Consider the following 57,671-nt stretch of genomic DNA (forward strand, 5'->3'; position numbering starts at 1 on the left):
ATGCGATCGTCGGCAGCGTCAGATGTGTATAAGAGACAGTTGCTTGCCGGCCTCCTCGGCGGCCTTGAGCCGGTTCGGTGGGACGTCGGTTGCCCGCATGGACTGCGACATGTCGATGACCAGCACGATGACGGCCCGGTTGCGCGGGATGCGCATGTCGTGGGTCGGGGTGGCCAGCGCGATGGTCAGCAGGGCCAGGCTGAGCAGCGAGACGGCGATCGGGATGTGCCGCGTCGGCGACTGCGGCACGGTCGCCTCGGTGAACCGTCGCAGCCGGCGCCGGCGGCGAGCCTGGACCAGGACGTAGACCGCGAGCAGAGCCAGCGGGAGCAAACCGAACAACAGCATGCCCGGGCGTTGAAAGCCGTACAGCGGTAACGGGCCGATCCCGGGAAGCGACACCCGCCAGTAAAGAGGAGACTCGGGGGCCCGTCAAACGGGGGCTATTCGCGCCTGAGCCGCCCGTCGACGAATTGCTCCAAGTTCTCCCATTCCCGCACCGCCGCCGCGTACGGGGCCGAGGGCTTGCCGACCGAGCCGGGCTCGAGCACGTAGGCCACCAGCTTGCCCAGCGGGCGGCCGGTCTCCAGCGCCTTGTCGACCGTGCCCTCCTCCGAGTAGTCGCCGATGTCGCGGAGCAGTTCGACGGCCAGGTCCAGCTGGTCGCGGTCCACGGCGTCCGGTCCGTCGGCGATGTCGTCGGCCAGCCCGCTGAGCACGTAGATGTTGTCCTCGGTGACCTTGACTTCCAGCGAACCGTCGGTGGCGGCGGTTCGGATGTCGTCGTAGGTGCTCAGGTCGGCCAGGTCGTGGTCGTGCTCGTCGGCGAGGTAGCGGGCCAGCGCCCGCTCGGAGGTGAACACGCTGATGCGCCCGTTGCGGCCCAGGAAGATCGGGCGGTCGTCGAGGTAGCACCGCAGGGTGTAGAAGGTGCCCGAACTCGTCATGATCCGAACCGGATCGATACCCACCTGCTGCCAGAAATCCTCGTCGCTTCCCAGGATCACGGTGTCCACGGCCGCGCGGGGTTCCTCGGCGTCGGCCTCCACGGGCTCGTCGGCCTCGTCGTCGACGTCCTCGTCGGCGTCCTCGTCGGCCTCGGTGACGGCCTCGGTGTCGTCTGCTTCTTCTTCCTCGGGCTCTTCGGCCAGCTCGTCGGCGGCCTTGGCCGACAGCTTGGTGTCCACCTCGGGGGTGGTGACGATGTCTTCGATCGCGCTGAGCACGTCGTCCCAGCTGCGCCCGATGATCTCGCCGAGCGCGTTCCAGCGTTTGAGGCCGGCCTTGCCGCTGAAGTGGTCGATCCCGCCCGACACGGTGCCCAACGTGGGATTGCCGTTGAAGAACTTCGAGACCGCCGCGAGCTCGCACACCGACCCGATGGACGAGACGAGCGCCAGCGTGCGGGCCAGCCCGCTCACCGACTCCTCGGTCGGCTTCTCCGACACCAGCTCCTCGACCGTGACCAGATCGAACTGCTTGTCGGCGGCCGGTGAGAACTTGTGCGCGTGCGCCGCGCTCAGGTCCTTCCACGCCGGGTGGTCAACCAGGTCGTTGTCGGTGTCCGAGCGCACGAACGCGACCAGGTCGGCGACGGAGGAGAAGACATACAGGTCCTCGTCCTTGCCCAGGAACGCCTCCCACTCGTCGCCGGCGTCCCGCCAGCGGGGCGCCCACACGGTGTAGCGGTCACCGTCGGAGAGGCTCAGGCGAATGGGCACGAGGTCAGCAGCCATGCGGCACACAATAGCGACGGCCGGGGAAGGTGTCCGGCGCGGCTAGCCCCAGATATCGGTGATCGGTGGCGCGCTGGCCGCGTATCCGGTTTTGGGGAGGCCGTACATCTGCTCGATCGTGGACAGCACGTTGTAGTGGTTGATCTGTTCGCTGTAATTGCCGGGACGGACGTGCGCGCCGTAAAAGATCGTGGGGATCTGGTTTCGCGTCCCGCCGTCGTCCTCGTCGAACGTCACGATCAGCACGCTGTTGTTGGCCGCCGCCCAATTGGCGTAGCCCGACAGCTGGCGGTTCAGCCAGGCGTCCGCCTGAGCGATGGAGCCGTCGTGCATGTTGTTGTCGTTGTTGGGGATGACGAAGGACACGGTGGGCAGGCTGGCGTAGTTGCCCATCGGGAACGCGGAGAACGGCAGCGAGTTCGCCGGCGGCACGTTGGTGAAGTTGGCCCAGGGCACGTGTTTGCGCGCGTACTTGCCGGCGCTGCACGCCGGCGAGCCGACCGCGGGCAGGCCTTCGGCGAAGCCGACGAATGTGTGGCCCGCGGCCAGCAATTCGGAGCCCAGGTTGGGCGCGGCGCCGCCGTTGACCGGGCACTGGTCCGTGGTCACCCCGAAGGTGTTGCCGGCGAAGAGCGCCAGGTAATTCGGCTCGCTGGGGTGCGTTTCGGCGAACGACTGGACCATGTTGGCCCCACCCGCGGCCAGCGCGGTGATGAAGGGTGCCGACTTGTTGCCGATGATGCCGTTTTCGGAGCGGTTCTCCTCCACCACGATCACGATGTGCGCGGGTTGCGGAATGGCCGCTGCCACAAGGCCTATCCGCGGAGTCAGCGGGCTGGCCGCCAACGCGATCAAGGTCATCGCGCCGAGCAGCCCAAAGACTCGAAATGCCCTGCCCGTCAACCCTGTTGAACCCGTGATTCCGCTCAGCACTACGGGAGCATATGGGTCGACCCGGCGCGCCGCCTGTGGCGACGCGGGCGGCTTCAGCGGGGCGTTAGCGAAATGCGGCCGGATCGTTATATAAGGTCGAACACCGTGGAGGTGCGCGTTGTCGATCACCCGCTGGCGGTCGCCCGGCTGACGACGATGCGCGACGAACGCACCGACAACGAGGGTTTTCGGGCAGCGTTGCGGGATCTGACCGCCATGCTGATCTACGAGGCCACCCGGGACGCGCCCCGAGAGACCTTTCCGGTCCGCACGCCGCTGGCCGAGACGCAGGGAGTGCGGCTGGCCAAACCGCCCCTGCTGGTGCCGGTGCTGCGGGCCGGACTGGGCATGGTGGACCAGGCGCTCGCGCTCCTGCCGCAAGCCCGGGTCGGATTCGTCGGCGTGGCCCGCGACGAGGAAACCCATCGGGCGACTGGGTATTTCGAGTCGCTGCCCGACGAGCTGGCCGGTCTGCCGGTGTTCGTCATGGATCCGATGCTGGCCACCGGCGGGTCGTTGCAGTACACCGTCGGCCTGCTGCTGGAGCGCGGTGCGACCGACATCACGGTGTTGTGCGCGGTGGCCGCGCCCGAAGGCGTTGCCGCGCTTGAGAAGAAGGCGCCCGAGGCGCGCCTGTTCACCGTGGCGGTCGACGGCGGGCTCAACGAGAACGCCTACATCGTGCCGGGTCTCGGCGACGCGGGCGACCGTCAATACGGGCCGCGCTAACTCACCAGCTCTGCGCCGAGGACACCAGCTCGTCCCGCACCGCCCTGGCCCGCTGTCGGGCGTCATCCAGCTCGCCGGTCACCGCGCAGCGAACCTCGATGTAGCACTTCAGCTTCGGCTCCGTCCCGGAAGGCCGCACCACCAGCCTGACCGACGCGTCGTCGTCGCCGCCGGTGAAGATCAGCGCGTCGGCGATGTCGGTGACGGTCGCGGTGAACCCGGCCAGCGTCTCCGGTGGCGTCTCGCGCAGCCGCCGCATCAGCTCGGCGGCCTCGGCGGCGTCGGCGACGCGGCGCGACACCGCCGCGACGTCGTGCACGCCGTACCGCCGGGCGAGCTCGTCGAGCGCGTCGGAAACCGAACGGCCCCGGTCTTTGAGCGCGGCCACCAGATCGCACACCAGCACCGCGGCGCTGATGCCGTCCTTGTCGCGCACGGCGTCCGGGTCGACGCAGTGCCCGATCGCCTCCTCGTAGGCGTACACCAGCATGTCGCGCGGCAGGTCGGCATCGGCGCGCGCCAGCCACTTGAAGCCGGTGAGGGTTTCGACGTGGGTGGCCCCGTACCGGCGCGCGATGGCCGCCAGCATCCGTGATGACACCACGGTGCTGGCCACCACCGCCGCTCGGGGATCGGCGACCCGCGACAAGATGTAATCGCCCAGCAGCCAACCGGTTTCGTCCCCAGACAGCATGCGCCAGCCCGAGCCGGTGGGGACACCGACCGCGCATCGGTCGGCGTCGGGGTCGAGCGCGATCGCGACGTCGGCGGCGACCTCCGCGGCCAACGCGAGTAGCGCGTCCGTGGCGCCGGGCTCCTCGGGATTGGGGAAGGCGACGGTGGGAAAGTCGGGGTCCGGCGCGAACTGCGCTCCCACGGTGTGCACCTGCCCGAAGCCGGCGCGTTGCAACGCTTCCACGACCGCGGCACCCCCCACCCCGTGCAGCGGGGTCAGAGCCACCCGCACCGAACCGGTGCCGCGCCGCACCGCGGCGGCCCGCGCGATGTAGCGCTCGACCAAATCGGTGACGGCGGGTTGCACCGGAGCTCGGCGGATTTCGTCGGCCGGGGGAGCGGCGGCCATCGCGGCCTCGATCTCGCGGTCGGTGGGGGAGACGATCTGGATTCCGCCGTCCGTGTAGACCTTGTAGCCGTTGTCGGTCGGCGGGTTGTGCGAGGCGGTGATCTGTATCCCGGCGGCGGCGCCGGTGTGGCGTACGGCGAACGCGACCACCGGCGTCGGCACCGGCCCGGGCAGCAGCAGCACCGAGAAGCCCTGGGCAGCAAGCACTTCGGCGGTGACGGTGGCGAAAACGGCCGAGCCGTGCCGGGAGTCGCGCCCGACGATCACCGGCCTGCCGGCAAGGCCGCGCCCGTCGAGCACCCGCGCCACCGCCCAGGTGGCGCGCGACACCACCGCCACGTTCATGGCGTCGGGACCGGCGCGCACCGGACCACGCAGGCCGGCGGTGCCGAATGTGAGCGGGTGGGCAAAACGCGCGGCGAGCTCGTCGGGACCGCACGCCGCGAGTTCGGCGGCCGTCGCCGGGTCGGGATCGTGTGCGATCCACTCCGCCGCGGCGATCGCAAGCCCGGCGTGGCCGGGGGGCGCGGATCGCCGCCACTCCTCGGGCTTCATCTCAGAACCGGGCTACGACGTCGGCCAGCAGCGCGCCCATTCGGCTGGCGGACGCGGCGCCGGCGGCGAGCACTTCCGCGTGGCTCAGCGGCTCGCCGCTGATCCCGGCGGCCGCGTTGGTGACCAGCGACACCCCCAGCACCTCGGCGCCGGCCGCCCGGGCCGCGATGGTCTCGTGCACGGTCGACATGCCGACCAGATCGGCGCCCAGCGCCCGCAGCATGCGCACCTCGGCGGGGGTCTCGTAGTGCGGCCCCGGCAGGCCGGCGTAGACGCCCTGGGTGAGCCCGGGGTCGCCCTGGCGAGCGAGGTCCCGCAGCCGCGGCGCGTAGGCGTCGGTCAGGTCCACGAACTGCGGGCCGACCAACGGCGAACGCGCGGTCAGGTTGAGGTGGTCGCTGATCAGCACCGGCTGGCCCACCGCCAGGTCGGGCCGCAGGCCGCCGGCCGCGTTGGTGAGCACGACGATGCGCGCCCCGGCCGCGCAGGCCGCCCGCACCGGATGCACCACGTGGCACAGGTCGTGACCCTCGTAGGCGTGCACCCGACCGACCAGCACCAGCACCCGGCGCTCGCCGATGCGCGTCGAGATCAGCTCGCCGGTGTGCCCGACGGCGGTCGGTGGCGCGAACCCGGGCACGTCGGCCTGGGGCAGCACGGCGGTCGGGGAGCCGAGGGCGGCGACGGCCGGGCGCCATCCCGATCCGAGCACGATGGCGACGTCGTGCGCGGGCACGCCGGTGCGGTCAGCGATGACCTGCGCCGCCAGTCGCGCCAGTTCGGTGGGGTCGGACGCGGGGTCGCTCACAGTCGGGGAGCTTAGCGCCGCGACGGCCCGCGCCGGCATATGTGAAAATCTGCCGCATGAAACTTCGTAGGTGGCAGGTGGTCGGCCTGGCCGTCGCCGTTGCGGTGTCGCTGTTTTCGATCGCGGGCGGCCGGGTGCCGACGGCGCGGGCCGACGGATGCTCCGACGTTCAGCTCATCTTCGCCCGCGGCACCGCGGAGCCGCCCGGGCTCGGAGTCGCCGGAGACGCGCTGCTCGCCGCGCTGCAGCCCGCCCTCGGCTCGCGCAGCGTCGACGCGTACGCGGTGAACTACCCGGCCAGCTACAACTTCCTGCAGACCGCCGACGGTGCCAACGACGCCCGTGACCACATCGCGGAGATGGTCGACCAATGCCCGAAGACGAAGCTGGTGCTTGGCGGTTTCTCGCAGGGCGCCGCCGCGGTCTCGATGCTGGCGGGGGTGCCGCCGCTGGGCGAGCGCATCGGCAACTTCGGGTCGGCTCCGGCGCTGGATCCTGGCCTGGCCAACAAGGTGGCGGCGGTGGCGGTGTTCGGCAATCCCGGCAACCGGTTCAACACGCCCCTGTCCACCGCGGGCCAGTTCGCCGGCCGCGCCATCGACATCTGCGTTGCCGGTGATCCGGTGTGCGTGGTCGGCGGCCGGGACCGGGAGGCCCACCACGATTACGGTGTGCCGCCCTACCCCGGACAGGCGGCGGGATTCATCGCCGGACTGGTGTAACTGAGGCCGTGAAGGTCGCGGTGGGATACTGCGAGAATGCCCACCACCGCATTGGACAACGTCGAGGATGTCGTGCGGCGACGGGGCTCCGACCTGGTTGAGCTGTCCCACGCCATCCACGCCGAGCCCGAGCTGGCGTTCGCCGAGCATCGCAGCTGCGCCAAGGCCCAGGCGCTGGTCGCCGAACGCGGTTTCGAGATCACCGCGTCCGCGGGCGGTCTGGACACCGCCTTTCGCGCCGACTTCGGCAGCGGGCCGCTGACCGTCGGGGTGTGCGCCGAATACGACGCGCTGCCCGAGATCGGCCACGCCTGCGGCCACAACATCATCGCCGCATCGGCGGTGGGCACCGCGCTGGCGCTGGCCGACGTGGCCGACGACCTGGGCCTGCGGGTGGCGCTGATCGGTACCCCCGCCGAAGAGATGGGCGGCGGCAAGGCGCTGCTGCTGCAGGCCGGGGTTTTCGATGACGTCGCTGCGGCGGTGATGCTGCATCCCGGACCGGCCGACATCGCCGCGGCCCGCTCGCTGGCGCTGTCGGAAGCGACCGTGCACTACCGTGGCAAGGAATCTCACGCCGCCGTCGCGCCGCATCAGGGCATCAACGCCGCCGACGCCGTCACTGTCGCGCAGGTGGCCGTGGGGCTGTTGCGGCAGCAGCTGGCCCCCGGCCAGCTGGTGCACGGGATCGTCACCGATGGCGGCCAGGCGGTCAACGTCATCCCCGGGCACGCGACGCTGGAGTATGCGATGCGGGCGTTCGAGTCGGATTCGTTGAGACAGCTGGAGGGCAGGATGTACGCGTGCTTCGCCGCGGGTGCGCTGGCCACCGGCTGCGAGTACGAGATCGACAACCCGGCACCCCCCTACGACGAACTCAGGCCCGACGAATGGCTGGCCGACGTCTTCCGCGACGAGATGCACCGGCTCGGGCGCGAGCCGGTGGCCCGCGAGTTCGAGGCGGCGCTGCCCATGGGCAGCACCGACATGGGCAATGTGACGCACGTGCTGCCGGGGATCCATCCGGTGGTCGGGGTCGACGCCGGCGGCGCCACGGTGCACCAGCGCGCGTTCGCCACGGCCGCCGCCAGCCCGAGCGGGGACCGCGCCGTCGTGGAGGGTGCGATCATGCTGGCTCGCACGGTGGTTCAGCTGGCCCAGACGCCGGCCGAACGTGACCGCGTGCTGGCCGCGCGGGAACGGCGGGCGCACGCATGAGCCTCGCCGACGCCGCCTCCTCCTGGCTGGCCGTACACCACGACGACCTGGTCGAATGGCGCCGGCACATCCACCGCTACCCCGAGCTGGGCCGCCAGGAGTACGCCACCACCCAGTTCGTCGCCGAGCGGCTGGCCGATGCGGGGCTCAACCCCAAGGTGCTACCGGGCGGGACGGGACTGGTCTGCGATCTGGGGCCCGAACACGAGCCGCGCATCGCGCTGCGGGCCGACATGGACGCGCTGCCCATGGCCGAGCGGACCGGCGCGCCCTACACCTCCACGATGCCCAACGTCGCGCACGCCTGCGGCCACGACGCCCACACCGCGATCCTGCTCGGCACCGCGCTGACCCTGGCGTCGGTGCCGGAGCTGCCGGTCGGGGTGCGGCTGATCTTCCAGGCCGCCGAGGAGCTGATGCCCGGCGGCGCGATCGACGCCATCGCCGCGGGCGCGATCACCGGGGTGTCGCGGATCTTCGCCCTGCACTGCGACCCCCGGCTCGAGGTCGGCCAGATCGCGGTCCGGCACGGACCCATCACCTCGGCGGCCGACCAGATCGAGATCACCCTGCATTCCCCGGGCGGCCACACGTCCCGTCCGCACCTGACCGCCGACCTGGTCTACGGGCTCGGCACGCTGATCACCGGGCTGCCCGGCGTGTTGTCGCGCCGCATCGACCCGCGCAACGGCACCGTGCTGGTGTGGGGCGCGGTCAACGCGGGGGTGGCCGCCAACGCCATTCCGCAGAGCGGGGTGCTGGGCGGCACGGTCCGCACCGCCAGCCGGCAGACCTGGGTGGGCCTCGAGGAGATCATCCGCGAGACGGTGTCGGCGCTGCTGGCGCCGCTGGGCATCGACCACACGCTGCAATACCGGCGCGGCGTGCCGCCGGTGGTCAACGAGGACGTCTCGACCCGCATCCTCACCCACGCGATCGAGGCCATCGGCCCGGACGCGCTGGCCGACACCCGCCAGTCCGGCGGGGGCGAGGACTTCTCCTGGTACCTCGAGGAGATTCCCGGCGCGATGGCGCGCCTGGGCGTGTGGCCGGGCCAGGGGCCGCAGCTGGATTTGCACCAGCCGACGTTCGACCTCGACGAGCGCGCCCTGGCGATCGGGCTGCGCGTGATGGTCAACATCGTCGAGCAGGCGGCCGCGTTCTCGCTGCCCTAGCTCGTCGCACGCACGACGTGCCCGGCGATGTGTGCGTAGGTTCGCCGGGTGACGTCGGTCGCCGCGCTCATGATGTTGTAGCCGTGGTCGACGCCGGCCACCTCGTGGTACTCCGCCAATGCCCCTGCGGCGTCGAGCTTTTCGGCGTATCTACGGGCCTCGTCGCGAAGCCGGTCGTGTTCGGCCGTGACGACCAGTGCCGGTGCGATGCCCGCGATTCCGTCCGCGTTGTCACCCCAGGCGGGAGAGGCGAGGCGGTCGCGCCGCTGCGCCGGATCGGGTACATAGGCGGTGTCGAACACCTCGCCCATCCACGGTTTCATGACCGCCCGGTCGCCGGCGCTGGACAGCTTGTCGCGGGTGGGCGTCACGAGGTCAAGCGGCGCGTAATGCAGCACCTGCAACGCGATGCGTGGCCCGCCGTTCTCCAGCGCCTGCCGTGCCGCGGCGGCGCTGAGGTTGCCGCCGGCGCTCTGGCCCCCGACGCAGAGCCGGCTGCCGTCCCAGTCGCGGTCGGGGGCCGCCGCCCAGCACACGATGTCGTAGACCTGATGTGGCGCCGCGGGAAAGCGGTGACCCGGCGCCAGCACATAGTCCGGGTTGATCACCACGACGCCCGCGTTCGCGGCGAGGTATCGGCACCACGGATCGTCTTGTTCGGGGTGACCGACCACGAAGCCACCGCCGTGCACGTTGACGTAGACGGACGGGTTCGCCGTGCCGGCCGGCGGGTGGTAGACGGTTGCCGGTACGGGACCGTGCCGGGCAGGGATGGAGACCTCAGAGGTCTGGCTCCGGAATTCTGGAAACCGCACGGCGGCTTTCGGAGCCGGCCTGACCGTGGCGGCGAACGTGCGGGCCAGTGCGTCGGCGACGACTGGTGTGGAGAGAATCGACACGGGCCTTAGGAGCCGGTTCCCGGACCGATGTTGTGGGCCGGTCGAGTTCGCAGGTCGTGCACGTAATCGGCTGGCGCTCCCGCGATTTCGGCCGCATCGGCCATCACGCCCAGGTATCGCGCCGACGGCAGCCCGCCCTCCCAGGCGTCGAGCACATACAGCCATGCCAGCACGGGGTCGGTGCTGGTGTCCGACGAGATGCGCTCCACCCGGCAGCGGATCTTCTTGTGCACCCCGAACTCGGAGCCCTCCCACCGGTCGAGGTTGTTCTCGTCGGCCGGGGTCATGTCGTACAGGACGACGAACACCTTGGAATTCGGATCTTCGACGACGGTGGCCAGCGCGCCTTCCCAGCCGATGTCCTCGCCCCCGAACGTCAAGCGCCACCCGTGCAACCAGCCCGTTCCGGCCATCGGCGAATGGGGTGCGCGCTTGAGCATCTGCTCAGGATCCATGTTCGACCCGTAGGCGGCGTAGAGCGGCACGGGGAAAGCTTAGACGTCACGGGCACGAGCGGTCTTCTCCCGAGGGCTCTCGCGGCCGCGCCTCCACCTGCGGGCTGGCGGGTCACCCCGCTAGGTTGGGGCTGTGGCGACCCGCATCGTGATCCTCGGTGGAGGTCCGGCCGGTTACGAAGCCGCGCTGGTGGCCGCCACCTCACACCCCGACACCACCCACGTCACGGTGATCGACTCCGACGGGATCGGCGGCGCGGCCGTCCTGGACGACTGCGTGCCGTCCAAGACGTTCATCGCCTCGACCTGGCTGCGCACCGAGTTGCGCAGGGCACCGCGGCTCGGCTTCGACATCGACATCGACGACGCCAGGATCTCGCTGCCGCAGATTCATGCCCGGGTCAAACAACTCGCCACCGAGCAGTCGGCCGATATCACCGAACAGCTGCTCGGCATGGGCGTGCACGTGGTCGCCGGGCACGGCGAGCTGATCGACCCCACGCCAGGGCTGGCCTGCCACCGCATCAAGGCGACCCATTCCGGTCCGGGGTCCGAAGGCCCCGTCACCAGCGAGTACGAGGCCGACGTCGTGCTGATCGCGACGGGCGCCAGCCCGCGGGTCCTGCCGTCCGCGCAGCCCGACGGTGAGCGGATCCTGACCTGGCGGCAGCTCTACAACCTGGAGGCGCTGCCCGAACACCTCATCGTGGTCGGGTCGGGCGTCACCGGCGCCGAGTTCGTGCACGCCTACACCGAGCTGGGCGTACCCGTGACGGTGGTCGCCAGCCGGGACCGGGTATTGCCCTACGAGGACGCCGACGCCGCGTTGGTCCTGGAAGAGGCGTTTTCCGAGCGCGGCGTCGAGCTGGTCAAGAACGCCCGCGCCCAGTCGGTGACCCGCACCGACGGCGGCGTGCTGGTCACCCTGGCCGACGGGCGCACCGTCGAGGGCAGCCACGCCCTGATGACCATCGGGTCGGTCCCCAACACCGGCGGCCTCGGCCTGGACCGCGTCGGCATCGAGCTGGGCCGCGGCGGCTACCTGACCGTGGACCGGGTATCGCGGACCTCGGTGGCCGGCATCTATGCCGCCGGTGACTGCACCGGCCTGCTGCCGCTGGCCTCGGTGGCCGCCATGCAGGGCCGCATCGCGATGTATCACGCGCTGGGCGAGGGCGTCAGCCCGATCCGGTTGCGCACGGTGGCCGCAACGGTGTTCACCCGGCCGGAGATCGCGGCCGTCGGGGTGCCGCAAACGATGATCGACGACGGTTCGGTGTCGGCCCGCACGATCATGCTGCCGCTGCGCACCAACGCGCGGGCCAAGATGTCCGGGCTGCAACAGGGTTTCGTGAAGATGTTCTGCCGGAAGTCCACCGGCGTGGTGATCGGCGGCGTGGTGGTGGCCCCGATCGCCTCGGAACTGATCCTGCCGATCGCCGTGGCCGTCCAAAACCGCATCACGGTCAACGAGCTGGCGCAGACGCTCGCCGTTTACCCCTCGCTGTCCGGTTCGATCACCGAGGCCGCTCGTCGGCTGATGGCGCACGACGATCTCGACTAGCCTTGGTCCGACACCGTCCTACTGGCGAGTAACCGACAGGAGTTTCCCGGTGAGGAGTCCTCTGCCGTGAGCAACCCGATACAGGCGCCCCAAAGCACACAGACCTGGGCGGCTTCCACGTTGGGACCTCAGCAGCGCGCGCTGGCGTGGGAGCGACTCGGCGCCGAGCAGTTCGACGTCGTCGTCATCGGCGGCGGCGTGGTGGGCTCCGGTTGCGCGCTGGACGCCGCCACCCGCGGGCTCAAGGTGGCGCTGGTCGAGGCGCGCGATTTCGCGTCGGGCACCTCGAGTCGGTCGTCCAAGATGTTTCACGGCGGGTTGCGTTATCTGGAACAACTGGAGTTCGGGCTGGTGCGCGAGGCGCTTTACGAGCGGGAGCTGTCGCTGACCACCCTGGCGCCGCATCTGGTCAAGCCGATGCCGTTCTTGTTTCCACTGACCAATCGAGTGTGGGAACGGCCCTACGTCGCCGCGGGCATCTTCCTTTACGACCGGATGGGCGGCGCGAAATCCGTTCCGGCGCAAAGGCATCTGACCCGGGCCGGCGCGTTGCGGTTGAGCCCGGGGCTCAAGCGCAGCGCGTTGATCGGCGGAATCCGCTACTACGACACCGTCGTCGACGACGCCCGGCACACCATGACCGTCGCGCGCACCGCCGCCCACTACGGCGCGGTGGTGCGGACCTCCACCCAGGTGGTCGCGATGCTGCGCGAGGGCGACCGGGTGACCGGCGTGCGGGTTCGCGACTCCGAGAACGGCGCCGTCACCGAAGTCCGCGGCCACGTCGTGGTCAATGCGACCGGGGTGTGGACCGACGAGATTCAGGCATTGTCCAAGCAGCGCGGGCGATTTCAGGTGCGCGCGTCCAAGGGCGTGCACGTGGTGGTGCCGCGCGACCGTATCGTCAGCGACGTCGCGATCATCCTGCGCACCGAGAAATCGGTGATGTTCGTCATCCCGTGGGGCACGCACTGGATCATCGGCACGACCGACACCGACTGGAACCTGGACCTGGCCCACCCCGCGGCCACCAAGGCCGACATCGACTACATCCTGCAGACGGTCAACACCGTGCTCGCCATTCCGCTGACCCATGCCGACATCGACGGCGTGTACGCCGGGCTGCGGCCGCTGCTGGCCGGGGAGAGCGAGGAGACCTCCAAACTGTCGCGCGAGCACGCCGTGGCGGTGCCCGCGCCGGGATTGGTGGCCATCGCCGGCGGCAAGTACACCACCTATCGGGTGATGGCCGCCGATGCGATCGACGCCGCGGCCCAGTTCGTCCCGGCCCGCGTGGCGCCCTCGATCACCGAGAAGGTCAGCCTGCTGGGCGCCGACGGTTACTTCGCCCTGGTGAATCAGGCCGAACACGTTGCGGCGCTGCAAGGTTTGCATCCGTACCGGGTGCGGCATCTGCTGGATCGCTACGGTTCGCTGATCGGCGACGTGCTGGGTCAGGCGGCCGGAAACGCCGACCTGCTCAGCCCGATCAAGGAGGCGCCGGGCTACCTGAAGGTGGAGGCCCTGTACGCAGTCATCGCCGAGGGGGCGCTGCATCTCGAGGACATCCTGGCACGCCGGATGCGCATCTCCATCGAGTACTCGCACCGCGGCGTGGACTGCGCCCGTGAGGTCGCCGAGGTGGTCGCGCCCGTGCTGGGGTGGAGTGGCGCGGACGTCGAGCGTGAGGTGGCGAACTACTCCGCGCGGGTGGAGGCCGAGATCTTGTCGCAGGCCCAGCCCGACGACGTGTCGGCGGACGAGCTGCGGGCCAGTGCCCCGGAGGCGCGCGCCGAGATCCTCGAGCCGGTGCCTTTGAATTGAGCGTGTGGTGAGGCCGGCGCCGCTGCCGGTGCGCGACGGGCTCGGCCCGGCGCGGGTGCGGCTGCGCGGTGGACCGGTCCTGGCCGAGCTGACCGAGCGGTTCGGCGCCCCCGCGCGGTCGAAAGTGCTGGCCGGGGAGGTGGTCGACGCCGACGGTGCGGTGGTCGACGAGGCCACGGCGCTGCCCGCCGGCGCACACGTGTTTCTGTACCGGGAGCTGCCTCATGAAGTTCCGGTGCCGTTCGACATCCCGGTCTTGCATCGCGATGCGGACATCGTGGTGGTCGACAAACCGCACTTCCTGGCCACCATGCCCCGCGGCAGGCACGTGGCGCAGACGGCGCTGGTGCGGCTGCGCCGGGAACTGAGCCTGCCGGAGTTGAGCCCGGCGCATCGGCTCGACCGGTTGACCGCCGGGGTGTTGCTGTTCACCGCGCGCCGCGAGATGCGCGGTGCATACCAGACGCTGTTCTCGCGGGGGTTGGTGCGCAAGACGTATCTGGCGCGCGCCGGCGTGGATCCGGCACTGGTGTTGCCGCGCGTGGTGCGCAGCCGGATCGTCAAGCGGCGCGGGGTTTTGCAGGCTGTCTGCGAACCCGGAGCGCCCAACGCGGAGACGCTGGTGGAACTTGTCTCCCCGGACGGCCTGTACCGGCTGACCCCGCGCACCGGGCGCACCCACCAGCTGCGCGTGCACATGGCCGCCCTCGGCGTGCCGATCGACGGAGACCCGTTGTACCCCAACATCATTGACGTGCCGGCCGACGACTTCAGCACTCCGCTGCGGCTGCTGGCGCAGCGCCTCGAGTTCGACGATCCGGTGACCGGTGCCCGGCGGGAATTCGTCAGCCGGCGATCGCTGGGCTGATTTCGTCGGAGGCCGGTGGCGCCCAGGCGCTAAAGCTCCTTACCGGGTTGGGTTATCGGGTGGGACCGGGAGGCCGGGGCAGACCGCGATGTAGGGGATGTTTGGTGATACCCACTCTTTCCACTGCTGGTGGCTCATGTTCGCGGTGAGCTTGTTGCATAACAGCGCGGGCCACGCCGCCGGGGATGGTGCGGGCCACAGCCGCAGTGTCTTGTCGTCGCTTCCGGAGACGAAGCGCTGCCCGTCGGGGCTGAACGCCACACTGTTCACCGTGTCGGTGTGGCCGGTCAGCGGCGCGCCGATGGGCTGGCCGGTGCTGGCGTCCCACACCCGCACGGTCTTGTCGTTGCTGCCGGAGACGATGCGCTTCCCGTCGGGGCTGAACGCCACACCGAACACCCCGTCGGTGTGGCCGGTCAGCGGCGCGCCGATGGGCCGGCCGGTGGCGGCGTCCCACAACCGCAGCGTCGGATCCCAACTGCCGGAGACGATGCGTTTCCCGTCGGGGCTGAACGCCACACTCGTCACCGTTTCGGTGTGGCCGGTGAGCGGCGCGCCGATGGGCTGGCCGGTGGCGGCGTCCCACAACCGCAGGGTCTTATCCCGACTGCCGGAGACGATGCGTTTCCCGTCGGGGCTGAACGCCACACCGTACACCGCGTCGGTGTGGCCGGTCAGTGGGGCGCCGATGGGCTGGCCCGTGTCGGCGTCCCACAACCGCACCGTCTTATCCGAACTGCCGGAGACGATGCGTTTCCCATCGGGGCTGAACGCCACACTCCACACCAAGTCGGTGTGGCCGGTCAGCGGCGCGCCGATCGGCTCGCCGCTGACCGAGTCCCACAGCCGCAGCGTCTTGTCGGCGCTGCCGGAGACGATGCGCTTGCCGTCCGGGCTGAACGCCACACTGCGCACCCAGGCGGTGTGACCGATGAACGGGGCGCCGAGGGGCTGGCCGGTGAACGAGTCCCACAGCCGCAGCGTCTTGTCGGCGCTGCCGGAGACGATGCGCCGCCCGTCGGGGCTGAACGCCACCTCGAGCACCCTGCCGGTGCGGGCGGCCATGGATTGGTCCGCGGCTGGGTCCCATACCCGCAGCGTCGCGTCGCGGCTGCCGGAGACGATGCGCTGCCCGTCGGGGCTGAACGCCACACCGTACGCCGCGTCGGTGTGGCCGGTCAGCGGGGCGCCGAGGGGCTGGCCGCTGGCCGCGTCCCAGATTCGCAGCGTCTTGTCGTCGCTGCCGGAGACGATGCGCTGCCCGTCGGGGCTGAATGCCAGGCTTTCAACCGTGCCGGTGTGGCCGGTCAGCGGGTCGCCGAGGGGCGCGCCGGTGCGGGCGTCCCACACCCGCACCGTGGTGTCGTCGCTGCCGGAGCTGATCCGCTTGCCGTCGGGGCTGAATGCCACGCTTTCCACCCAGTCGGTGTGGCCGGTGATCGGGGAGCCGAAGGGCTCGCCGGTGGCAGCGTCCCACAGCCGCAGCGTCTTGTCGGCGCTGCCGGAGACGACGCGCCGCCCGTCGGGGCTGAACGCCACACTGGTTACCGTGCCCTTATGGCCGGTCAGCGGGGCGCCGATCGGCTGGCCGGTGCCGGCGTCCCACAGCCGCAGCGTCTTGTCGGCGCTGCCGGAGACGACGCGCCGCCCGTCGGGGCTGAACGCCACACTCCACACCGTGTCGGTGTGGCCGGTCAGCGGAGCGCCGATCGGCTGGCCGGTGTCGGCATCCCACAACCGCACCGTGGTGTCGGCGCTGCCGGAGACGATGCGCCGCCCGTTTGGGCTGAACGCCACACTGCGCACCGTGTCGGTGTGGCCGGTCAGCGGGGCGCCGATCGGCTGGCCGGTGTCGGCGTCCCACAGCCGCAGCGTCTTGTCGCGGCTGCCGGAGACGATGCGCCGCCCATCCGGGCTAACCGCCACACTGTTCACCACGTCGGCTGTCTGGATGATCTTGACGGTGCTCCGCCGCGCGATTACTCCGGTGAAGAGCGCACCGTTGTCGGCGTTCGGCGAGATGCGCGGAGCGGCCAGGATCTGCTGCAGCGCCCGCACATCACCTCCACCCTCGACACCGGCGAGCATGGCCTGCCCTTGCCAGGCCAACGTCAGGGCGACTCGTTCGCGTCCGGTTCGCTGTGTTCCTTCTTGTTGTTTCACGATTGCGATTGACGCCGCTACCACCGCGAGGATGGTAAGGAGAGCGAGGCCCGCGATCCCGACTCGACGAACGCGCCGGAAGCGCCGCTGTTCCCGCACATCGTCGCTGGCCAGCTCATGCTTGGATTTCCCGTGGATGGGCGCGGCCAGCTCGGTAACCTTGTCGCGGAACGCGGGTGCATACGCATCCCACGGCGCGTCGCCGCTGACATCGACGCAGAGCGGTTCGGCGGCCAGCACCCCGGGCTCCGTCAGAACCGGTAACGCGACATCCGATCGGTCGGGATCAAACCGCCGGGTTTCTTCGTCCCAGTGCAGCTGCCCCTCGGCCACCACAATCAACAGCTGCTCCGGTCCACGCCGTTGCAGCCAGTAGCCGACCTCCTGGTCGACCCGATGCGAGACCGCCGCTTGCGGGGACAGCAGCACAACCAGATAGCGGGAGCGATCCATCGCATTGGCGACCTTGCCCCACAGGCTGGGATTGGCGTCCAGGTCGGTGGTATCGCGAAGCACCCGCAGCGCCTTCAACTGCCCCACCCGACGACCGATGCGATGCAAGCCCTTCTGAATCCCGGCAGCGACGTTCCCATCTTTGTGGCTGTAGGACAGAAAGGCGTCGTAGGCGAACGAAGGTCGCCGAGCCTGGGTTGGCGGCGGCTCCGCACGTAGTGCGCTGTCGGTGGACATTCGGACCCCCAATTTCGACGGGCTGCTTCCGCATCGTCAATCAGGCGAGCCAACAGACAACAGGGGCTTTCGTCCCGAAACGGGTGGTCGAAGTCCCGTCGGGGACTTTGGTCTCTTGTAGTGGGTGTATCGAGGTGTTCGGATCAGCAGGAGTTGATGCTGGCAGACCGATTTCCGCGCTAGTCCGGAGGACGTGATGGAGTGCCCGAACTGCTCGACACCGCATTCAGATGCTGCCCGCTTTTGTGCCCGTTGCGGCACGCCGCTGCATCCCGGCATCGATCGCGCTCAACATTTTGCTGCCGTCCCCGATGAGCCGGTGCGCGCGCTGGCGGTGATGAGCACACTAATGCCGCATTTGGCGGCTGGTCGTCAAAGCGCGTACCGCAATGCCGTCGCGCTGGCGCTGTTGGCGGCGCTGGTGGCCGCCGCGTTCGGGGTGCTCTCGATTTCGCTGGTGTTGGCGGCGGTGGCATTGCCGGCGGTCGTGCTCGCCTACATCCACGACCACAATGTGTGGCGTGATGAACCGATCACCGTGGTCGGCGTGGGTTTTTTGCTCTCGCTGCTGCTGGGTGTGGGTGTGGGTGTGTTGGAGGACCAGTTCACCAAGGGGGTCGTGCTGCTCGTGCCGGTCCACCGACTGCCTTCGGCGAGCCGGATCCTTGAACTCGGTGTGCTGGTGCCGGTGGTCGGCTTTGTTGCGGTGTTGATCGCGCCGATGCTGATCACCGCCCGGGCGGCGTTTCGCCATCCCATCGATGCCCTGATTACCTGCTCGTTGAGCGGTGCGGCGTTGTCGCTGGGCTTGAGCATCGTCGTCCAGCGCGGCGCGTTCACCCACATCGATCCGGCCGCCGGGGACCCGGCGCACGTGGCTTTCATCGCGCTGACGCTGGGATTTTTGCAGCCCATCGTGTTCGCTACCGCTGCGGCGGGCACGGTGATCCGGCTGCGCGAGGCCACCGGAAAGCCCCTTGTCGGTGTGGCACAAGGATTGACGCTGATCGTGCTCTACGAGCTTGCCACCACCTTGCTGGAGCCGTACGGCACCCGAGGCATCGTGCTGACCACGGTGGTAGCGCTGGTGCTGGCCGCGGCGGGACTGATCGCAGCGCGCAACGAGCTGCATCGAGGCCTGCTCGCTGAAGCCGAAGAAGCCCTCAGCGGGGACAAGGCCCTGGCGCATCCGGCTGTCGCCGAACAGGTCTGCGCGCATTGCGGGGCCGCGATGGTGCCCGGTGCTGCGTTCTGCCAGGTATGCGGAACCGCCAGCGCCGCACTGGCTCACGATGCCCGGCCTCCCTCACCTGCCGGCGGTAAGCCGGTGGCCTGACCGCGCCATATCGACACCGAGGAGAAACGATGTCGTCTGCTGCACCGCCGCCGTCCGAACAGACCCCACCGCAGCCGAGCTACCCCGCGACCGGGGGACGCGTGGGGCACCGATGGGGGCCCGGGGTGATCGCCGTGATCATCACCGTGGTCGTCCTCATCGCCGCGGGCCTCACAGCGTTGTTCGTGTTCCCACCAAGACACGCCACGCCGACGACCAAACCAACCCCGACCTCCATGGCGGACGGCCGGCGCGCACCCGCCGCGCCTGCCCTGGTGGCCAAAGACGCGATCAGCCTCGACGACGTCTCGATCACCCCCGCCCCCGGCTGGAAGGTCGTACTCCGAGAAAATAACTTCTCCGTGGTTCTGGGCAGCAACGGGAGAGAGTTCATGCACGTCAAAGTGCAACAGACAACTGCCGACGACGTCGCACCGATATTTCTCGGGTGGACCAGAAGCCCGAAAAACATATTCCATTTGACGAGCGTTGAGGTCGAGCAGGCCTCCAAGCCGGAGAAGTTGAACAGCTCCCACTTCCAGCAGGCGCAGTACGCCCGCTACAGCGGTGATCTGTCAACCCAGCAGGGCACGATCACGGTGTATGGGGTGCTCGGGGCGCTGCTGAACACCTCCACCGGAGAGGCGGCCTTCATCAATCTGTTCACCCCCGGCTCAGACCTACGCGACGCAGCCTGGCCGGACGCCGAAACCATGATCAGCTCAATGCTCTGACGGTGCCCGCGCCATCGACGCCGAGGAGAAATGATGTCATCAGCTGCACCGCCGCCGCGCGAACAGGCCCCACCGCCGCCGAGCTACCCCGCGGACGGGGGGCGCGTGGGGTACCGATGGGGGCCCGGGGTGATCGCCGTGATCATCACCGTGGTCGTCCTCATCGCCGCCGGCGTGACGGCGTGGTTCGTGTTCCCGCCCAAACATCACATCCTGACGAGCGAACCGGCCCCGGCCTCCACGGCGTACGGCCCGCCTGTGTCCGCAGCCCTCGTGGCCAAAGCCGCGGTCAGCTTCGATGACGTCTCGATCACCCCCGCCCCCAACTGGATGGCCATAAAGCAAGACAACGGCTCCGTGATTCTGAACAACGACGACGACACCGCGTACATGCTGGTCGTGGTCCAAACAACGATTGCCAAAGACGTCACGCAGGTACTTCCCGGGTTTATCGGATCGGCGACGAAACCTTTGACCAACGTTAAGGTCGAGCCGGCCTCCAAGCCGGAGAACTTGAACGGCTCCCATTTCCAGCAGGCGCAGTACGCCCGCTTCAGCGGCAATCTGTCAGAACAGCACGGCACGACGACGTTGTACGGAATCGCCGGCGCGCTGCTGAACACCTCCACCGGAGAGGCGGCCCTCATCAATCTGTACACGACCGGCTCAGATCTTCGCGACGCGAACTGGCCCGACGCCAAAGTCATGATCAACTCAATGCTCTGAGACTCATTTCTCTGGCCTCGACGCCTCAACCGGGAACGGAGGAAAACGCTTCACGCTGACGAAGGCCTAGGCCGGGCGACCTAGAGCGGTGCCTTTCTGGGATCGGTAGCGGACCGCTCGGTGTCTGCTGACTCGCGTAGTCCACTTCCCCGGTGACGGGGTCGGCGCGAGCGGATACTGATCCCGGAGCGTCGAGGAAAGGCGCGAGGCAATGTCGAACAATCACAAGGTCAGGAAGGTCATTACCGGGGTGCTGCTGTCCGGCGGCGTGGCGGTGGCGGGTCTGGGCCTGGCCGCGGGCACCGCCGAGGCGGAGCGCGGTATTGCACCGCAAGTGATCGGCCCCTTGCCCCTGGACAACTTCACGGTCCCGCACGACTGGTGCCCGGGGCAACCGTTGCCGATGCCCGATGTCCGTTGGGATATGGGCGTGTGCCACCACTGGTACTGGGTCCCCGTCGGCGGGATGGGCAACGTTGGCCAGTTCGTGTGGGAGGGCGACGCTCCCCGCCGGCCGCTAGGTCCGCCGCCTTGCTACGGAGCACCCATCTGCTTGCCCGGCCTGTAGTGGAAATCTTCCGGGCCGCGTGAGCAGTCCGCGATCGGGTAGCCCGCGGCTATGCGGTGCATTTCGACGACTATCGCGTCTTCGCTTCACCGCTGGCCGACTTCACGCGCGAGATGCAGCGCCGCGGCATCGCCGATCGGATCATCGAGGTGCCCCGCGTCGCGTCGGTGACCGTCTAGAGCGTCCGTCGGCGGTCCCCCGTTAGCATTCTTCGAGGCGCCGACCCCGGCTAATACTTTGGATACCCTAAGGTCGCCGGTATATCGTTCTCACGGTCCGGAACTCGACGGGAAGGGAGCGGGCGGCGCCCTGGGGGGTGAATGCGTAATGTTTCCGGGCTCTTTGCAACTTGGTAATCGAAAATTTCCGGCTGCGTACCCGGCGTAGACAAGGTGAGATGTGATGGACTTATTCGCGCCACCCGAGGTCACCTCGACGCTCATCCATTCCGGTCCCGGGGCGGGTTCGCTGATCGAGGCGGCTGGCGCGTGGCAGAATCTGGGCGTCGAGTTGGAAAACTCGGTTGCCGTGTATGCGTCCGCGTTGTCGTCGTTGATCGATTCGTGGGACGGCCCATCCTCGATGGCGATGCTGCAGGCCGTACAGCCCTACCTCATCTGGCTGCGCACCACCGCGCAGCAGGCCCAGCAAATGGCCACCTCGGCAGAGTCCGCCGCGGTGGCGTTCACCGCCGTCCGCTCGGCGGTGGTGCACCCCTCCGTCGTCGCCGCCAACCGGACGCAGCTGGCGCAGTTGCTGGCCACCAACCGGTTCGGGCAGAACACCGCGGCAATCGCGGCGACCCAGGACGAATACCAGACCATGTGGGCGAACAATTCCGCGGCGATGACCCGATATCAGGCGGCGTCGTCACAAGCGACCACGTCGTTGTCGCAATTCAATTCGCCGCTCGCCATCACGAATCCGGCGGGGACGCTCAACCAACAGGGAGTGGTGTCCAACGCCCTGCTCAACTCCACGGCCTCCAGCACAGGGAACGTCATCGACTCGCTCGGCGTCACCCCCTTCGACCCCAACGCCGGCTGGTTCAGCTATTTCAGCACCTGGGGTAACCAGTTCATCTCGTCCGGGTTCCCCGTCAACCTGCTCAGCTACCTGGCGCAGAACACCTCGGCCCAGGCGCTGCAAGGCGTGGGCAGCGACATCGGCCTGGGGCTCTCGGAGGGCGAGGGAGCGCTCGCGTCGTCGGTGACCAGGCTGGCCAGCGCCTTGCAAGCCGCACCCGGGGGAGCGGCCGCGGCGGCGACGGGGGTCGGGGTTTCGCTGGGCAAGCTGACCGCCCCGCCCGCGGTGGTGGGCCTGCTACCGGCGACGCAGACGCCGGTGCAACTCGCATCGTCGGTGTCGCCCCTGCCCGCCGACGCCGGGCTCACCGGCATGCCGGTCATGCCCATGATGGCGCCGGCCACCAACTCGGCGGGCAGCGGTTGGCGCAAGCGGAAGCAACAGAAGTTTGAGGACCTTGAATACGGGGCGGAACTCCCGAAGAAGGTGATTCACCGACCGCCAAGCGGGGGATGAGAGCCGATGACGCCTCCCCACTCCGGAAGTCGATTCTCGCCGCCGGATAGGTTAATCGCGGCGCAAATATCTTGTCGCCCAAGCAAAATAACCGTGCGCGTCTTGTTCGGTTGGGCGAGACGTGATTGATTTCGGGCTGCTGCCGCCCGAGATCACTTCGGCGCTGATCCACTCCGGACCCGGCGCCTGGTCAATGATCGAAGCGGCCGGCGCGTGGCAAGAGCTCAGCGCCGAACTGGAGGCGGCCGCGAGCAGCTATACCGCGGAGTTGGCGTCGCTGGCCGGGACGTGGCAGGGTCCGTCCTCGGCGGCGATGGCCCAGGCCTTCGAGCCCTACCTGGCCTGGTTGCGGACCACCGCGGCGCAATGCCAGGAAATCGCCGCATCGGTCGAAACGGTCACGGCCGCATTCGAATTGACCCACTGGACGGTGGTGCATCCCTCTGTCGTCGCGGCCAACCGGGCGCGGTTGGCGATGTTGCTGGCCACCAACTTCTTCGGTATCAACGCTCCGGCCATCGCCGAAACCGAAACCGAGTACAACGCCATGTGGGTCAACAACTCGGCGGCGATGTATCGCTACGGCGCGACCTCGCTGAACGCGGTCAAGCTCTCTCCGCTCTCGTCTCCGCCGCCCGTCGCCAACCCCTCGGGGGTCTCCACCCAGGCCTCGCTGGTGCCGGCCGCCAACGCGCTGGCAAGCTCTCAGACTTCCACGGGGTCGATCATCGACGCGCTCGGCGTCACCCCGTTCGACCCCAACAAGGGCTGGTTCGGCTACACCAGCATCTGGGGTTGGCAGTTCATCGCCGGCGGATTCCCCGTCAACCTGCTCAGCTACCTGGCGCAGCTCAATGCGGCCCAGGCACTTTCAGGCGTTGGCGCCGACATCGGCCAGGGCCTGGCGGAGGGTTCGGCTGCCTTGGCATCGGCGGATGCGAGCCTCGTGAACGCCCTCGGCTCCGGGGCGCTGGCGCCTCGGGGCGCGCTGGGCGTTTCCGTGCTGGTGGGCAAGCTGAGCATGCCGCCCGCGACGGTGGGGATGCTGCCCGGCGCGCAGTCGCCGGTGCAGCTCGCCTCGGCGGTGTCCGCGCTTCCGGCGGGGGCGGGGCAGACCCCCGCCATGCCGGTGGCGCCGATGCGGCCGCCGGTGGGCGGCAAGGGTGGCCGGGGTGACGGGCGCGACTACGAGGACATCGAAATCGGCGCGGAGCTGCCCGGCACCGTTATTAAACGGCCGCCTTCAGCGGGATAGCTTGTCCGCCAAGGCATCCCGGCCATCTGGCTTTCGCGGGCCGCCGGGTTCGTCCTCGGCGAGGGTGAAATAGCTTTCCTCCTCCTGCAGGAAATGCAGGCGTAGCAGGGCATGCAACCCGTATAGGCAGGCGAGCAGGTCGTCGAGCTGGTCGGGGCCGATCGCCCCGCTGCTCTGGGCCAAGGCCAGATGCGCGCCGATCCGGTCGGAGAGTCGCTGGATCTCCGCGTGGGTGCGGCTCATGGGGGCGGTCGCTTCCCTGGTGCCCAGCGGATCGGCCAGCGCGGGATAGAGCTGCGTCTCCTCGGCTTGCTCGTGCGGGATGATGCGCTCGGTGAGCACGGCGTGCGCGCGGCTGATCGCCTCCAGCGCCGACTGGTCGGGCGCGGCGGCCAACTGGTCGGCGGCGTCGCGCAGCAGGTCCACGGCGTCGCGCAGCTCGTCGTGTTCGGCGTCGAAGCGCCGCAACATCTGCTCGGTCGACGCGGGGAGGTCGACCTCGATGTCCGGGTTGCCGCGCAGTGCGCGCAGCGCGTTGAGGATCACGGCGACGTCGATGCCCTCCTGCACCAGTGCGCCGACCGCCGGTGGGAGCCAACCGATGGCGGCGACGGCCATCGCCGCCAGCGACAGGACCATGCCGACGACCGCGCTCTGCACGGCGATGCGCCGCGACCAGCGGGCGATGTCCATCGCGTCGGCGAGCCGCTCCAGCCGATCGGTGGTCAACACGATGCCGGCGGCCTCCGAGGACGCGGTGGCACCGCGGGCGCCCATCGCCACGCCGACCGTGGCCGCAGCCAACGCGGGTGCGTCGTTGACCCCGTCGCCGACCATCACGGTCACCGCGCGCTCCCGCTCGGTGCGCACGGCGGCCACCTTGTCGGCCGGGCTTTGTTCCGCGTACACCTCGTCCAAACCCAGCACGGCGGCGACCTCGCGGGCGGGTTCGGCGCGGTCTCCGGTCAGCATGACCAATCGGTTCAGCCCGGCTTCGCGTAGCCGGCGCAGCGTTCGCGGCGCATGGCGGCGCAACGGGTCGCGCAGCAATACCGCGCCGATGGGCCGCCCGTCGGCGCAGACCCAGGCGATCGCGGCGCCGTCCAGCAGGGCGCGATTGACCACCGCGCGGGCCCATTCCGCGGTCGCTGTATCGTGCGAGAGTTTGCCGATGTGGACCCGCCGACCGTCCAGGGTGGCGGTGACGCCGCGGCCCGGTTCCTCGGCTACCTCGGTGGGTATCGACAGCGGCAGACCGCGGGCCCGCGCCGCGGTGACGATCGCCTCGGCCAGCACGTGCGGAGACATCTGATCCACCGAGGCGGCCACCCGCAGGATCTCGAGCGCATCGCGGCCGGGCGCGGCCGCGACGTCGATGACGACGGGACGCCCCATGGTCAGGGTGCCGGTTTTGTCCATCACCAAAGTCGTTGCGTGGCCGAGGTTTTCCAGCGCGCCACCGCTGCGGATGACCACGCCGCGCCGCGACGCCCGCGACAGCCCGGACACGATCGCGACCGGTGCCGCGAGCAACAGCGGGCACGGCGTCGCCACCACCAGCACCGCCACCGCCCGCACCGGTGACCCGCTGGCGAGCCAGGCCGCCCCGGCCACCAACAGCGTCAACGGCAAGAACCACGCCGCGTACCGGTCGGCCAGCCGTACCACCGGCGCGTTCTCCGCTCCGGCCTCCGCGGCCAGGCGGACGATCTGTGCGTAGGTGCTGTCGGCGGCGGTGGCGGTGGCGTGAATCTCAAAGGCGCTGCCCGCGTTGACAACCCCGCTGCGCACCGGCTCGCCCACGCCGCGCTCGACCTGCAGCGGTTCGCCGGTCAGGACCGATTCGTCCAGCACCGCGATCGCGCCGGAAATGCGCCCGTCGACGGGCACCACTTCGCCCGGGCCCACCACGAGCAGATCGTCGACCGCGACCTCGTCCAGCGCGATCACGTCGACCGCCGACCCGACGCGGCGGCGGGCGAATCGCGGCGCGTGTTCCAGCAGCGCCCGCAGATCGTGGGACGCGCGGCGCTCGGCCGCGGCCTCCAGCGCCCGCCCGCCGGCCAGCATGACCGCGATCAACGCGCCCGCGAGGTACTCGCCCACCAGCAGCGTGCCGAGCAGCGACAACACCGCGATCAGATCGACCCCGAATCGGCCCCGGCGCAGGGCGGCCAGCACCCACACCACCGCGGGGACCACCGCCACCACCGTGCCCGCGATCCAGCAGCCGTCGGCGACCCGCGGCGCCCCGGCAAGCCAGGCGATCCCCCCGGCCGCCAACGCGACGACGGTCACCGCGGCAAGGATCGGTTCGACCCACTGAGCGGGCCGCAACCAGCCCCGGCGTGCCATAGCGCCCATGCGTGCCAGCGTGGTCCCGCGTTCCCAAATGGGCTAGGGCCGGATGGACGCGGATTGAGGACTCAGGTCACTAGAAGGCCAGCCGCCCTCTGGCCAGCATGGAGACGTGACTGAGATATCTACGCCGGGGTCCATCCCGATCTCCACCATCACCGGTGACCCCGTGGCCCGCGTCCCGGCCGACGCCACGATCGCCGACGCCGCCAGGGCCATGGTGACCTGCGACGTGGGAGCCGTCGTGATCGGCGACGAGGCACGGCCGGGCGCGCTGGTCAGCGAGCGTGACATCGTGCGGGCGGTAGCCGCCGGGCGAAACCTCGCCACCGCACCGGTCTCCGACGTGGCCAGCACGAAACTGGTGTGGTGTGACGCCGAAGCCTCGGTCGACCAGGTCGCGGCCCGGATGATGGACCGCTATATCCGCCACGTGCTGGTGGAACGCGACGGCGCGCTGGTCGGCATCGTGTCGGCGCGCGACCTGCTGGGCGTCTACACGGAATTCGATTCTTGAAATCCCGGGCGCTGGCCGCGTTGGTCGGCGGGAGCCTGGCCGGACTGACGGGGTGGGATCTCCTGCAACGCCGTCACACCATCCTGCGCAACTACCCGATCATCGGGCACCTGCGGTTCCTGCTGGAAGCCGTCGGCCCGGAACTGCGCCAGTACATCGTGACGGACAACGACGCGGAGCGGCCGTTCAGCCGCGACCAGCGCCGCTGGGTGTACACGTCGTCGAAGCTGGCCAATCGGTACTTCGGCTTCGGCACCGACAACGACCTGGAACGGGTGCACAACTATCCGATCATCAAGCACGCGGCGTTCCCCGTCGCAGCGCCGGTGGGCGAACCCGAGCACCCCGACCCGGCGGTGCCGTTGCCGGCGGCCAAGGTGCTGGGCGGCGCGCGGGGGCGCACCAAAGCCTTCCGCCCGTCGTCGGTGGTCAACATCTCCGGGATGAGCTTCGGCGCGCTCGGCGGCGCGGCCGTCACCGCCCTGAACAAGGGCGCGGCCATCGCCGGCGCCTTGCACACCACCGGCGAGGGCGGGGTGTCGCCGTATCACCTGGGTGGCGGCGACCTGGTCTGGCAGATCGGCACCGGCTACTTCGGTTGCCGCGGCGACGACGGCCGCTTCAGCCTGCCCCGGCTGATCGATCGGGTGGCGGCCACGCCGGCGATCCGCGCCATCGAGATCAAGCTCAGCCAAGGCGCCAAGCCGGGCCTGGGCGGCGTGTTGCCGGGCGCCAAGGTCACCCCCGAGATCGCCGCCATCCGCGGCGTTCCGGTCGGGGTGGACTGCAGGAGCCCGGCCGGCCATTCCGCGTTCCGTGACGTCGACGGGCTGTTGGAGCTGGTGGAGACCATCGCCGCCGAGACGGGCCTGCCGGTCGGCATCAAATCGGCGGTCGGGGAGGAACGGTTCTGGTGTGACCTGGCCGCGCGGATGGCCCGCACCGGGACGGGCGTCGACTTCGTGACCGTCGACGGCGGGGAGGGCGGCACCGGCGCCGCCCCGCTGGTCTTCAGCGACCACGTCGCCCTGCCTTTCAAATGGGCGCAGCCCCGGGTCTACCGGGCCTTCGCCGAGCACGGGCTGCACCACGATGTGGTCTTCGTCGGGTCGGGCAAGCTCGGCATCCCGGAGAACGCGCTGCTGGCGCTGGCCACCGGCTGCGACATGATCAACGTCGGCCGAACCGCCATGTTCTCCATCGGCTGCATTCAGGCCCAGCGCTGCCACACCGGCCGCTGCCCGTCGGGCGTGGCCACCCAGTCACCGTGGCTGCAGCACGGCCTCGACCCGGACCTGAAGTCGGTGCGCTGCGCCAACTACCTCGCCACCCTGCGCTTCGAGTTGCTGCAGCTCGCCCGCACCTGCGGCTACGTCCACCCGGCGCTGGTGCCGCTGGAAGCCATCGAACTTCTCGACATCGACATGAAGACGGTGCGGGTCAACGAATTGTTGGGTTACCAGCCCGACTGGGGACTGCCGAGCCGGGCGGACATGGAGGCGATCACGGCCGTGATGTCCGGTGGCGCAAGATGAGCTTGCGGATCTCGCTGACCCACAGGACCGTGCTGGCCATGGCCCCACACACCAGCCACTGGCTCGGGGACAGCGGCGTGGTGGTGAAGGCGGTGTTGAGAACCGGCAGCTGAACAACGGCCACCTGCAGCAGCGCCGATAACCCGATCGCCGCCCACAACCAGCCGTTGGCGAAAAACCGGTGGAAGGCGGTCCGGGTCTCGGAACGGGCGTTGATGGTGTTGATCAGCTGGGCGATCACCAGCACGGTGAAGCCCGCGGTGCGGGCGGTGTCCAGGGACGACGGCAGGGGTCCGCCGGGCGCGTAGAGGTGGATCGTGACGAGCGTCGCGGCCGCCACCGCCGCGCCGATCACGACGATGTTGTTCCACATCCGGGCGTCGATGACCCGATCCGAGGCCGTGCGCGGCGGCCGGCTCATGACGTCTTCGGTGTGCGGGTCCACGCCCAGCGCCAGGGCCGGCGCGCCGTCGGTCAGCAGGTTGATCCACAGGATCTGCGTGGCCAGTAGCGGCAGCGCGACGGTGTGGCCCTGCGACAGGCCGATCGCCCCGGCCAGCACGACGCCGAAGAAGACGGTGAAGATTTCACCCATGTTGGAGGACAGCAGGTAGCGCAGGGTCTTCTTGATGTTCGAGAAGATGCCCCGGCCTTCGCGAATGGCCTGGACGATGGTCGCGAAGTTGTCGTCGGCGAGGATCATGTTCGCCGCTTCTCTGGCGACCTCGGTGCCGGTGCGGCCCATGGCGATACCGATGTCGGCCGCCTTCAGCGCGGGCGCGTCGTTGATACCCTCCCCGGTCACGGCGACGATCTCGTGGTCGGCCTGCAGCGCGTCGATGATGCGCTGTTTGTCCGCCGGATCGACCTGGGTGTACTGCGAGTGCAGGCGCACCGTTTCCCGCAGCTGCTCGTCATCCAGCGTGGCGAGTTCAGCGCCGGACACGGCCGACTCGCCGTCTTCGATACCCAGCTTCCGGGCGATGCGCGCCGCCACCCGGGGATGGTCGCCGGTGATCATCACGACCCTCACCCCGGCGCGGCGCGCCTCGGCGATCGCCGCCGCCGCCTCCGGTCGGGGTGGATCCGTGATCCCCACCATGCCCAGGTACACCAGGTGCCCTTCGGACCGGCAGGCGACCGCGACGGTGTGCAGGGCGTCGAGCGCCAGCCGCTCGGCATCGCTTCGGATCGCGGCCCGTGTCGAGTCGTCGAGCCGAGCCAGCCGATCGCCGGCCATTAGGTGCGTGCAGTGGCCGAGCACCTCGTCGGGCTCGCCCGTCGTCACGTCGGCCGGAGTCGGGCGGGGTCCGTCGCCGAGCTTCCGTCGGGCCACCAGGAAGGCCGCGGCGAGGGGATCGCCGTGGATCGTCCACCGACCGTCGTGCGCGTCGAGGGTGGCATTACAGGCGGCGGCGGCGCCCCCGTCGAGCACCAGGGCGGCCTGGCGCCGCAGGTCGTCGCCCTCGGGCAGCGCCGACCCGCCCCGCTCGAGGCGACCCTCGGGCCGGTACCCGGCGCCGGTGACTTTCACCTCGCCGAGGGGGGTGACGACCCGCACGATCGTCATCTCCCCGGTTGTGAGCGTGCCCGTCTTGCCCGAGCACACCACCGACGCCGACCCCAGGGTCTCGGCGGACGACAGCTCCTTGACGACGGCGTTCTGGCCGGCCATCCGCCGCATGCCCAGCGCGAGCACGACCGACATGATGGCCGGCAGGCCTTCCGGCACGGCCGCCACGGCCAGCGATACGCCCAGCAGCGCTGCCGTCACCACGTCGTGGGCGGTATGCATGCCGAAAACCAGGAGAATGGTCGCGATCACCACGACGGCGATCACCAGCACTCCGATCCCCAGCAGTCGGCTGGCCCGGGCCACCTCGCGCTGCAACGGTGTCGACTCATGGTCGGCGATGCGCACCAGGCCGGCGATCTGCCCGGTCTGGGTCGCCATCCCCGTAGCGGTCACCACCGCCCGCCCGACGCCCGTGCTGACCGCGGTGCCCTTGAACACCATGTCCGCTCTGTCCCCGAGCGCCGAAGGCTCGGCCAGGGTCCGGGCGTCCTTGAGCACCGGTTCGCTCAGGCCCGTCAGCGCGGCCTCCGACACCTCCAGCCCCGCGGCCGACAGCAGCCTGGCATCGGCCGCCACGGCATCCCCCTCGGCGAGCAGCAGCACGTCGCCGGGCACCACCTCGCTCGCGGGAACGGTGCGCCGCGTGCCGCCGCGGAGGACGGTCGCCGAGGTCGCGGCCATCCGCGCCAACGCACTGACCGCGCGCTCCGCGCGCGCTTCCTGCGCGTAACCCAGGAGCGCGTTCAGGACGAGGATCACCGCGATCACCACCGCGTCGACGGGCCAGCCGCCGGCCCCCTCCACAACCCAGACCGCGAGGGAGGCGACCAGCGCGGCGAGCAGCAGGTAGATCAGGGGGCTGCGAAACTGCGCCAGCAGCTTTTGGTAGGCCGGTGGCGGCGGAACGCTCGCGATATCGTTCGCGCCGACGACGGTGAGCCGGCGGGCGGCTTCCTCGGCGGTCAGCCCGAGTTCGGCGTCGGTGCGCAGCTTTTCGACGACGGCGGCGGCGTCGAGGAGCGCGGGGTCGGGGTCGATCAGCGCGGCGTCCACCGAACGCGGTCAGCCGCTCAGGGGTGGCTCGCCGGCAGCACCGACGGGGCTTCTCTGCGGGACTCCATCATGCGGTTGCGAACGATGTGTTCGACGAGGATCGGCACGAAGGTCTGGACGGGTGCGTCGACGAACTGCTCGGCGGCCTCCTCGGACCAGCGCTTGATCTGCGCGGTTCGTTGCTCGTCGCCGAGCCCCTCATGGCGGGCCAGGTTGTCGGCGACGTCGGCCACGGATCGCGCCACCGTTGACCGGCTGCGCGACGGCACCCCGTCGTCGGCGGGCACCCGCGCCTGCTCCAGCGCCTGACGGGCTACCTCGTCGCCGGCATCGGGGCGGATGACGTGCAGTGTGAGGTGGTGGCCGTTCTCCCCGATCAGGATGACGCTGGACGGCTCGTCGCTGGTGAAGGCCAGCAGTTCGACCGTGTGGCCGCCGATCTGCACCAGCGCGGGGGTGTCGTGCCAGCCGTTGCGGCGGTAGCCCACCATCACGACCGGGCCCAGCCGCTCGGACACCGCCGTCAGCAGGCCCGGCAACTCGTCGAGCAGGTTCGTCGTTCGCGGCCACCAGGCACCGTCGATGTGCTCCGATACGGACCGATAGGGCTTGAGCTGTAAGCGATTTTGCATGTGCACGCCTCAATCGTGGTCGGCGCGCCCGGGACCCGGCAGGGTCGGCCGCACCGAAGGGGTGGGACTTTGTGCCCTTTCGGGTTCGGTCGCCGGCTCGACGCCGAGCCAGCGCCGCTGCGCGCCCTGCGACGCGCGCAGCAGCAGGTCGGGGGCGACCGCCGACAGGCCGCTGGCCGCCGCCGCGGCCAGCAACCCCTGGCCCCAGGCGAGCGGGTCAAGCGGCGTGCAGCCGAACAGCTGGCTGAGTCCCGGGGTGCTGACCACCACCGCGAGCGCGCCCAGCGAGCCGACCGAGGTCAACACCACCAGCGGGGCGCGCGAATCGACCAGCGTCTGGGTGAGCTGCGCACCCACCAACGCGACCAGCGCGACCGTCGCCGCGCGGCGCGGCGGGCCGGTCACGCCGGCCATCGCCCAGCCGGCCGTGGCGCCGATCGTGGTGGCCGCACCGCGGATTCCGATCGCCCGCCACATCGCCGCCTCGTCGCGGTCGACGTCGGCGGTGCCCGTCTGGGGGCTGACGGCCAGGGCGGCGGCGGGCAGCGCGTCGGTCAGCATGTTGACCAGGAGCATCTGGCGGGCGTTGAGCACCGAACGCCCGGTCAGGACGGTGGTGAGCAGGGCGAAGCACACCTCACCGAGGTTGCCGCCCAACAGCATCGACACCGCCGACTGCACCCGCCGCCACAGCTGCTCGCCCTCGTCCAGCGCGTCGAGCAGCGCCTCGATCCGTTCATCGAGCAGCACCACGTCCGCCGCGGTGCGGGCCGCATCGCTGCCGCGCGCCGCCACGCCGATGCCCACGCTGGCCGCCCGGATCGCGGCGGCGTCGTTGACGCCGTCGCCGACCATCGCCGTCACCAGCCCGGACCGCTCGAGGGTCTGCACCACGGCGATCTTGTGTTCCGGCGTCATCCGCGCGAACACGACCCGCGACGCCGCCGCGTCGGCGCGTTGGTCGGCGGACAGGGCCTCCCAATCGCTGCCGGTGATCACCTGGTCGGCGGTGACGTCGATCCCCAGCTCCTGGGCGATCGCCGCCGCGGTCGCCGGGTGGTCGCCGGTGATCAGCCGGACACCGATGCCGCGCTCGCCGAGTTCCTTCAGCACCGCGGGGGCGGCGGCCCGTGGGGTGTCCGCCAGTCCGAGCAGGCCGACCGGGGTGAGGCCGGAGCCGCACAGGGCCTCGAGGCGGTCGGGATCCTTTGCCGCGGAGGCGGCTTCACTCGCGCTGAGTTGACGCTCGGCCACCGCCAGCACCCGTAACCCGTTGGCCGCCATCTCGTCGACCTGTTGCGTCAAGGGGTGGTCGTCGTGCAGCAGCGCCGACGCGAGCACCTCGGGTGAGCCCTTGATGGTCAGCCGGGTGCCGACGAGCGCGGCGGCGAACGGGCGACCGGATTGGAACGGCAGGAAGGCGTCCCGGGTCAGCCGCTGCGGCCCGGAGCCGTCGCCGCGCAGGGCGGGGTCTTCTGCCGCGCGGTGGATCGCATCGTCGGTGGCGTGGTCGACACGGTGGGTGTGCCGGGCGTAGCTGGTGCTCAACGCGGCATCCAGCAGCGCACCGGGGGTGTAGCCCGTCATCGGGCGCACCGCCTTGACCTTCAGCCGGTTCTCGCTCAGCGTCCCGGTCTTGTCGAAGCACACCACGTTCAGCCGGGCCAAGGCTTCCACCGAGTGCGGGTTGCGGATCAGCACCGACTCGCCGGTGAGCCGGCGCGCGGCGGCCAGCTGGGCCAGCGTCGCCACCAGCGGCAGGCCCTCCGGGATGGCGGCGACGATCAGCGTGACCGCGCTGGACACCGCCTCGCGCAACCCGGTGCCCCGCGCCATGCTGAGCAGTCCGACCAGGCCCCCGCCGGCCACGCTGAACGGCAGGGCCCGGCGGGTGATGTGCCGCAACTGCCGCTGCAGCCCGATCTCCTGCATCTTCCTCGGAGCCATCGCCAGCGCCCTGCGCATCTCCGACTGCGATCCCACCGCGGTGACCACGGCCACCGCCGTACCCGCGACCACCGTCGTGCCGGCGTAGAGCATGCAGGTCCGTTCGGCGAGCGGGGCGCCCGGCGTGGGGTCGGTCTGCTTGGCCACCGGCAGCGATTCGCCGGTCAGCGTCGACTCGTCGACCTCCACGTTCGAGGCGTGCAGCAGGCGGGCGTCCGCTGGCACCACCTCGTCGACATGGACTTCGATGATGTCGCCCAGCCGCAGCCGCTTGGTCGGCACCTTCTCGCGACGGTGCGCGTCCAGCGCACCCACCCGCCGCCTCGCCGGCGGATCCTGCACCGCCAGCAGGCGATTCAGGGTGCTCTCCGCGTGCAACTGCTGCTCGGCCGACAAGGCGGCGTTCACCAATAGCACGCTGCCCACCAGCACGGCATCCAGCGGCGAGCCGAGCAGCGCGCTGGCCGCCGCGCCGGTGGCCAGCAGCGGGGTGATGGGGTCCGCCAGGTCACCGCGCATCTCCTCGGCAAAATCGCGGACGACTCCCCACGACGCCACGCTGGCGTCGTGCAGCGCGCGAACCGGTGGCACCTGCTGCCACCAGGCGGCCGTCTCCTCGCGGTCCTCCTCCGTTGGGCGGGGCAGCAGCCGCTGCACCTCGGCAACCGGTAACGCGTGCCAGTCGTGGCTGGTTTCGGGCTCCGGCAGCGGATCGCGCAGCGTCTTCACGGCCGCCCGGTACCCGAACCACAGGCTGGCGAACATGCCGACGTTGACCGATGCCGAACTTCGCCCGGGCACACCGGGAATCAGCATCAACGCGCCGATCGCCGAAGCCGACGCGGACAACCGGACGGCGTTGTCGGTGGCGGCGCGCGCGGCGGGCAGCGCGTGCAACAGCCGCCAGGCGCCCGTCAGATCTTGCGCGATCACGTCGGCGCCCCAGGGCGGGGAATGCCCGGGCCGCAGCAGGCCGATCGTCACGTCGGAGCGGTGCGCGGCACGCATGTCCGACGTGGTCAACAGCGCCACGGTGTTCCCGGCGGCCTTCAGTTCCGCGACGGCCGCCGCCACCGCGTGGTCGATCGACCCGTCCGCGGGGTAGAGCTGGTCGAAACCTTGTGCCAGGGAACGTAATCCGTCGTCGTCGAGGGAATAGACGCGTGGCTGTGACCGCCGCGCCTCGGTCAGCACCGCGGCGGCGAACGGATTGCGGACGGGGCTGATGAGTGCCTCGCCGACGCTGCCGGCCCCGGGTATGTCGGTCAGCGGGTGCCATCCCGGTTTCAGGCCGTCGTTGTCGAGTGCGGCCCGAACCGCCTCCCAGGCGTGGGCGCGGGCCGAATTGTCCACTCCGAGTACCCGACTGACCGTCAATTCGTCGGTGTACAGCGCGCGCGGGTCCACCATGATCGCGTCGATCCGGTCGAGTGTCCGCAACACCCGGGGGCGCAGCACCAGCGCGTCGTGGCGGGTGGAAAGGCCGCGGTTCATCGTGCAACCGAACGCTTCCCGCACGGTGCGCAACGGCTTGGGCATGGCGGCCAGCGCGGCCGCGCCGGCCGCGTCGGGGTTGCGGGTGAGCAAGCCGACCGCGGCGGCGGCTCCGAGGCCCGCCATGCCGATGCGGTTGGCGTAGCGTTCCGCGGGCCCGTCGGGGGGCGCTGGGTTGGCGATCGGCGCCGCGCCGGCGTCGTCGGCCACCGGCCGGCCGGCCAACCCGGGCTCATGCCGGGACCACGCCAGCCTGCCGTTCCACGCCTCGGCCGCCAGCATGGTGCGGGTGGCGGCCTCGGCGGCCGCCGCCGTCGGCGACAGCGTCAGGGCGGCGGCGGTGGCGTTCACGATGCCGAACAACACGTCGGTGCCGTCGGGCCCGAGACGCCGCTCCAGCTCCCTGCGCAGCCGCGGCAGGTGGTCGGCGACCGTCGGCGGTACGGCCACCAAGTCCGGCAGTCGGGGCAGCCGCAGCAGACTGCCGGTCAGTGAAAGGCCAAGGCCCACAGAGGCGGCCGTGGCCGCGACCATCCGGCCCATCAGTAGCGCGTCGTCGCCCGGCAGGCTGGCCGGCAGCTGCCTGCCCGCGCGCCTTCGTTCGGCGCCGGCGACTGTCCGGGACAGCTCCGAGGCCGACGGTCCGCCGTCAGCCACGGTGACCACCACCCGCGCGAGGGTGCGGTTGAGGTAGGCCTGCCGTACGCCGGGTGTCGCGCGGACGGCCGCCAAAACGTCGGTCGCGATCGCCGCGGCCTGTGCACTTTCCAGACCCCGCACCTCGATCCAGTGCCGCGCACCGTTACTGCTGGTGCGCCGCGCCGGTGGTCCGCCCGCCGCCTCGAGCACCGCGCCCGCCGCCGCGCGGGTCAGCGCCGGAACGTCCGGCGTGGCGCGCACCAGGGACCTGCCCATGCTCATCGCGACATTGCCGCCCAACAGGGCGGTGCCGGCGGCGATCTCGGTACCCACGGCGGCGACGCGCAGCGGCGCCAACAGCATGCCCAAGCCGGGCAGGCCGCGTCGTGTGGTCACCGTGCTCTCCCGGCTCACATGGATCGTTGGAGTGTTCTCGGCATGGTAATAGCGGCAGATTAACGGGCGGTGGCGCGCGGGGGAGGAGTCGTTCAGGCCCTTTTCGGGTGGCTTTCGTCCCTTGTGAAATCGGCTCGCATTGGGCCACCGTTGCGCTATGCGAACCGCCTATCACCAACAGCTGGCCGAGTTGACCGTTGAACTCAGCCAGATGTGCGGCCTGGCCAACGACGCCATGCGGCGGGCAACCGAAGCCCTGTTGGAGGCCGACCTTGAGGCCGCCGAAGAGGTCATCCGGGAACACGACCGAATGGTGGTGATGCGGGCGCGAGCGGAACGGGAAGCGTTCGCGTTGCTGGCGCTGCAACAACCGGTTGCCGGCGAGTTACGGGCGGTCTTCAGCGCTGTACAGCTCATCGCCGACATCGAACGAATGGGCGCACTGGCCGTGCACGTCGCCAAGATCGCCCGGCGGGAGCACCCGAATCGGGTACTTCCGGAAAGGGTCCGCGCGTGTTTCGCCGACATGGCCAAGGTGGCAATCGCCTTGGGCGACAGCGCAAAACAGGTGCTGATTTCCCACGATCCGCAGCAGGCAGTCCGACTTCGCGAACAAGACGACGCGATGGACGAGCTCTACCGGCAGTTGTTCAGCGTGCTGTTGGATGACGACTGGACCGACAACATTCCCGGCGCCGTGGACGCGGCGTTGCTGGGCCGCTTCTACGAGCGCTTCGCCGATCATGCCGTGGAAGTCGGCCGCCGGGTCGTCTTCATGGTCAGCGGCGACCTGCCCGCGCAGGACGAAATCTCCACCTACTGAGAGGCGCTGGACGGCCTGGGCTGAGAGGATGGCCTCGTGCAGGTCGCGCCCAACATCCAAGGACGCCTGTGGCGCCACGGTAAGCCGCAGGACGAGTTCGCATTCGACGACATCTCCGAGTACCTTCGCGAACCCGACGCCCTGGTCTGGGTGGATTTGTGCGAGCCGGACCACGACGCGCTGTGCGGCCTGGCAGCCGAACTCGGCCTCAACACGTGGGCCGTCGAGGACGCCGTGGCGGCGGCCGAGCGCGTCAAGGCCACCGCGTACGAAACCCACACGTTCTTCACCGTCTATGCCGTCAACGTCGCGGGCGAAGGCACCGACGAGCCGCGGCGGATGCTGTCCATGCAGCGGATCTCGGCCTTCGTCCTTCCCCGCGGTTTGATCACCGTGCGCCTGGCGCCCGACTTCGACATCGCCGCGGTCACCCGGCGCTGGGAGGAGATCGGCGCCCAGCAGTACGGGGTGGGCTCTCTGGTGCACGGGTTGCTCGACGTGGTGGTGGACAGTCACTTCGCGGCGGTGGAGGCCCTGGACGACTGCATCGAAGATATCGAAGACGAGCTGTTCGACGGCAAGCCGCGCCAGGCGAGCTTTCAGCGCAGGACGTTTCAGATGAGACGCGACCTGGTGGGCCTGCGGCGGGTGGCGCTGCCGATGCGGGAGGTCGTCAACTCGATTCAGCACCACCGCCAGGAGGTGGGCACCGCCCCGGAACTGGACCCGCTGTACGCCGACCTGTACGACCACGTGCTTCGCGTCTCGGAATGGACGGAGTCGTTGCGCGACATGGTCACAACGATTTTCGAAACCAACCTATCCCTGCAAGATGCCCGGCTGAACACGATCATGAAGAAGCTGACCGGATGGGCGGCCATCATCGCCGTCCCCACCGCGATCACGGGCTTTTACGGTCAGAACGTGCCCTACCCGGGCTTCGGCCACCTCGCCGGCTTCCTCGCCAGCACCAGCCTTATCTTCGTCCTGATGGTGGTGATTTACGTGATGTTCAAACGTCGCGACTGGCTATGATCACCGACCCCCGACAGGAGACCGCCGCCTCGACCACGATGCTGGTCGCGGCCGCGCCGGTCGACGAGGTGCTGCGCCGGCTGGACAGCTCGGCGGCCGGGTTGTCCAGCGCGGAGGCCGCCGCCCGGATGACGCGCTACGGACCGAACGCGGTGCGCACCCACCGCGTCAATGTCTTTGCGGTGCTTGGTCGTCAGCTGCGCAACGCGGTGCTCATGCTGCTGGCCGGCACCGCGGTCGTGTCGTACTTCCTGGGCGACAGCATGCAGGCCGTCATCATCGGCATCATCCTGGTGGCCAGCATCGGCCTGGGCTTCATCAACGAATACCGCGCTGAGCGGGCCGCCGCCGACCTGCACGCCAGCGTGCACCACAACGCCGTGGTGCGCCGCGACGGGGAGTTCGTCTCGCTCGCCGTGACCGCGCTCGTCCCGGGTGACGTGATTCGGCTGTCGCTGGGGGAGGCGGTGCCGGCCGATGTCCGGCTGATCGAGGTCAGCGGCCTGGAATGCAACGAAAGCATCCTGACCGGCGAATCGACGGGATCGGAGAAATCGCCGGAACCGGTGCCTGCCGGAACCGACGTGGCTGACGCGACCGACCTGGCCTTCATGGGCACCATCGTCAGTGCCGGCGAGGGCACCGGGGTGGTGTACGCCACCGGAAAGAACGCCGAATTCGGGCGCATCGCATCGGGATTGGACGAACGCCAGCCCGAAACCGGCTTCCAGGTCGGGCTGCGCCGGTTCTCCTACCTGCTGCTGCAAGTCGCCGTCGCGCTGATGGTGATCATCTTGATCAGCAACCTGTTGCTGCAGAAGCCGCTCATCGACTCCGTGCTGTTCTCGCTCGCGATCGCGGTCGGGATCACGCCGCAGTTGCTGCCCGCCGTCGTCAGCACCGGCCTGGCGACCGGGGCACGGCAGCTGGCCAAAGCGAAGGTGCTCGTGAAGCGGCTGGTGTGCATCGAGGACCTCGGCGACATCGACATCCTGATCACCGACAAGACCGGAACATTGACGGAGGGCCGGATCCGGTTGGTCGACTCGGTCGATCCCGCCGGCGCGCACAGCGACCCGGTCCGCCGGCTGGGGCTGCTGGCCACCGATGTGGACCCGGAAACCGGTGGCGCCAGCGCGAATTCGCTCGACGCCGCGCTCTGGGAGTCCCCGCAGGCGCACCAATTGGTGGCCGGTGCCGCGCGCCGGGTTGCGATGCTGCCGTTCGACCATGCACGCCGGGCAACGTCGGCACTGGTCGACGACGACGGAGGCCGGGTGCTGGTGGTCAAGGGGGCGCCCGAGCAGGTCCTGGCCCAGTGCCGAGCGGTCCCGCCGGCGGCGGAGGAGACTCTCGCGGAGTTGTTCGCCGCCGGGCGTCGGGTGGTGGCCGTGGCCACCAAACCGGCGCCCGCGATGACGACGCTCACCCGGGCGGACGAATGCGATCTGTCGCTCGCTGGGTTCCTGGTGTTTGCCGACGAGCCCAAATCGGCTGCGCGGCAATCGCTGTCCGAGCTGGCCGACCTGGGCATCGAGCTGAAGATCGCCACCGGGGACAATCCACAGGTTGCCGAAAAGGTATGCGGCGAAATGGGTTTGGCATCCAAAGGCACCATCACGGGTGCGGAGCTGGACCCGTTGGACGACGACGCGTTCGCCGAGATCGCGCAAAAGCGCACCATCTTCGCGCGCATCTCCCCCGAGCAGAAGGCGCGGCTGATCGTCGCGCTGCGGCGCGAGGGGCGATCCGTCGGCTTCCTGGGCGACGGTGTCAACGACGCGCTGGCCTTGCACGCCGCCGATGTGGGGATCTCGGTCGACAGCGCCACCGACGTGGCCAAGGATGCGGCCGACGTGGTGCTGCTGGAAAAAGACCTCAGTGTGCTGGCGACCGGGGTGGCCGAGGGCCGCCGCATCTTCGCCAACACCATCAAGTACGTGTTGATGGGCACGTCGAGCAATTTCGGGAACATGTTCAGCGCCGCGGCCGCGTCGGCACTGTTGCCGTTCCTGCCGATGCTGCCCAGCCAAATCCTGCTCAACAACCTGCTTTACGACACCTCGCAGCTGGCGATCCCGACCGACCGGGTCGACGCGGCGCAGCTGCACGCGCCGTCGCATTGGAATGTCGCGTTCATCCGCCGCTTCATGCTGATCTTCGGCCCGATCAGTTCGCTGTTCGACTTCCTGACGTTCGGGTTGATGCTGGGCGTGCTGCACGCCGGTGCCATCGAGTTCCGGACGGGCTGGTTCGTGGAATCCCTCGCGACGCAGACGCTGATCATCTTCGTCATTCGCACCCGCATGGTGCCGTTCTTTCGCAGCCGGCCCAGCGCGCTGCTGGCCGTCACCAGCCTCACCGTGGTCGCCGTCGGTGCCGGGCTGACGATTTCACCGCTGGCCCGCACCCTGGGTTTCACGCCGCTGCCGTGGCAGTTCTTCGCCGTGTTGGGCACCTTTGTCGTCTGTTACCTGGTGCTGGTGGAGCTGGGCAAGTTGCTCTTCTACAGCGAGCCGATGCACATCGTCGGGCAGCCGCACCGCACCCGCGGAAGCGCGGATCGCATCCGGCGACGGGCCGCGCGCTACCACTACATCGAGCGGCGGACGCGAAAGTGAGTGTCAGTGCTCGACGGCGATGGCCGGCGGATCCGAAAGGCCTTGCTGGATTCCCCGATCGACCTTGTCCGTCAGGGTCGTGCTGCCCGCCGGAGCCGTCTCCTGGCAACTGCAGCTCAGCGTGCTAAACGGGCTTGGGTCGGCCGTTGCCGATGCTGCCGTCCAACCTGCAGCGCCGAGGATGAGTGCAACGCCGACCAAAAGTTTAGGAATCATTTGGCCTTCGAGTTCTCGAGATAGGTTCAGCCCAATTTTACCGGCGCGCTTGTCACGAGCCTGTCAACTGCCTGTAAATTTCAGGCCTGATTCTTGGGGCAGTACGCCCGGATGCTCACGCCAACGAAGTAGCCGGCGTGGTAGCCATCGAGGTGGCTGTTGGTCATGACGTCGTTGGCAACCTGCTGCGGCGATTCACCGGATTCGAGTTCCTGGCACACCAAATGACCGGACCGGATGGCCGTTTCGGGCGACTCGTAGTTGATGCCCTTGGCCGTCAGCGCCGCGAGGAAAGCGTCGTCGGCCGCGCTGGCGTGGGCAGCCGGGACCGCTCCCAGCGCGCCCAGGAGTCCGGTCGCCGGGACAACCCCGGCAGCCAACAGCAACAGCAGCAGGCTGGGGTTGCGAATCTGGGTCCTCGTCATTTCTGATACTCCCGTGACATCGAAGTGCCGTTGCTCGTTGACCGCGGGGGCTGCCCGAATATTATTCGCACGTTGCGGCGTCGCACGGTGCAGGATCACTGATATTGCGATCATCGCCACACCCAGGTTTGCTCCGGCATCGGCTCCGTCGGTGTATTGACGATATGCCGTACGCGCGTTGGTTGTCAGTGGCCGTTGTAGCGGTGTGCTTGGTGGGATGTGGTGTGCGGCATGTTTCGGCGGCCACCGCTCGGGATGCCTCCGGGACGTTCCGTTCCGGCGGCATGGATCGAACTTACCTGCTGCACGTGCCGCCGGGTAGCCCAGTCGGTCTGGTGCTGAGCCTGCACGGCGGCGGTGGTACCGGGAACGGTCAGCGGGGGCTGACCGGCTTCGATGCCGTGGCCGACGCCCACAACCTGCTCGTGGTCTATCCCGACGGTTACGACAAGAGCTGGGCCGACGGGCGGGGGGCGTCGCCGGCGGATCGCCGGCACATCGACGACGTCGGCTTCCTGACGGGCCTGGTGAACAAGGTGCAAAACGATTACGGCATCGCCCCCGGGCACGTTTTCGTCACCGGGATGTCGAACGGGGGCTTCATGTCCAACCGGCTGGCGTGTGACCGCGCCGACGTGTTCGCCGCGGTCGCGCCCGTGGCGGGCACCTTGGGCGTCGGGGTGGCGTGCAATCCGTCGCGGCCGGTATCGGTCTGGGAGGCCCACGGCACCGCCGATCCGCTGGTGCCGTTCAACGGTGGGGCTGTGCGCGGCCGAGGCGGGCTGAGCCACTCCATCTCCGCTACCACCATGGTGAACAAGTGGCGTTCGGCCGATGGATGCCAGGGCGACCCCTCGGTGCAGGCGCTGCCCAACGTCGGGGACGGCACCGTCGTACATCGCTTCGACTCCACGGCGTGTGCGGCGTCCACCGAGGTGACCTTCTACCAGATCGACAGCGGCGGGCACACCTGGCCGGGCGGCAGGCAATACCTGCCCAAGGCGATCATCGGGCCCACCACCCGCGCGCTCGACGGGTCGGAGGCGATCGCGGAGTTCTTCCTGGCGCACGCCCGGGACTAGTGGCGATCGCAAGCGCGGCGTAGCCGGGCGCTGCGGGTCGTCGCCGCAGGGCTAGTGGCGATCGCAAGCGCGGCGCTAGGCGCGTCAGCGCTGGCAGGACGGGCACCAGTACGTGACCCGTTCCCCGGAGTCGTCGTAGTTGATGGGGGTACCGCAGCGACGGCAACCCTGCCCGGCGCGCCCGTAGACCCACAGCTGCCGCCCGGCCCGGGCATCGCCGGTGGTGCAGCGGTTCCAGCGGGAGCGGTTCAGCCACAACATGTCTCGGGCACGGGCGACCAGCCGGCGCGGGTCGGCGACCGCGCTCACCGGCGCGGTGGGCAGGTGTCCGCTGACGAAACACAGCTCGTTGCAGTAGACATTGCCGATGCCCGCCAGCACCCGCTGGTCGAGCAGCGCCTGGGCGAGCGGCCGGTCCGGTTGGGCCGCCAGGTTGGCGGCGGCGATGGTGGCGTCCCAGTCCTCGCCCAGCAGATCGGGCCCCAGGTGAGCGACGGCGTCCCCGTCGCGGTCGCGCTCCAGGATCTCCAGGACGCCGAGGTCCACGCCGACGGCGCGGACGGCGCCGGCTTCCAGGACGATCCGTGCCCGGTGGTCGACCCGCACCGGCCGGTCGCCGACCCGCCAGCTGCCGTCCATCTTCAGGTGTGAGTGGATGCTCGCCCGGCCCACTCGGATGAAGAGGTGCTTGCCCCGGCTGATCACCTCGTCGACCGTCTGCCCGGTGAGGTCGACAGTCGCGTACCGGGGGACGCGGACGTCGCAGCGCGTCAGGGTGCACCCGACCAGCTGCTCGCGCAGGACGGCCGCGGTGTGCCAGACGGTGTCTCCTTCGGGCATCGCTATCGGGGCCTTACCGGAGCCGTAGTCCGCGCGGTGTGCGGGCAAACCCCGCTTCCTGCAAGCCGTCCGCCACCCGGCCGGGCCCGTTTTGGGGCTGCAGCGCCGGTGCGCCGTCGATGCGTTCGACCAGGATCGATGCGACGCGCCGGGAGGCGACCAGCTCGGCCAGCGCCGCGGCCGCCGCGTGGTGGGCCGCCGGGTCGTCGGTGAAGGTGAGCAGTGATCGCCCGCCGCGCTCCAGGAACCAGGCGAGGTGGCCGTCGACCAGCACGACGAGCGCGCCGGCCTTGCGGCCCGGCCGCGCGCCCTCCGCGCCGGACGCCGGCCACGGCAGCGCGGCGCCGTAGGGATTGGCCGGGTCGGCGGCGGCCAGCACGACCGCCCGGTATTCCGGCCGCTCGGGGTCGATCCCGTCGCTGTAGCTGCGCAGCCGGTCGACGGTCGAGGCGACGGCGAACTGGGCGCCGCCCAGCGACTCGACGAAATAGCCGCGCTGGCACCGGCCGGCTTCCTCGAAGGTGCTCAGCACCTTGTAGAGCGTGGCGAACCCGCCGGTGATGCCCTCGGCCGCGACCGCGCCCCGGGTCAGCACGCCGTGGCGGCCCAGCAGCAACTCCGCCTGGTAGTGGGCGCGCACCGTGGAATCGGGCTCGGGTGGCGGCAGGGCCGACCACCGGCCCGCCACCGTCGGGTCGGTGGGGCGGGACTGCGCGTGCGCCACGCTGTATCGGCTCAGGCGCGGCGGCCGATGTGACCGGTGCGCCGGGGCCGAGCGTTTGCGGTTGCCCACGCCGCCGAGCATCGCGCGCACCGGCGCGAAGGTATCACCGGTGACCCACCCGGCCCAGATCAGCTCCCACAGCGCGGCTTTGAGTTCGGCATCGGGGATGCCGCTCCGGGCCAGCTGACGGAAGAAGTACGCGCCGCCGCCGGCCAGCGTGTCCAGGATCGCGCGGTGGGGTTTGGTGAAGTCGATTTCGGCGGGCCCGGCCAGCGTCAAGGGCGCGGAGTCGCCCACGTGCAATGCGACCCAGCCGTCACTGGCCGAGATCGACCCGGCGCCCGACCAGGTTACCTCCCCGGTGGCGAGCAGCTCGTCGAGCATGGCGGGGGAGTAGTCCCGGACCCGCGGGCCCAGCACCAGGGGTTCGATCGCGGACGCCGGCATCCGGACCCCGGCCAGCTGGTCGACCACGGACATCAGGCCGTCCAGCCCCGATTGGCCCGACGAACCGGGGGAGGCCACCCGATGCCAGGCCGGCAGGAACCTTCCGTACGCGGCGGTACTCACCGGTTCGACCTGCGCGCGCAGCGCGGCCAGCGAACGCCGCCGCAACACGCGCAGCACTTCGGCGTCGCACCACTGCTCGCCTCCGGGCGCCGCGGATGTTTCCGTGGCGGCGACGAAGTCACCGCGCACCAGCCGGCCGTCGGCGGCCAGCCGGCCCAGCACGTCGGCCGTCACCCGCAGCCCCAGCCCGAACCGGGCGGCGGCTGCGGCGGTGGTGAACGGGGTGTGGGTGCGCGCGTAGCGGCCCAGCAGCTCGCCCAGCGGGTCGGCCACCGCCTCGGTGAAGGCGGCCGGCACGCCCAGCGGAACCGGCGCACCGACGCCGTCGCGCAGGCGGCCGATGTCCTCGATGGCCACCCACCAGCTGCAACCGGCGAACGACACGGGCAGCGCCCGCCGCGCCGCGAGCAGGCCTTCGAGCCAGCCACCCACCTCGGCGCCGCCGGCCCGGGCGGCGACCTCGTCCTCGGTCATCGGCCCCAGCAGCCGCAGCAGGTCCGCGACGCCTTCGGCGCCGCGCGCAGCCCGGTCGGCCGACAGGTGCTGCAACTGGCGGCCGGTGGCGGCGATGACGTCCGGGTCGAGCAGCTCGCGCAGCTCGACCCGGCCGAGCAGCTCGGCCAGCAGCGTGCTGTCCAGCGACAGCGCCGCGGCCCGGCGCTCGGCCAGCGGGGTGTCGCCCTCGTACATGAAGGCGCCGACGTAGCCGAACAGCAGGGACGCCGCGAACGGGGACGGCCGCGCCGTCTCCGTTTCGAGCACCCGCACCTTGCGCTGGGCGATGCCGGCCATCAGGGCGACCAGGGCGGGCACGTCGTACACGTCCTGCAGGCATTCGCGGATGGTTTCCAGCACGACCGGGAAGTCGGGGTATTTGCGGGCCACGTCCAGCAGCTGGGCGGCCCGCTGGCGCTGGTGCCACAGCGGCGACCGCTTACCCGGGTGCCGGCGGGGCAGCAGCAGCGCGCGGGCCGCGCACTCCCGGAACCGCGACGCGAACAGCGCCGAACCGCCCACCTCATCGGTGACGATCGGATCGATCTCGTCGGCGTCGAAGACGAACAACTCGGCGCCGGGTGGGGTCTCGCCGGTGTCGGACAGCGTGTCCGGCAGCCGCACCACGATGCCGTCGTCGGAGGCGGTCGGCTTCTCGTCGAGGCCGTAGCGTTCGCGCAGCCGCCGGCCCACCGCCAGCGCCAGCGGCCCGTTCACCCGCAGCCCGTACGGCGAGTGCAGGATCACCCGCCAGTCGCCCAGTTCGTCGCGGAACCGCTCGACCAGCAGGGTGGTGTCGGTGGGGACCACGCCGGCGGCGGTCCGCTGCTCGTCCAGCAGCGCCCACAGGTTGTCGGTGGCGTAGGCGTCGAAGCCCAGGCCCGCGCACCGGGCGTCGAAGGCGGCACGGTCGAGTCCGGCCAGCTCGCCGGTGAACGCGCCCAGCGCGGCGCCCAGCTCGGCGGGCCGGCCCGCGTCGTCGCCGCGCCAGAAGGGCAGCCGGGCCGGCTGGCCGGGCGCGGGGATCACCAAAACGCGGTCGTGGGTGATCTCGGTGATTCGCCAGCTGGTGGCGCCCAGCGAGATGACGTCACCGGGCCGGGACTCGTACACCATTTCCTCGTCCAGTTCGCCCACGCGCGACGGCTTTTCCGACTCGCTGGCGAGGTAGACGGTGAACATGCCGCGGTCCGGGATGGCGCCGCCGGAGGTGACGGCCAGCCGCTGCGCGCCGGGCCGCGCCGTCAGCGTGCCGGTGTCGCGGTCGTAGACCAGGCGGGGACGCAACTCGGCAAACTCGGTCGAGGGGTACTTGCCCGACAGCAGGTCGAGGGTGGCCTCGTACACGCTGCGCGGCAGCGTAGCGAAGGGGGCGCTGCGGCGCACCGTGTCGAACCACCGATCGGCGTCTAGCGGCTCCAGCGCGGCGGCCGCCACCGTCTGTTGCGCCAGGATGTCCAGCGGGTTGGCGGGCACCCGCATCGTCTCGATCTCGCCGGCGAGCATCCGCTGCACGGTGACGGCACAGCCGATCAGGTCGGTGCGGTGCTTCGGGAACAGCACGCCCTGGGACACCTCGCCGACCTGGTGGCCGGCCCGCCCGATGCGTTGCAGGCCGCTGGCCACCGACGGGGGGGCCTCCACCTGGATCACCAGGTCGACCGCGCCCATGTCGATGCCGAGTTCCAGGCTCGACGTCGCCACCACCGCCTTGAGCAGCCCACGCTTGAGGTCCTCCTCGACCAGGGCGCGCTGCTCCTTGCTGACCGAGCCGTGGTGGGCGCGCGCCAACAGCGGCTCGGCGCCGTAGGTCTGGCCGCTGCCCATGATGTGCGCGGGCGCCCCGCCCGCCACCTTCGGGTTGGTCTCGCCCGACAGCCCCACACCACAGCGTTCGGCGTGGATCTCGTTGAGCCGTGCGGTGAGCCGCTCGGCCAGCCGCCGCGAGTTGGCGAACACGATGGTCGAGTTGTGCGCCTCGATCAGGTCGACCAGCCGCTCCTCGACGTCGGGCCAGATGCTGTTGTTGGCGAGGTTGGCCATGTCTGGCACCGGCACCTGCACCGCCAGCTCGACGGTCTTGGCCGCCCGTGGCGCCACGATGGTGGTCGGTTGCTGCCCGGACAGGAACCGGGCGAGCTCTTCGGGTGGACGCACCGTCGCCGACAACCCGATGCGCTGTGCGGGCGGCCCCTCCCGCAGCTCTTGTGACAAGTCCTGGAGCCGCTCCAGTGACAGCGCCAGGTGCGCGCCGCGCTTGCCGGCGGCGATGGCGTGGATCTCGTCGACGATCACCGTCCGCACGCCGGCGAGCGTTTCGCGCGCGGCCGAGGTGAGCATCAGGAACAGCGACTCCGGCGTGGTGATCAGCACGTCGGGTGGGCGGGCGATGAGCTGTCGGCGTTCGGCGGGCGGGGTGTCGCCGGAGCGGACGCCGACGCTGATGTCGGGCGGGGGGAGCCCGTGGCGCTCGGCGATGCGGGTGAGGCCCGCCAGCGGGGTGCGCAGGTTGCGCTCGACGTCGACCGCCAGCGCCTTGAGCGGGGACACGTAGAGCACGCGCGTGCCGGCCTGCCGTTCGGCCGAGCCGTCGACACCGGCGGGGTTGGCGAGGGAATCCAGGGCCCACAGGAACGCCGCGAGGGTCTTGCCGGATCCGGTCGGCGCGACCACCAGTGTGTTGTCGCCGTCGGCGATGGCGTCCCAGGCTTCGGCCTGCGCGGTGGTGGGCCCGGCGAATGTGCTGGTGAACCATTCGCGCGTGGTCGCGCTGAACCGGCCTAACGGGTCGCGGGTGGTCACCTCCCCATGGTGCCAAGGCGTACCGACAAGAGTGCGGGCTAGCGCGGCTGGATTCGGGCCGTCGCCATCGCGTGGGACAGCTCTGGGGGTATGTCCGGCACCCGGGCGATGGCGTCGAACAGTGAGTGCGCGCAAGCGTCGGCGAGGCGCTCGGCGTCGATCGTGGGATCGATGATGCGCTGGCGGCACAGTTCGAAGGTGAACGCCAGCCAGCCGTGACAGATCACCCGGAGGTCGCGCTCGACGTCCCCTTCCAGCTTCGCCCCGGAGATGGTGGCCACCAGGTCGTGGATGCGGTTCATGATGTGTTCGAGCTGGCGATTCTTGGCTTCGTCGTCGACGCCCAGCAGAACCGGATCGGACCGGCCCAGCCCGACGTAGGCGGCCCAGGCGGCCTCCGGATTCTGTTCGTGGTAGGCCATGTACGCCATGACCCCGGCCCGCACCTCTTCGTACATGGTGAGTCCGGTGGCGTCGTCCATGTTGGTGGTCTCGTACAGCCGGTCCGCCTCGTCCTTGACCACCGCGGCGAAGAAGGCGCGCTTGTCGGGGAAGTAGTGATACATCAGCGCCCGGGACACTCCGGCGCGCTCGGCGATCTCGTCGATCCGCACCTCGTCGTAGGGTCGCTTTCCGAAGACTTCGGCCCCCAAAGCGAGCAGCTCAGCGCGTCGATCCTCGGGGGATAACCGCCTTCGGCCTGTCGGCATGTGAGAGATAGTACTCACCGGTCCTGAGTCACCGACCACATTGTGTCTTTCCCGGCTCCACGCCCCGGGCCAGCGGTAATCCATCCGGATAATTGACGGTGCGGGCTATTCGCGCGCCGATGGGAATTTCGCCGGCAATACCCAGGACTGAGCCGTTTTGCCGGGTTTGCCGATGGGTATTTGTCCCCATGCGATTTCCGCTTGTCATCGCGCGGTAACCATTGCGGCGCAGCAAACGATGAACAAAACATTGATTACGCGGGATATGAGGGGCACGGATGCACAAGGCGGATGAGCGATCGGGTGGTGATCGCTTGGGGCAGGAAGACGGCGAGGTGCGTGCCGCCATCCGGTTCGCAGCAGTGGCCGCGGCCGTGGCGGTCGGCTTCCTGGTCATGGCCGCGCTGTGGGTGAGCACCTGTCCCGGCACCGGTGCGGACACCGCGGCGTGCGGCGCGCCCCAGCGGACATTGCTGGCGCTGGGCGGACCGCTGATCCTGCTGGCGGCCGGCCTCTGGGCATTCTGGCGCACCTATCAGGTATGGAAGACGCAGGGCACCTGGTGGGGATGGCACGGCGCAGGCTGGTTTCTGTTCACGCTGATGGTGCTGATGGTCGCCATGGGCGTGGCGCCGATCGCCGGCCCGGCGCTGGTCCTCTGACTAGGGTCTCGCCAATGCCTCCCGGGGGATCTACCGTTGATGGTGCAACCCGTATTGAGCTGCGAATGGTTTACCAATCTCCACTAGGAGCAGCCATGGGAGACACATTTCACGACCCAGTCGACCATCTCAGGACAACGCGGCCACTTGCCGGGGAGTCGCTGATCGACGTACTGCACTGGCCCGGCTACCTGTTGGTGGTAGCGGGTGTGATCGGAGGATCCGGAAGCCTGTCGGCTTTCGGCAGCGGGCATCAGCACGAGGGCATGACCGCGGGCGTGGTGGCGATCATCGCCACGGTCCTCGGGTTGGTGTGGGTGGCGATCGAGCACCGGCGGATCCGCCGGATCGCGGATCGCTGGTACGCCGAGCACCCCGAGGTACACAGGCAGTGGCCCGCCAGCTAGGAGCGCTTGCGCCGCGGCGTCGCTGAGCGCCGAACCCCTTTTTGTCGGGAAGTAAACGCGCGGGGGGTTACCCGCCTCGTCGAGTGGGTATCACGTGTGCACCATGATGAGTGCTGGAAGGGTTGCGTCAGCGTGGTCACCCCATGGGGGGCAGGAACACGAAGACACCGACATAGATGCTTACAGCGAGAACTACCAATACGACCAGCGCGATCCCGGCGATCATCGCCACGCGCTCGAGCCGCCGTGTCCGAACCGTTTCGGTGGTTTCCGGCCTGTCCACATCGGGCCGCACACCCGGCGGAAACCATGACTAATCGGCTCGAACGCACGGTCCACGGCGGGCTGCGGGGCGGTAGTAGTGTCAGTCAAACATTGCCGGGAGACCAGATGAACGATGCGGGATTGCGCACTAACAAACGTCAGCGTGGCCATCGCGCCGTCGAATTGCACGTCGCCGCACGTCTGGAGAACTTGGCGATGCTGCGGACGCTTGTCGGTGCGATCGGCACCTTCGAGGACCTGGACTTCGACGCCGTCGCGGATCTGCGCCTTGCGGTCGACGAAGTGTGCACCCGGCTGATCCGCTGCGCGACGCCCGACGCGACCCTCGTCGTGGTGGTGGACCCGCAGGACGACCAGTTGGTGGTGGAGGCGTCGGCGGCGTGTGACACCCATGACGTGGTCGCTCCCGGCAGCTTCAGCTGGCACGTGCTGACGTCCTTGGCCGATGACGTCCAGACTTTCCACGATGGTCGCGAGCCCAACCAAACCGGCAGCGTTTTCGGTATCACGCTGACGGCGCGACGGGCGGCCTCCAGCAGGTGACCCCACCAGCTGCCGGCGGTTCGGTCTCGCGCCCGAACGAGTACGCCGATGTCCCGGAGATGTTCCGAGAGTTGGCCACTATCGACGCCGGCTCGATGGAATTCCAGCGTCAACGGGACAAGATCGTCGAGCGCTGCCTGCCCCTGGCCGATCACATCGCCCGCCGGTTCGAGGGCCGCGGCGAGCCCCGCGACGACCTCGTCCAGGTGGCGCGCGTGGGGCTGGTCAACGCGGTGGTGCGGTTCGACGTCGAGGCCGGCTCTGACTTCGTGTCCTTCGCGGTGCCCACGATCATGGGCGAGGTCCGCAGGCATTTTCGCGACAACAGCTGGTCGGTCAAGGTACCGCGGCGCCTGAAGGAACTGCACCTGCGCCTCGGCACCGCCACCGCCGATCTGTCGCAACGGCTCGGCCGGGCGCCCACCGCGACCGAACTGGCCGCCGAACTCGACATGGACCGCGAGGAGGTCGTCGAGGGCCTGGTGGCGGGCAGCTCGTACAACACTTTGTCCATCGACAGCGGCGGCGGCAGCGAGGAGGACGAAGCCCGCGCGATCGCCGACACCCTGGGCGACGTGGATACCGGTCTGGACCGGATCGAGGATCAGGAGTCGCTGCGCCCACTGCTGGAGGCCCTGCCCGAGCGGGAGCGGACGGTGTTGGTGCTCAGGTTCTTCGAGTCGATGACGCAGACCCAGATCGCCGAGCGGGTCGGCATCTCGCAGATGCACGTGTCCCGGCTGCTGGCGAAGTCGCTAACGCGGCTGCGCGACCAACTGCAGTAGGGACGGCGGCTGTTCGCCCTCCGCTCGCAGCGGCTCCAGAAGTGGCTCGGCCATCGGTGTCGTCACCGGGAGGGTGCCGTCGGGGTCGCAGATGCGCAGCAACCGCGCCACCGCCGGGCTCGGTGCCATCGCCCAATGGGCCTGGGCGCCCGAGCAGACGACGTTGATGCGGTGTAGCGCCGAAAAGCCGGCCGTGCCAATGAACTTCAGGCCGCGCAGGTCCAGGATCACGCGCCGGGAACGAGCGACGACGTGTCGGACGTACGCCGCGAGCTGGTCGGCGTTGGCGGCGTCGAGCTCACCGTCCACCGTGACCAGAGTCCCCGACGGCCCCCAGCGCGCCGTGAACTGCGCCGCGCGACTGTGCTGCCAAGATTGGGCCACAGACATTACTGACTCCATCCGTAGAGCAGTTGTGCTGCGGAAAACGTCAGGCGTGGATTGAAGCGGAAAACAGGGAGTTCGCCCTCCCCGCGCCAAATTGACGTGATCCGGACGGCTGTGAACTCAACCTGACCCGAACGCTACCCGCGCCAGACCTGGTCGACAACTGTTTCCCAGGAATATTGTCCGGCGGCTATTTGATCTCGGCGAGCACCGTGCCCTGGGTGATGGCGGCGCCGGCCTCGACCGCAAGGCCGGTGATGACACCGTCCTTGTGCGCGGTGACCGGGTTCTCCATCTTCATCGCCTCGAGGACCACGACCAGGTCGCCGGTGGCGACCTCCTGTCCCTCCTCGACCGCGACCTTGACCACGGTGCCCTGCATGGGGGCGGTCACGGCGTCACCGGAGGCGGCGGCACCCGCATGCGCCCCGCGCTTGCGCGGCTTGGGCTTCTTGCGGATGACGCCGGCGGGATCCGCGGCGCCGTTGGAAAGCGCCAGATCGCCGGGCAGCGACACCTCGAGGCGCCGGCCACCGACCTCCACGACCACCGTCTGGCGGGGCCGGGCGTCTTCTTCGTCGAGGGGCTCGCCAGCGGTGAAGGGCTCGATGGTGTTGTTCCACTCGGTCTCGATCCAGCGGGTGTGCACCGAGAAGCTGTCGCCGTCACCGATGAAAGCGGGATCGGACACCACGGCGCGGTGGAACGGGATGACGGTGGCCAGCCCTTCCACGTGGAATTCGTCGAGGGCGCGGCGGGAGCGGGCCAGGGCTTCTTCGCGGGTGGCGCCGTAGACGATCAGCTTGGCCAGCATCGAGTCGAACTGGCCGCCGATCACCGAACCGGCCTCGACGCCGGAGTCCAGGCGGACGCCGGGCCCGCTGGGAGTGTCGTAGCGGGTGACCGGGCCGGGCGCCGGCAGGAAGCCACGTCCGGCGTCCTCGCCGTTGATCCGGAATTCGATGGCGTGGCCGCGTGGCGTCGGATCCTCGGTGAGATCCAGCTTTTCGCCGTTGGCGATCTTGAACTGCTGCAACACCAGGTCGATGCCCGCGGTCTCCTCGGTGACCGGGTGCTCGACCTGCAGCCGGGTGTTGACCTCCAGGAACGAGATCAGGCCGTCCTGGCCGACCAGATATTCGACGGTGCCGGCGCCGTAGTAGTGCGCCTCCTTGCAGATGCGCTTGGCTGACTCGTGGATCTCCTTGCGCTGCGCGTCGGTCAGGAACGGCGCGGGCGCCTCCTCCACCAGCTTCTGGAAGCGGCGCTGCAGGGAGCAGTCGCGGGTGCCCGCGACGATGACGTTGCCGTGCTGGTCGGCGATCACCTGCGCCTCGACGTGGCGGGGCTTGTCCAGGTAGCGCTCGACGAAGCATTCGCCGCGGCCGAAGGCGGCGACGGCTTCGCGTACCGCCGATTCGTACAGGTGCGGGATCTCTTCGATGGTGCGCGCGACCTTCATGCCGCGGCCGCCGCCACCGAAGGCCGCCTTGATGGCGATCGGGACGCCGTACTCCTCGGCGAAGGCCACCACCTCGTCGGCGTCCTTGACCGGGTCGGGCGTGCCGGGCACCAGGGGAGCCTGGGCGCGCGCCGCGATGTGGCGGGCGGTGACCTTGTCACCGAGGTCGCGGATCGACTGGGGGCTCGGGCCGATCCAGATCAGGCCGGCGTCGAGGACCGCCTGCGCGAAATCGGCGTTCTCCGAGAGGAACCCGTAGCCGGGGTGGATGGCGTTGGCGCCCGACTTGGCCGCCGCGTCGAGGAGCTTGCCGAAGTCCAGGTAGGACTCCGCGGAAGTCTGGCCACCCAAGGCGAACGCCTCGTCGGCGAGGCGCACGTGCGGGGCGTCGGCGTCGGGCTCGGCGTACACCGCCACGCTGGGCAGGCCCGCATCGCGAGCCGCGCGGATCACCCGGACAGCGATCTCGCCGCGGTTGGCGACAAGCACTTTGGAGATCCTCGAGCTGGCGTGACTAGCCACTGCGCCTCCTGTTTGGCATATCTGAAGCGGACGTGTTTCCGCCGTGGGCTTCTTTAAGAGAGTTTCTTACAACTCCCGGGAAGTCTAAGCGCCGCGCCGTCAGGCCGATCAGGCGGTGCCGGAATTTGGAGCCGACTCGCGCAGCCGCCGCTTGATGCGGGCGAGCATCGCCGACATGCCGCGCAGCCGCAGCGGGCTGATCAGCGCGGCCAAGCCCAGGTCGGTGTAAAAGTCCTCGGGCACCGCCAAAATGTCGGCCGCGGGCTGCTCGTCGAGACCGGCGGCCAGGATCGACGCGAACCCCCTGGTGGTCGGCGCCTCGGCGGGCGCGCTGAAGTGCAACCGCACCCGGTTCGGGTCGCTGGCATCGACGTGGAGGAAGAGCGGGGTCTGGCATTCGGGCACCGGCTCCATGGCCTGCTCTTCCAGCTCGGGAGGCAGGGCCGGGAGGTCGTTGGCGAATTCCAGCAGCAGCGTCAGCTTGTCCTGGCCCTGGACTTCGGCGAAGTCGGAGACCACCTCGGCTAACGGGGCGGGCAGGGTCATCGGACCGGAACGGCCCCCGGCTCTTCACCTGCGACGATCGGCGTGCGCACGGTGTTGCCCCACTCGGTCCACGATCCGTCGTAGTTGCGCACCCCGGGCTTGCCCAGCAGGTAGGTGAGCACGAACCAGGTGTGGCTGGACCGCTCGCCGATGCGGCAGTACACGACGGTCTTGTCGTCCGGGGTGATGAAGTCGTAGAGCTCCTCGAGCTCCTCGCGGCTGCGGAATCGCCCGCTCTCGTCGACCGCCTTGGCCCACGGGATGGACCGGGCGGTGGGGATGTGGCCGCCGCGCAGCACGCCCTCCTCGGGGTAGTCGGGCATGTGGGTGCGCTTGCCGGTGTACTCGTCCGGCGAGCGCACGTCGATCAGCGGCTGGGTGCCCAGGATGGCCAGCACGTCGTCCTTGAAGGCCCGGATGGGCTCGTCGTTGCGGGCGACGACGGGGTAGCCGGTGGAGGTCTTGGTGGGGACGTCCAGGGTGGTCTCCCGGCGCTCGGCCAGCCACAGGTCGCGCCCGCCGTTGAGCAGGCGCACATCGGGGTGGCCGAACAACGTGAAGACCCACAGCGCGTAGGCGGCCCACCAGTTGCTCTTGTCGCCGTAGATCACCACGGTGTCGTCGCGCGAGATGCCTTTGCGGTCCATCAATTCGGCGAACTGCTCGCCGTTGATGTAGTCGCGGACCCTCGGGTCGTTGAGGTCGGTGTGCCAGTCGATCTTGACCGCGCCGGGGATATGGCCGACGTCGTAGAGCAAGACGTCCTCGTCGGATTCGACGATCACCAGGCCGGGGGTGCCCTGATGGGCGGAGAGCCAGTCGGCGGTGACCAGCCGTTCGGGGTGGGCGTAGGCCGTCAGAGTCGGGCTTGGATCCGGGGGTAATGCCACGCCTCCGAGCCTACCGTCAGCTCGGAAACGGCAATCGGGTCAGTGCTTGCGGACTAGCCGCTCGGGCACGCCGGGGTTCCAGATGGTGATTTCCAGATGGCCGTCGCGGACCTCAACCGCCGATGCCCCGGTGACACCGGTGGCGAGCAGGTCGAAGCGCTGCTCGCGCAGGTCCAATCCGGTCTCGGAGAACAGCGTCTCTGCGAAGCGCCGGTGCACCGCGCCGTAGGGAACGACGCGGGCCAGGCCCCACAGCTTCGCGTCGCCGTCGGTCACCTCGGTGTCGACCGTCGCGGTGTGCAGACAGAACCTCGGGTCGCGCGCCAGATCGAGGAACTTAGTGGTGGCCGGCATCCCGGGCAGCCACAGCTCTTCCTCGAAGATCCGCGGCTCCATCGGGCTGATCCGGGGGAACCCGTCGGAGCGCAGGGTCGCCAACATGCACAGGTTGCCACTGGCGCGATGTCGACGGGTGAAGATGCCGGCGATGCGCGGCGCTTGGGCGGTGAACTCGGTCCAAGTGGTCATGGCTTGACCCTAGGGTTTCCGCCGAACTCGTAATTCTGCGGAGAAAGTGCGAGTGGCCGCCTGCGGATTTACGGGCTCGGCGTTACCGCCCACAGCTGGGTCACCGACAGCCCCACCCTTCCCAACATGGACCGCAGCAGCGGCAGGCTCACACCGATCACGTTCGACGGGTCGCCGTCGATCCCTTCGACGAACCAGCCGCCCAGCCCGTCGAGGGTGAACCCGCCGGCCACGTGCAGCGGCTCGCCGCTGGCGACGTAAGCCCGCAGGTCCGCCTCCGTGGGTACGGCGAAACGCACTGTGGTGCAAGCGGATTCCACTTCGTGATGGGTGATCGCGCCACCCACCAGCCGCAGCAGACAGTGCCCGGTGTGCAGCCGGCCCGACCGGCCACCCATGCGACGCCACTGGGCCATCGCTTCGCCGGCCGACCCGGGCTTGCCGCACAGTTCGCCGTCGAGATAGAGCATCGAATCGCAGCCGACGACAACGCAATCGGCGGCGACGGCACCGGCCAGTTCGCCCGCCACGCGCTCGGCCTTGGCCGCCGCCAGCGCGCACACCACCTCAGCGGGCGCGGCTTCGGGTTGCAGCTCCGCGATGACGGCGTTTTCGTCCACGCCGGAGACCACGACCAGCGGATCGATGCCGGCCTGGCGCAGCACCTGCAGGCGGCCCGACGAGGCCGACCCGAGGACCAGCCGGGTCAATGCTTCATGTGCGTCATTTGCTGCATGGTGAGCCGCTGGTAGTTGGACATCGCGAACCGCAGCCGGTCCACCGGCAGGCCCCAGCGGGTGGGCTCGGGCTCGGTGGGCTCGGGGACGCCGCCACCGACGACGCCCAGCGCGGTGACCAGCGCGGCCACCTCCTCGTCGGTGGGGCGACCCTTGAGGATGTGGATGTGCGGCTCGTGCGGCTGGTGCGCGGCTTCGGTTGTCTCAGAGCCGTTTTCGTCGCTCATGGCCGGATCGTTCGCCTCATTCCCGTCGCTCACCGCGTTCGCTCCGCTCGTTCGGCTCACAGCGGGATGTTCCCGTGCTTCTTGGGGGGCAGGTGCGCGATCTTTCGTTCCAGCAGCCGCAGCGCCGTGCCGATGTAGCCGCGGGTGTGCGACGGCGGGATCACCGCGTCGACGTAGCCCCGCTCGGCGGCGACGTAGGGGTTGACCAACGTGTCCTCGTACTCCTGCTGCAGCTCCAGGCGCAGCGCGTCGACGTCCTTGCCCTCCTTGGCAGCCTCGGAGAGCTGCTTGCGGTAGACGAAGCCGACGGCCCCGGAGGCGCCCATCACCGCGATCTGCGCGGTCGGCCAGGCGATGTTGACGTCGCAGCCCATGTCCTTGGAGCCCATGACGCAGTACGCGCCGCCGTAGGCCTTGCGGGTAATCACGGTGATCTTCGGGACGGTGGCCTCACCGTAGGCGAACAGCAGCTTGGCGCCGCGCCGGATGATGCCGTTGTATTCCTGGCCGGTGCCCGGCAGGAAGCCCGGGACGTCCACCAGCATGATGATCGGGATGTTGAAGCAGTCGCAGGTCCGCACGAACCGGGCCGCCTTCTCCGAGGCGTTGATGTCCAGGCAGCCGGCGAACTGTGTGGGCTGGTTGGCCACGATCCCGACAGGCCGGCCCTCGATGCGGCCGAAGCCGACGACGATGTTGGTGGCGTAGCCGTTCTGGATTTCCAGGAACTCGTCGTCGTCGAGGATCCGGGTGATCACCTCGTGCATGTCGTACGGCTGGTTGGCCGAGTCCGGGATCAGCGTGTCCAGCTCGAGGTCCTCCTCGGTGAGGTTGTCCTCGATGGCGCCCTCGGGGACGGGCTCGGCGTAGCGCGGCGCGTCGGTGGCGTTGTTGGGCGGCAGGTAGCTCAGCAGGTCGCGCACCCAGTCGAAGGCGTCCTGCTCGCCCGATGCGACGTAGTGCAGGGTGCCCGACTTGGCCATGTGGGTGTGGGCGCCCCCGAGCTCCTCCATCGTGACGTCCTCGCCCGTGACGGTCTTGATGACGTCCGGCCCGGTGATGAACATCTGGCTGGTCTGGTCGACCATCACCACGAAGTCGGTCAGGGCGGGGGAGTACACGTGCCCACCGGCGGCGGCACCCATGATCAGTGAGATCTGCGGGATCACGCCGGAGGCCAGGATGTTGTTCCGGAAGATCTTGCTGTACAGGCCGAGCGAGACGACGCCCTCCTGGATACGCGCGCCGGCGCCGTCGTTGATGCCGATCAGCGGGCGGCCGGTCTTGATCGCCAGTTCCTGAATCTTGACGATCTTCTCGCCGTACACCTCGCCGAGGCTGCCGCCGAACACCGTGGCGTCCTGGCTGAAGATGCACACTTCGCGACCGTCGATGGTGCCGTAGCCGGTGATCACGCCGTCGCCGAGCGGGCGGTTGTTCTCCAGGCCGAAGTTCTTGCTGCGGTGCCGCGCCAGCGCGTCGAGTTCGACGAACGAGTCCTCGTCGAGCAGGGCGAGGATGCGCTCACGGGCGGTCAGCTTGCCCTTGGCGTGCACCTTCTCGACGGCCTCTTCGCCCACCGGGTGCAGCGACTCTTCGCGGCGCTTGTGCAGCTC

At 69.7% G+C, this 57,671-nt stretch carries 46 protein-coding genes and 2 pseudogenes (1 of these 48 running past the window's edge); 24 read left to right on the top strand and 24 right to left on the bottom strand.

All coding sequences use genetic code 11. The features are described from left to right. Positions 1–33: 33 nt before the first annotated feature. From A5781_RS11280 to A5781_RS11290, 3 genes and pseudogenes are all read right to left on the bottom strand, one after another. Positions 34–402 (bottom strand): annotated as a pseudogene (locus tag A5781_RS11280) (hypothetical protein); the annotation flags it as partial. A gap of 41 nt (positions 403–443) precedes the next feature. Further along, complete coding sequence (locus A5781_RS11285) at positions 444–1,736, bottom strand: primosomal protein (RefSeq protein ID WP_067205117.1); 1,293 nt, start codon at positions 1,734–1,736, stop codon at positions 444–446. Between the two features lie 42 nt (positions 1,737–1,778). Further along, the gene (locus A5781_RS11290) at positions 1,779–2,597 is read right to left on the bottom strand and encodes an alkaline phosphatase family protein (RefSeq protein ID WP_067205123.1); all 819 of its coding nucleotides are present in this window, start codon (positions 2,595–2,597) and stop codon (positions 1,779–1,781) included. Between the two features lie 177 nt (positions 2,598–2,774). Here A5781_RS11290 and upp point away from each other — a divergent pair, with 177 nt between their 5' ends. Beyond that, positions 2,775–3,398 carry a uracil phosphoribosyltransferase gene (gene upp, locus A5781_RS11295; RefSeq protein ID WP_067205126.1) on the top strand — a complete coding sequence of 208 codons (624 nt, stop codon included), beginning with the start codon at positions 2,775–2,777 and terminating at the stop codon, positions 3,396–3,398. A gap of 1 nt (position 3,399) precedes the next feature. On the opposite strand, the gene A5781_RS11300 is transcribed toward upp, so the two are convergent. Beyond that, on the bottom strand, positions 3,400–4,983 hold the full coding sequence (locus tag A5781_RS11300; protein WP_067205579.1) for a phospho-sugar mutase: 1,584 nt from the start codon (positions 4,981–4,983) through the stop codon (positions 3,400–3,402). A gap of 55 nt (positions 4,984–5,038) precedes the next feature. Next, the gene (locus A5781_RS11305) at positions 5,039–5,845 is read right to left on the bottom strand and encodes a purine-nucleoside phosphorylase (protein ID WP_067205129.1); all 807 of its coding nucleotides are present in this window, start codon (positions 5,843–5,845) and stop codon (positions 5,039–5,041) included. A 56-nt stretch (positions 5,846–5,901) separates the two neighbouring features. Here A5781_RS11305 and A5781_RS11310 point away from each other — a divergent pair, with 56 nt between their 5' ends. From A5781_RS11310 to A5781_RS11320, 3 genes are read left to right on the top strand one after another with little or no spacing between them, the layout of a single operon-like run. Next, the gene (locus A5781_RS11310) at positions 5,902–6,567 is read left to right on the top strand and encodes a cutinase family protein (RefSeq protein WP_067205132.1); all 666 of its coding nucleotides are present in this window, start codon (positions 5,902–5,904) and stop codon (positions 6,565–6,567) included. Between the two features lie 36 nt (positions 6,568–6,603). Beyond that, positions 6,604–7,785 (top strand): M20 family metallopeptidase, encoded by a 1,182-nt coding sequence (locus A5781_RS11315; protein ID WP_067205135.1) that lies wholly within the window; start codon positions 6,604–6,606, stop codon positions 7,783–7,785. Further along, on the top strand, positions 7,782–8,960 hold the full coding sequence (locus A5781_RS11320) for an amidohydrolase (RefSeq protein WP_067205138.1): 1,179 nt from the start codon (positions 7,782–7,784) through the stop codon (positions 8,958–8,960). The genes A5781_RS11315 and A5781_RS11320 overlap by 4 nt, the downstream gene beginning before the upstream one ends. On the opposite strand, the gene A5781_RS11325 is transcribed toward A5781_RS11320, so the two are convergent. Both A5781_RS11325 and A5781_RS11330 read right to left on the bottom strand, forming a co-directional pair. After that, positions 8,957–9,775, bottom strand: coding sequence for an alpha/beta hydrolase (locus A5781_RS11325; RefSeq protein ID WP_067205582.1), 819 nt, complete (start codon positions 9,773–9,775; stop codon positions 8,957–8,959). The genes A5781_RS11320 and A5781_RS11325 overlap by 4 nt on opposite strands. Before the next feature lie 89 nt (positions 9,776–9,864). Further along, entirely contained in the window at positions 9,865–10,344 is a 480-nt protein-coding gene (locus A5781_RS11330) for a gamma-glutamylcyclotransferase (RefSeq protein ID WP_067205141.1), read from the bottom strand. Positions 10,345–10,447: 103 nt separating this feature from the next. On the opposite strand from A5781_RS11330, the gene A5781_RS11335 reads away from it, so the two are divergent. From A5781_RS11335 to A5781_RS11345, 3 genes are all read left to right on the top strand, one after another. Next, a complete protein-coding gene (locus A5781_RS11335; protein ID WP_067205144.1) occupies positions 10,448–11,878 on the top strand; it encodes an NAD(P)H-quinone dehydrogenase in 1,431 nt (476 codons plus the stop codon). A gap of 66 nt (positions 11,879–11,944) precedes the next feature. Continuing rightward, positions 11,945–13,702, top strand: coding sequence for a glycerol-3-phosphate dehydrogenase/oxidase (locus tag A5781_RS11340; protein WP_067205147.1), 1,758 nt, complete (start codon positions 11,945–11,947; stop codon positions 13,700–13,702). A gap of 7 nt (positions 13,703–13,709) precedes the next feature. Continuing rightward, entirely contained in the window at positions 13,710–14,570 is an 861-nt protein-coding gene (locus tag A5781_RS11345; RefSeq protein WP_067205585.1) for a pseudouridine synthase, read from the top strand. Positions 14,571–14,609: 39 nt separating this feature from the next. On the opposite strand, the gene A5781_RS11350 is transcribed toward A5781_RS11345, so the two are convergent. After that, complete coding sequence (locus A5781_RS11350; protein WP_067205150.1) at positions 14,610–17,423, bottom strand: TIR domain-containing protein; 2,814 nt, start codon at positions 17,421–17,423, stop codon at positions 14,610–14,612. A 196-nt stretch (positions 17,424–17,619) separates the two neighbouring features. Here A5781_RS11350 and A5781_RS11355 point away from each other — a divergent pair, with 196 nt between their 5' ends. The 7 genes and pseudogenes from A5781_RS11355 to A5781_RS11380 all read left to right on the top strand — a co-directional run bounded on the left by A5781_RS11355 (position 17,620) and on the right by A5781_RS11380 (position 23,584). Continuing rightward, positions 17,620–18,759, top strand: a complete 1,140-nt coding sequence (locus A5781_RS11355; RefSeq protein ID WP_082939302.1) for a zinc ribbon domain-containing protein — start codon at positions 17,620–17,622, stop codon at positions 18,757–18,759. Positions 18,760–18,893: 134 nt separating this feature from the next. Further along, positions 18,894–19,493: a hypothetical protein gene (locus tag A5781_RS11360; RefSeq protein WP_156624561.1), complete on the top strand. Its 600-nt coding sequence runs from the start codon at positions 18,894–18,896 to the stop codon at positions 19,491–19,493. A 138-nt stretch (positions 19,494–19,631) separates the two neighbouring features. Continuing rightward, positions 19,632–20,219, top strand: a complete 588-nt coding sequence (locus tag A5781_RS11365; protein ID WP_156624563.1) for a hypothetical protein — start codon at positions 19,632–19,634, stop codon at positions 20,217–20,219. A 211-nt stretch (positions 20,220–20,430) separates the two neighbouring features. Further along, a complete protein-coding gene (locus A5781_RS11370) occupies positions 20,431–20,787 on the top strand; it encodes a hypothetical protein (protein WP_067205166.1) in 357 nt (118 codons plus the stop codon). A gap of 56 nt (positions 20,788–20,843) precedes the next feature. Continuing rightward, positions 20,844–20,966, top strand: a pseudogene (locus A5781_RS26170) (MBL fold metallo-hydrolase); the annotation flags it as partial. 223 nt (positions 20,967–21,189) lie between these two features. After that, positions 21,190–22,329, top strand: coding sequence for a PPE family protein (locus tag A5781_RS11375; RefSeq protein ID WP_067205171.1), 1,140 nt, complete (start codon positions 21,190–21,192; stop codon positions 22,327–22,329). 124 nt (positions 22,330–22,453) lie between these two features. Further along, the gene (locus A5781_RS11380; protein ID WP_067205588.1) at positions 22,454–23,584 is read left to right on the top strand and encodes a PPE family protein; all 1,131 of its coding nucleotides are present in this window, start codon (positions 22,454–22,456) and stop codon (positions 23,582–23,584) included. On the opposite strand, the gene A5781_RS11385 is transcribed toward A5781_RS11380, so the two are convergent. Then, positions 23,573–25,939 carry a heavy metal translocating P-type ATPase gene (locus A5781_RS11385; protein WP_067205174.1) on the bottom strand — a complete coding sequence of 789 codons (2,367 nt, stop codon included), beginning with the start codon at positions 25,937–25,939 and terminating at the stop codon, positions 23,573–23,575. The genes A5781_RS11380 and A5781_RS11385 overlap by 12 nt on opposite strands. 115 nt (positions 25,940–26,054) lie before the next feature. On the opposite strand from A5781_RS11385, the gene A5781_RS11390 reads away from it, so the two are divergent. Together A5781_RS11390 and A5781_RS11395 are read left to right on the top strand one after the other, a co-directional pair. Further along, entirely contained in the window at positions 26,055–26,459 is a 405-nt protein-coding gene (locus tag A5781_RS11390) for a CBS domain-containing protein (protein ID WP_067205178.1), read from the top strand. After that, complete coding sequence (locus tag A5781_RS11395) at positions 26,456–27,994, top strand: FMN-binding glutamate synthase family protein (protein WP_067205181.1); 1,539 nt, start codon at positions 26,456–26,458, stop codon at positions 27,992–27,994. The genes A5781_RS11390 and A5781_RS11395 overlap by 4 nt, the downstream gene beginning before the upstream one ends. Here A5781_RS11395 and A5781_RS11400 read toward each other — a convergent pair. From A5781_RS11400 to A5781_RS11410, 3 genes are read right to left on the bottom strand one after another with little or no spacing between them, the layout of a single operon-like run. Further along, positions 27,963–30,623 carry a cation-translocating P-type ATPase gene (locus tag A5781_RS11400; protein ID WP_067205184.1) on the bottom strand — a complete coding sequence of 887 codons (2,661 nt, stop codon included), beginning with the start codon at positions 30,621–30,623 and terminating at the stop codon, positions 27,963–27,965. The two genes, A5781_RS11395 and A5781_RS11400, sit on opposite strands and share 32 nt — an antisense overlap. Positions 30,624–30,640: 17 nt before the next feature. Next, a complete protein-coding gene (locus tag A5781_RS11405) occupies positions 30,641–31,255 on the bottom strand; it encodes a DUF5994 family protein (RefSeq protein WP_067205188.1) in 615 nt (204 codons plus the stop codon). Between the two features lie 9 nt (positions 31,256–31,264). Continuing rightward, positions 31,265–35,698 (bottom strand): cation-translocating P-type ATPase, encoded by a 4,434-nt coding sequence (locus tag A5781_RS11410; RefSeq protein ID WP_067205591.1) that lies wholly within the window; start codon positions 35,696–35,698, stop codon positions 31,265–31,267. Positions 35,699–35,888: 190 nt separating this feature from the next. Between A5781_RS11410 and phoU the strand changes: the two genes are divergently transcribed. The 3 genes from phoU to mgtA are packed head-to-tail and all read left to right on the top strand — an operon-like array spanning position 35,889 to position 40,210. Then, a complete protein-coding gene (gene phoU, locus A5781_RS11415) occupies positions 35,889–36,554 on the top strand; it encodes a phosphate signaling complex protein PhoU (protein ID WP_067205192.1) in 666 nt (221 codons plus the stop codon). Between the two features lie 36 nt (positions 36,555–36,590). Further along, a complete protein-coding gene (locus tag A5781_RS11420; RefSeq protein WP_067205196.1) occupies positions 36,591–37,589 on the top strand; it encodes a magnesium transporter CorA family protein in 999 nt (332 codons plus the stop codon). Further along, positions 37,586–40,210, top strand: coding sequence for a magnesium-translocating P-type ATPase (gene mgtA, locus A5781_RS11425; RefSeq protein WP_082939303.1), 2,625 nt, complete (start codon positions 37,586–37,588; stop codon positions 40,208–40,210). The genes A5781_RS11420 and mgtA overlap by 4 nt, the downstream gene beginning before the upstream one ends. 296 nt (positions 40,211–40,506) lie before the next feature. Here the strand turns inward: mgtA and A5781_RS11430 are convergent, their stop codons facing one another. Next, positions 40,507–40,851, bottom strand: a complete 345-nt coding sequence (locus A5781_RS11430; protein ID WP_067205200.1) for a DUF732 domain-containing protein — start codon at positions 40,849–40,851, stop codon at positions 40,507–40,509. A gap of 164 nt (positions 40,852–41,015) precedes the next feature. On the opposite strand from A5781_RS11430, the gene A5781_RS11435 reads away from it, so the two are divergent. Further along, positions 41,016–41,933 carry a PHB depolymerase family esterase gene (locus tag A5781_RS11435; protein WP_067205203.1) on the top strand — a complete coding sequence of 306 codons (918 nt, stop codon included), beginning with the start codon at positions 41,016–41,018 and terminating at the stop codon, positions 41,931–41,933. 84 nt (positions 41,934–42,017) lie between these two features. Here the strand turns inward: A5781_RS11435 and nei2 are convergent, their stop codons facing one another. From nei2 to A5781_RS11450, 3 genes are read right to left on the bottom strand one after another with little or no spacing between them, the layout of a single operon-like run. Next, on the bottom strand, positions 42,018–42,773 hold the full coding sequence (gene nei2, locus A5781_RS11440) for an endonuclease VIII Nei2 (RefSeq protein ID WP_067205206.1): 756 nt from the start codon (positions 42,771–42,773) through the stop codon (positions 42,018–42,020). A 13-nt stretch (positions 42,774–42,786) separates the two neighbouring features. Then, positions 42,787–47,364, bottom strand: a complete 4,578-nt coding sequence (locus tag A5781_RS11445; protein WP_067205210.1) for an ATP-dependent helicase — start codon at positions 47,362–47,364, stop codon at positions 42,787–42,789. A gap of 38 nt (positions 47,365–47,402) precedes the next feature. Then, a complete protein-coding gene (locus A5781_RS11450; RefSeq protein WP_067205213.1) occupies positions 47,403–48,074 on the bottom strand; it encodes a TetR/AcrR family transcriptional regulator in 672 nt (223 codons plus the stop codon). Positions 48,075–48,352: 278 nt separating this feature from the next. Here A5781_RS11450 and A5781_RS11455 point away from each other — a divergent pair, with 278 nt between their 5' ends. From A5781_RS11455 to A5781_RS11470, 4 genes are all read left to right on the top strand, one after another. Then, on the top strand, positions 48,353–48,736 hold the full coding sequence (locus A5781_RS11455; RefSeq protein ID WP_067205216.1) for a hypothetical protein: 384 nt from the start codon (positions 48,353–48,355) through the stop codon (positions 48,734–48,736). Positions 48,737–48,831: 95 nt separating this feature from the next. Then, positions 48,832–49,143 carry a protein UsfY gene (usfY, locus tag A5781_RS11460; protein WP_067205219.1) on the top strand — a complete coding sequence of 104 codons (312 nt, stop codon included), beginning with the start codon at positions 48,832–48,834 and terminating at the stop codon, positions 49,141–49,143. Between the two features lie 390 nt (positions 49,144–49,533). Beyond that, entirely contained in the window at positions 49,534–49,971 is a 438-nt protein-coding gene (locus tag A5781_RS11465; RefSeq protein ID WP_055405180.1) for an ATP-binding protein, read from the top strand. Beyond that, positions 49,968–50,756, top strand: coding sequence for an RNA polymerase sigma factor SigF (locus A5781_RS11470; protein ID WP_067205222.1), 789 nt, complete (start codon positions 49,968–49,970; stop codon positions 50,754–50,756). Before A5781_RS11465 ends, A5781_RS11470 begins: the two co-directional genes overlap by 4 nt. Here the strand turns inward: A5781_RS11470 and A5781_RS11475 are convergent. From A5781_RS11475 to A5781_RS11510, 8 genes are all read right to left on the bottom strand, one after another. After that, on the bottom strand, positions 50,727–51,158 hold the full coding sequence (locus A5781_RS11475; RefSeq protein ID WP_067205226.1) for an STAS domain-containing protein: 432 nt from the start codon (positions 51,156–51,158) through the stop codon (positions 50,727–50,729). The two genes, A5781_RS11470 and A5781_RS11475, sit on opposite strands and share 30 nt — an antisense overlap. Before the next feature lie 175 nt (positions 51,159–51,333). Beyond that, on the bottom strand, positions 51,334–53,127 hold the full coding sequence (locus tag A5781_RS11480; RefSeq protein WP_067205229.1) for an acetyl/propionyl/methylcrotonyl-CoA carboxylase subunit alpha: 1,794 nt from the start codon (positions 53,125–53,127) through the stop codon (positions 51,334–51,336). Between the two features lie 108 nt (positions 53,128–53,235). Continuing rightward, positions 53,236–53,673: a SufE family protein gene (locus A5781_RS11485; RefSeq protein ID WP_067205233.1), complete on the bottom strand. Its 438-nt coding sequence runs from the start codon at positions 53,671–53,673 to the stop codon at positions 53,236–53,238. Further along, complete coding sequence (locus A5781_RS11490) at positions 53,670–54,563, bottom strand: sulfurtransferase (protein ID WP_067205237.1); 894 nt, start codon at positions 54,561–54,563, stop codon at positions 53,670–53,672. The genes A5781_RS11485 and A5781_RS11490 overlap by 4 nt, the downstream gene beginning before the upstream one ends. Before the next feature lie 39 nt (positions 54,564–54,602). After that, on the bottom strand, positions 54,603–55,091 hold the full coding sequence (locus tag A5781_RS11495; RefSeq protein WP_067205240.1) for a pyridoxamine 5'-phosphate oxidase family protein: 489 nt from the start codon (positions 55,089–55,091) through the stop codon (positions 54,603–54,605). 68 nt (positions 55,092–55,159) lie between these two features. Beyond that, positions 55,160–55,801 (bottom strand): nucleoside triphosphate pyrophosphatase, encoded by a 642-nt coding sequence (locus A5781_RS11500; protein WP_067205245.1) that lies wholly within the window; start codon positions 55,799–55,801, stop codon positions 55,160–55,162. Beyond that, on the bottom strand, positions 55,798–56,055 hold the full coding sequence (locus tag A5781_RS11505; RefSeq protein ID WP_067205597.1) for an acyl-CoA carboxylase subunit epsilon: 258 nt from the start codon (positions 56,053–56,055) through the stop codon (positions 55,798–55,800). Before A5781_RS11505 ends, A5781_RS11500 begins: the two co-directional genes overlap by 4 nt. A gap of 56 nt (positions 56,056–56,111) precedes the next feature. After that, positions 56,112–57,671: the 3' portion of an acyl-CoA carboxylase subunit beta gene (locus A5781_RS11510; RefSeq protein WP_067205248.1), read on the bottom strand. The gene runs 81 nt beyond the window's last position; 1,560 of the gene's 1,641 nt are visible here — the last part of the coding sequence; its start codon lies beyond the right edge, outside the window; the stop codon is at positions 56,112–56,114.

This window comes from Mycobacterium sp. 852002-30065_SCH5024008, assembly GCF_001665645.1.
Taxonomy (GTDB): Bacteria; Actinomycetota; Actinomycetes; order Mycobacteriales; family Mycobacteriaceae; genus Mycobacterium; species Mycobacterium paraffinicum.

Bases quoted from the DNA above. Each gene is read 5' to 3' on its own strand.
- A5781_RS11285 (WP_067205117.1), bottom strand. From the start codon at position 1,736: ATGGCTGCTGACCTCGTGCCCATTCGCCTGAGCCTCTCCGACGGTGAC.
- A5781_RS11290 (WP_067205123.1), bottom strand. From the start codon at position 2,597: ATGACCTTGATCGCGTTGGCGGCCAGCCCGCTGACTCCGCGGATAGGC.
- A5781_RS11310 (WP_067205132.1), top strand. From the start codon at position 5,902: ATGAAACTTCGTAGGTGGCAGGTGGTCGGCCTGGCCGTCGCCGTTGCG.
- A5781_RS11315 (WP_067205135.1), top strand. From the start codon at position 6,604: ATGCCCACCACCGCATTGGACAACGTCGAGGATGTCGTGCGGCGACGG.
- A5781_RS11320 (WP_067205138.1), top strand. From the start codon at position 7,782: ATGAGCCTCGCCGACGCCGCCTCCTCCTGGCTGGCCGTACACCACGAC.
- A5781_RS11350 (WP_067205150.1), bottom strand. From the start codon at position 17,423: ATGTCCACCGACAGCGCACTACGTGCGGAGCCGCCGCCAACCCAGGCT.
- A5781_RS11355 (WP_082939302.1), top strand. From the start codon at position 17,620: ATGGAGTGCCCGAACTGCTCGACACCGCATTCAGATGCTGCCCGCTTT.
- A5781_RS11370 (WP_067205166.1), top strand. From the start codon at position 20,431: ATGTCGAACAATCACAAGGTCAGGAAGGTCATTACCGGGGTGCTGCTG.
- A5781_RS11375 (WP_067205171.1), top strand. From the start codon at position 21,190: ATGGACTTATTCGCGCCACCCGAGGTCACCTCGACGCTCATCCATTCC.
- A5781_RS11385 (WP_067205174.1), bottom strand. From the start codon at position 25,939: ATGGCACGCCGGGGCTGGTTGCGGCCCGCTCAGTGGGTCGAACCGATC.
- A5781_RS11405 (WP_067205188.1), bottom strand. From the start codon at position 31,255: ATGCAAAATCGCTTACAGCTCAAGCCCTATCGGTCCGTATCGGAGCAC.
- A5781_RS11410 (WP_067205591.1), bottom strand. From the start codon at position 35,698: ATGCTGTTGGCGCCGCTGCGCGTCGCCGCCGTGGGTACCGAGATCGCC.
- phoU (WP_067205192.1), top strand. From the start codon at position 35,889: ATGCGAACCGCCTATCACCAACAGCTGGCCGAGTTGACCGTTGAACTC.
- mgtA (WP_082939303.1), top strand. From the start codon at position 37,586: ATGATCACCGACCCCCGACAGGAGACCGCCGCCTCGACCACGATGCTG.
- A5781_RS11430 (WP_067205200.1), bottom strand. From the start codon at position 40,851: ATGACGAGGACCCAGATTCGCAACCCCAGCCTGCTGCTGTTGCTGTTG.
- A5781_RS11435 (WP_067205203.1), top strand. From the start codon at position 41,016: ATGCCGTACGCGCGTTGGTTGTCAGTGGCCGTTGTAGCGGTGTGCTTG.
- nei2 (WP_067205206.1), bottom strand. From the start codon at position 42,773: ATGCCCGAAGGAGACACCGTCTGGCACACCGCGGCCGTCCTGCGCGAG.
- A5781_RS11450 (WP_067205213.1), bottom strand. From the start codon at position 48,074: ATGCCGACAGGCCGAAGGCGGTTATCCCCCGAGGATCGACGCGCTGAG.
- A5781_RS11455 (WP_067205216.1), top strand. From the start codon at position 48,353: ATGCACAAGGCGGATGAGCGATCGGGTGGTGATCGCTTGGGGCAGGAA.
- usfY (WP_067205219.1), top strand. From the start codon at position 48,832: ATGGGAGACACATTTCACGACCCAGTCGACCATCTCAGGACAACGCGG.
- A5781_RS11465 (WP_055405180.1), top strand. From the start codon at position 49,534: ATGAACGATGCGGGATTGCGCACTAACAAACGTCAGCGTGGCCATCGC.
- A5781_RS11475 (WP_067205226.1), bottom strand. From the start codon at position 51,158: ATGGAGTCAGTAATGTCTGTGGCCCAATCTTGGCAGCACAGTCGCGCG.
- A5781_RS11485 (WP_067205233.1), bottom strand. From the start codon at position 53,673: ATGACCCTGCCCGCCCCGTTAGCCGAGGTGGTCTCCGACTTCGCCGAA.
- A5781_RS11495 (WP_067205240.1), bottom strand. From the start codon at position 55,091: ATGACCACTTGGACCGAGTTCACCGCCCAAGCGCCGCGCATCGCCGGC.
- A5781_RS11505 (WP_067205597.1), bottom strand. From the start codon at position 56,055: ATGAGCGACGAAAACGGCTCTGAGACAACCGAAGCCGCGCACCAGCCG.